This window comes from Budvicia aquatica DSM 5075 = ATCC 35567 (genome assembly GCF_000427805.1).
GTDB classification, from domain to species: Bacteria; Pseudomonadota; Gammaproteobacteria; order Enterobacterales; family Enterobacteriaceae; genus Budvicia; species Budvicia aquatica.
In genome coordinates this window covers 57,672-115,342 of the sequence record NZ_ATYS01000002.1, presented here as the reverse complement: position 1 = coordinate 115,342, position 57,671 = coordinate 57,672, and the positions used below count along the sequence as shown (strand labels likewise).

Annotated in this window: 58 protein-coding genes, 1 pseudogene and 1 other annotated feature (1 of these 60 only partly in view); of the genes and pseudogenes, 12 read left to right on the top strand and 47 right to left on the bottom strand. The window is 45.8% G+C overall.

Features of this window, described 5'->3' with window-relative positions:
• Together ileS and ribF are read right to left on the bottom strand one after the other, a co-directional pair.
• A protein-coding gene (ileS, locus tag YWE_RS0102170; protein ID WP_029093030.1) for an isoleucine--tRNA ligase crosses the window boundary here: on the bottom strand, positions 1-408 show its 5' portion. The gene continues 2,409 nt to the left of window position 1, outside the view; 408 of the gene's 2,817 nt are visible here — the first part of the coding sequence; the start codon lies at positions 406-408; the stop codon falls past the left edge of the window.
• Positions 409-438: 30 nt separating this feature from the next.
• Positions 439-1,377, bottom strand: coding sequence for a bifunctional riboflavin kinase/FAD synthetase (ribF, locus tag YWE_RS0102165; RefSeq protein ID WP_029093029.1), 939 nt, complete (start codon positions 1,375-1,377; stop codon positions 439-441).
• A gap of 385 nt (positions 1,378-1,762) precedes the next feature.
• On the opposite strand from ribF, the gene rpsT reads away from it, so the two are divergent.
• Positions 1,763-2,026, top strand: coding sequence for a 30S ribosomal protein S20 (rpsT, locus tag YWE_RS0102160; protein ID WP_029093028.1), 264 nt, complete (start codon positions 1,763-1,765; stop codon positions 2,024-2,026).
• A 167-nt stretch (positions 2,027-2,193) separates the two neighbouring features.
• Here rpsT and nhaA read toward each other — a convergent pair whose 3' ends face one another.
• The 3 genes from nhaA to dnaK all read right to left on the bottom strand — a co-directional run bounded on the left by nhaA (position 2,194) and on the right by dnaK (position 6,777).
• The gene (gene nhaA / locus YWE_RS0102155; RefSeq protein WP_029093027.1) at positions 2,194-3,375 is read right to left on the bottom strand and encodes a Na+/H+ antiporter NhaA; all 1,182 of its coding nucleotides are present in this window, start codon (positions 3,373-3,375) and stop codon (positions 2,194-2,196) included.
• Between the two features lie 249 nt (positions 3,376-3,624).
• Positions 3,625-4,755: a molecular chaperone DnaJ gene (dnaJ, locus tag YWE_RS0102150; RefSeq protein WP_029093026.1), complete on the bottom strand. Its 1,131-nt coding sequence runs from the start codon at positions 4,753-4,755 to the stop codon at positions 3,625-3,627.
• A gap of 111 nt (positions 4,756-4,866) precedes the next feature.
• The gene (dnaK, locus tag YWE_RS0102145) at positions 4,867-6,777 is read right to left on the bottom strand and encodes a molecular chaperone DnaK (protein WP_029093025.1); all 1,911 of its coding nucleotides are present in this window, start codon (positions 6,775-6,777) and stop codon (positions 4,867-4,869) included.
• 360 nt (positions 6,778-7,137) lie between these two features.
• On the opposite strand from dnaK, the gene satP reads away from it, so the two are divergent.
• A complete protein-coding gene (gene satP / locus YWE_RS0102140) occupies positions 7,138-7,710 on the top strand; it encodes an acetate uptake transporter (protein ID WP_029093024.1) in 573 nt (190 codons plus the stop codon).
• A 116-nt stretch (positions 7,711-7,826) separates the two neighbouring features.
• Here satP and YWE_RS26385 read toward each other — a convergent pair whose 3' ends face one another.
• The 3 genes from YWE_RS26385 to tal all read right to left on the bottom strand — a co-directional run bounded on the left by YWE_RS26385 (position 7,827) and on the right by tal (position 10,998).
• The gene (locus YWE_RS26385; RefSeq protein WP_051323141.1) at positions 7,827-9,161 is read right to left on the bottom strand and encodes an MFS transporter; all 1,335 of its coding nucleotides are present in this window, start codon (positions 9,159-9,161) and stop codon (positions 7,827-7,829) included.
• Between the two features lie 127 nt (positions 9,162-9,288).
• Positions 9,289-9,876, bottom strand: a complete 588-nt coding sequence (mog, locus tag YWE_RS0102130; RefSeq protein ID WP_029093023.1) for a molybdopterin adenylyltransferase — start codon at positions 9,874-9,876, stop codon at positions 9,289-9,291.
• Between the two features lie 168 nt (positions 9,877-10,044).
• Entirely contained in the window at positions 10,045-10,998 is a 954-nt protein-coding gene (gene tal / locus YWE_RS0102120; RefSeq protein ID WP_029093022.1) for a transaldolase, read from the bottom strand.
• A 268-nt stretch (positions 10,999-11,266) separates the two neighbouring features.
• On the opposite strand from tal, the gene yaaA reads away from it, so the two are divergent.
• Positions 11,267-12,043, top strand: coding sequence for a peroxide stress protein YaaA (yaaA, locus tag YWE_RS0102115; protein ID WP_029093021.1), 777 nt, complete (start codon positions 11,267-11,269; stop codon positions 12,041-12,043).
• Between the two features lie 144 nt (positions 12,044-12,187).
• Here yaaA and thrC read toward each other — a convergent pair whose 3' ends face one another.
• From thrC to YWE_RS26380, 4 genes are all read right to left on the bottom strand, one after another.
• Positions 12,188-13,477, bottom strand: a complete 1,290-nt coding sequence (gene thrC / locus YWE_RS0102110) for a threonine synthase (protein WP_029093020.1) — start codon at positions 13,475-13,477, stop codon at positions 12,188-12,190.
• Between the two features lie 7 nt (positions 13,478-13,484).
• Positions 13,485-14,423, bottom strand: a complete 939-nt coding sequence (thrB, locus tag YWE_RS0102105) for a homoserine kinase (RefSeq protein ID WP_029093019.1) — start codon at positions 14,421-14,423, stop codon at positions 13,485-13,487.
• Between the two features lies 1 nt (position 14,424).
• Positions 14,425-16,884: a bifunctional aspartate kinase/homoserine dehydrogenase I gene (gene thrA, locus YWE_RS0102100; protein ID WP_029093018.1), complete on the bottom strand. Its 2,460-nt coding sequence runs from the start codon at positions 16,882-16,884 to the stop codon at positions 14,425-14,427.
• 49 nt (positions 16,885-16,933) lie between these two features.
• Positions 16,934-17,047 (bottom strand) — a sequence feature (Thr leader region).
• A gap of 281 nt (positions 17,048-17,328) precedes the next feature.
• Positions 17,329-18,045: a tRNA/rRNA methyltransferase gene (locus YWE_RS26380; protein WP_051323159.1), complete on the bottom strand. Its 717-nt coding sequence runs from the start codon at positions 18,043-18,045 to the stop codon at positions 17,329-17,331.
• Positions 18,046-19,113: 1,068 nt separating this feature from the next.
• Between YWE_RS26380 and arcA the strand changes: the two genes are divergently transcribed.
• The gene (gene arcA / locus YWE_RS0102090; protein WP_029093017.1) at positions 19,114-19,833 is read left to right on the top strand and encodes a two-component system response regulator ArcA; all 720 of its coding nucleotides are present in this window, start codon (positions 19,114-19,116) and stop codon (positions 19,831-19,833) included.
• A gap of 153 nt (positions 19,834-19,986) precedes the next feature.
• Here the strand turns inward: arcA and creA are convergent, their stop codons facing one another.
• Positions 19,987-20,457 carry a protein CreA gene (creA, locus tag YWE_RS0102085; RefSeq protein ID WP_099044121.1) on the bottom strand — a complete coding sequence of 157 codons (471 nt, stop codon included), beginning with the start codon at positions 20,455-20,457 and terminating at the stop codon, positions 19,987-19,989.
• Positions 20,458-20,795: 338 nt separating this feature from the next.
• Between creA and robA the strand changes: the two genes are divergently transcribed.
• A complete protein-coding gene (gene robA, locus YWE_RS0102080) occupies positions 20,796-21,668 on the top strand; it encodes an MDR efflux pump AcrAB transcriptional activator RobA (protein WP_029093015.1) in 873 nt (290 codons plus the stop codon).
• On the opposite strand, the gene gpmB is transcribed toward robA, so the two are convergent.
• Positions 21,665-22,312: a 2,3-diphosphoglycerate-dependent phosphoglycerate mutase GpmB gene (gene gpmB / locus YWE_RS0102075; protein ID WP_029093014.1), complete on the bottom strand. Its 648-nt coding sequence runs from the start codon at positions 22,310-22,312 to the stop codon at positions 21,665-21,667. The genes robA and gpmB overlap by 4 nt on opposite strands.
• Before the next feature lie 53 nt (positions 22,313-22,365).
• Between gpmB and yjjX the strand changes: the two genes are divergently transcribed.
• Positions 22,366-22,893, top strand: a complete 528-nt coding sequence (yjjX, locus tag YWE_RS0102070; RefSeq protein ID WP_029093013.1) for an inosine/xanthosine triphosphatase — start codon at positions 22,366-22,368, stop codon at positions 22,891-22,893.
• Positions 22,894-22,964: 71 nt separating this feature from the next.
• Here the strand turns inward: yjjX and trpR are convergent, their stop codons facing one another.
• Both trpR and sltY read right to left on the bottom strand, forming a co-directional pair.
• Entirely contained in the window at positions 22,965-23,279 is a 315-nt protein-coding gene (gene trpR, locus YWE_RS0102065; RefSeq protein WP_036014773.1) for a trp operon repressor, read from the bottom strand.
• A 92-nt stretch (positions 23,280-23,371) separates the two neighbouring features.
• On the bottom strand, positions 23,372-25,318 hold the full coding sequence (sltY, locus tag YWE_RS0102060) for a murein transglycosylase (protein ID WP_036014771.1): 1,947 nt from the start codon (positions 25,316-25,318) through the stop codon (positions 23,372-23,374).
• Between the two features lie 679 nt (positions 25,319-25,997).
• Here sltY and ettA point away from each other — a divergent pair.
• Both ettA and YWE_RS0102050 read left to right on the top strand, forming a co-directional pair.
• On the top strand, positions 25,998-27,665 hold the full coding sequence (ettA, locus tag YWE_RS0102055; RefSeq protein ID WP_029093010.1) for an energy-dependent translational throttle protein EttA: 1,668 nt from the start codon (positions 25,998-26,000) through the stop codon (positions 27,663-27,665).
• A 270-nt stretch (positions 27,666-27,935) separates the two neighbouring features.
• Positions 27,936-28,589, top strand: a complete 654-nt coding sequence (locus tag YWE_RS0102050) for a Rossmann-fold NAD(P)-binding domain-containing protein (protein WP_036014768.1) — start codon at positions 27,936-27,938, stop codon at positions 28,587-28,589.
• Between the two features lie 5 nt (positions 28,590-28,594).
• Here the strand turns inward: YWE_RS0102050 and YWE_RS0102045 are convergent, their stop codons facing one another.
• Positions 28,595-29,497, bottom strand: a complete 903-nt coding sequence (locus YWE_RS0102045) for a LysR family transcriptional regulator (RefSeq protein ID WP_029093008.1) — start codon at positions 29,495-29,497, stop codon at positions 28,595-28,597.
• A 105-nt stretch (positions 29,498-29,602) separates the two neighbouring features.
• Between YWE_RS0102045 and YWE_RS0102040 the strand changes: the two genes are divergently transcribed.
• Complete coding sequence (locus tag YWE_RS0102040) at positions 29,603-30,604, top strand: zinc-binding alcohol dehydrogenase family protein (RefSeq protein ID WP_029093007.1); 1,002 nt, start codon at positions 29,603-29,605, stop codon at positions 30,602-30,604.
• Between the two features lie 78 nt (positions 30,605-30,682).
• Here YWE_RS0102040 and radA read toward each other — a convergent pair whose 3' ends face one another.
• Together radA and serB are read right to left on the bottom strand one after the other, a co-directional pair.
• Positions 30,683-32,062 (bottom strand): DNA repair protein RadA, encoded by a 1,380-nt coding sequence (gene radA, locus YWE_RS0102035; protein WP_029093006.1) that lies wholly within the window; start codon positions 32,060-32,062, stop codon positions 30,683-30,685.
• Between the two features lie 45 nt (positions 32,063-32,107).
• Entirely contained in the window at positions 32,108-33,085 is a 978-nt protein-coding gene (gene serB / locus YWE_RS0102030; RefSeq protein WP_029093005.1) for a phosphoserine phosphatase, read from the bottom strand.
• A 128-nt stretch (positions 33,086-33,213) separates the two neighbouring features.
• Between serB and YWE_RS0102025 the strand changes: the two genes are divergently transcribed.
• The gene (locus YWE_RS0102025; RefSeq protein WP_029093004.1) at positions 33,214-33,924 is read left to right on the top strand and encodes an AhpA/YtjB family protein; all 711 of its coding nucleotides are present in this window, start codon (positions 33,214-33,216) and stop codon (positions 33,922-33,924) included.
• A 7-nt stretch (positions 33,925-33,931) separates the two neighbouring features.
• Here YWE_RS0102025 and YWE_RS0102020 read toward each other — a convergent pair whose 3' ends face one another.
• From YWE_RS0102020 to prfC, 25 genes and pseudogenes are all read right to left on the bottom strand, one after another.
• Positions 33,932-34,711, bottom strand: a complete 780-nt coding sequence (locus YWE_RS0102020) for a TatD family hydrolase (RefSeq protein ID WP_029093003.1) — start codon at positions 34,709-34,711, stop codon at positions 33,932-33,934.
• Between the two features lie 77 nt (positions 34,712-34,788).
• Positions 34,789-35,718 (bottom strand): annotated as a pseudogene (locus YWE_RS26375) (patatin-like phospholipase family protein); the annotation flags it as partial.
• A 207-nt stretch (positions 35,719-35,925) separates the two neighbouring features.
• A complete protein-coding gene (locus YWE_RS0102010; protein WP_029093002.1) occupies positions 35,926-36,561 on the bottom strand; it encodes a hypothetical protein in 636 nt (211 codons plus the stop codon).
• Between the two features lie 428 nt (positions 36,562-36,989).
• Complete coding sequence (locus tag YWE_RS0102005) at positions 36,990-37,178, bottom strand: hypothetical protein (RefSeq protein WP_029093001.1); 189 nt, start codon at positions 37,176-37,178, stop codon at positions 36,990-36,992.
• A 591-nt stretch (positions 37,179-37,769) separates the two neighbouring features.
• A complete protein-coding gene (locus YWE_RS29375) occupies positions 37,770-38,453 on the bottom strand; it encodes a terminase small subunit (RefSeq protein ID WP_071605812.1) in 684 nt (227 codons plus the stop codon).
• A 189-nt stretch (positions 38,454-38,642) separates the two neighbouring features.
• Positions 38,643-39,455 carry a terminase small subunit gene (locus tag YWE_RS26360; RefSeq protein ID WP_161628758.1) on the bottom strand — a complete coding sequence of 271 codons (813 nt, stop codon included), beginning with the start codon at positions 39,453-39,455 and terminating at the stop codon, positions 38,643-38,645.
• Entirely contained in the window at positions 39,418-39,642 is a 225-nt protein-coding gene (locus tag YWE_RS31085) for a hypothetical protein (protein WP_051323139.1), read from the bottom strand. The genes YWE_RS26360 and YWE_RS31085 overlap by 38 nt, the downstream gene beginning before the upstream one ends.
• 17 nt (positions 39,643-39,659) lie before the next feature.
• A complete protein-coding gene (locus tag YWE_RS26350; protein WP_036014764.1) occupies positions 39,660-39,950 on the bottom strand; it encodes a hypothetical protein in 291 nt (96 codons plus the stop codon).
• 132 nt (positions 39,951-40,082) lie between these two features.
• A complete protein-coding gene (locus YWE_RS0101985) occupies positions 40,083-40,295 on the bottom strand; it encodes a hypothetical protein (protein ID WP_127526439.1) in 213 nt (70 codons plus the stop codon).
• Positions 40,267-40,734, bottom strand: coding sequence for a single-stranded DNA-binding protein (locus YWE_RS26345; protein ID WP_051323138.1), 468 nt, complete (start codon positions 40,732-40,734; stop codon positions 40,267-40,269). Before YWE_RS26345 ends, YWE_RS0101985 begins: the two co-directional genes overlap by 29 nt.
• Before the next feature lie 403 nt (positions 40,735-41,137).
• A complete protein-coding gene (locus YWE_RS0101975; RefSeq protein WP_029092999.1) occupies positions 41,138-43,876 on the bottom strand; it encodes a TOPRIM and DUF927 domain-containing protein in 2,739 nt (912 codons plus the stop codon).
• Complete coding sequence (locus YWE_RS0101970; RefSeq protein ID WP_029092998.1) at positions 43,869-44,207, bottom strand: hypothetical protein; 339 nt, start codon at positions 44,205-44,207, stop codon at positions 43,869-43,871. The genes YWE_RS0101975 and YWE_RS0101970 overlap by 8 nt, the downstream gene beginning before the upstream one ends.
• 9 nt (positions 44,208-44,216) lie before the next feature.
• Positions 44,217-44,798, bottom strand: coding sequence for a hypothetical protein (locus tag YWE_RS0101965; protein WP_029092997.1), 582 nt, complete (start codon positions 44,796-44,798; stop codon positions 44,217-44,219).
• Positions 44,791-45,081, bottom strand: coding sequence for a hypothetical protein (locus YWE_RS28875; protein WP_051323137.1), 291 nt, complete (start codon positions 45,079-45,081; stop codon positions 44,791-44,793). The genes YWE_RS0101965 and YWE_RS28875 overlap by 8 nt, the downstream gene beginning before the upstream one ends.
• Entirely contained in the window at positions 45,078-45,767 is a 690-nt protein-coding gene (locus YWE_RS31335; protein ID WP_169720472.1) for a host cell division inhibitor Icd-like protein, read from the bottom strand. Before YWE_RS31335 ends, YWE_RS28875 begins: the two co-directional genes overlap by 4 nt.
• The gene (locus YWE_RS29370) at positions 45,760-45,942 is read right to left on the bottom strand and encodes a DUF4222 domain-containing protein (protein WP_071605811.1); all 183 of its coding nucleotides are present in this window, start codon (positions 45,940-45,942) and stop codon (positions 45,760-45,762) included. Before YWE_RS29370 ends, YWE_RS31335 begins: the two co-directional genes overlap by 8 nt.
• Positions 45,939-46,505 (bottom strand): hypothetical protein, encoded by a 567-nt coding sequence (locus YWE_RS31805; RefSeq protein ID WP_154661400.1) that lies wholly within the window; start codon positions 46,503-46,505, stop codon positions 45,939-45,941. The genes YWE_RS29370 and YWE_RS31805 overlap by 4 nt, the downstream gene beginning before the upstream one ends.
• Positions 46,505-47,044 (bottom strand): BRO-N domain-containing protein, encoded by a 540-nt coding sequence (locus YWE_RS0101940; protein ID WP_029092993.1) that lies wholly within the window; start codon positions 47,042-47,044, stop codon positions 46,505-46,507. Before YWE_RS0101940 ends, YWE_RS31805 begins: the two co-directional genes overlap by 1 nt.
• 67 nt (positions 47,045-47,111) lie before the next feature.
• Positions 47,112-47,525, bottom strand: coding sequence for a hypothetical protein (locus YWE_RS0101935; protein ID WP_036014758.1), 414 nt, complete (start codon positions 47,523-47,525; stop codon positions 47,112-47,114).
• Positions 47,525-47,731 (bottom strand): helix-turn-helix transcriptional regulator, encoded by a 207-nt coding sequence (locus tag YWE_RS0101930; protein ID WP_029092991.1) that lies wholly within the window; start codon positions 47,729-47,731, stop codon positions 47,525-47,527. The genes YWE_RS0101935 and YWE_RS0101930 overlap by 1 nt, the downstream gene beginning before the upstream one ends.
• A 110-nt stretch (positions 47,732-47,841) precedes the next feature.
• Positions 47,842-48,516, bottom strand: a complete 675-nt coding sequence (locus YWE_RS0101925) for a hypothetical protein (RefSeq protein ID WP_127526438.1) — start codon at positions 48,514-48,516, stop codon at positions 47,842-47,844.
• Between the two features lie 151 nt (positions 48,517-48,667).
• Positions 48,668-49,879, bottom strand: coding sequence for a tyrosine-type recombinase/integrase (locus YWE_RS0101920; RefSeq protein ID WP_029092989.1), 1,212 nt, complete (start codon positions 49,877-49,879; stop codon positions 48,668-48,670).
• Positions 49,880-50,039: 160 nt separating this feature from the next.
• Positions 50,040-50,186 (bottom strand): CsbD family protein, encoded by a 147-nt coding sequence (locus YWE_RS30275; RefSeq protein WP_407641173.1) that lies wholly within the window; start codon positions 50,184-50,186, stop codon positions 50,040-50,042.
• A 58-nt stretch (positions 50,187-50,244) separates the two neighbouring features.
• Entirely contained in the window at positions 50,245-50,898 is a 654-nt protein-coding gene (osmY, locus tag YWE_RS0101910) for a molecular chaperone OsmY (RefSeq protein ID WP_029092988.1), read from the bottom strand.
• A 513-nt stretch (positions 50,899-51,411) separates the two neighbouring features.
• Positions 51,412-53,001: a peptide chain release factor 3 gene (prfC, locus tag YWE_RS0101905; RefSeq protein ID WP_029092987.1), complete on the bottom strand. Its 1,590-nt coding sequence runs from the start codon at positions 52,999-53,001 to the stop codon at positions 51,412-51,414.
• A 224-nt stretch (positions 53,002-53,225) separates the two neighbouring features.
• Here prfC and YWE_RS0101900 point away from each other — a divergent pair, with 224 nt between their 5' ends.
• Entirely contained in the window at positions 53,226-55,199 is a 1,974-nt protein-coding gene (locus YWE_RS0101900; protein WP_051323136.1) for an acyltransferase family protein, read from the top strand.
• A gap of 279 nt (positions 55,200-55,478) precedes the next feature.
• Here YWE_RS0101900 and YWE_RS30270 read toward each other — a convergent pair whose 3' ends face one another.
• Entirely contained in the window at positions 55,479-55,640 is a 162-nt protein-coding gene (locus YWE_RS30270) for an Arm DNA-binding domain-containing protein (protein ID WP_127526437.1), read from the bottom strand.
• Between the two features lie 580 nt (positions 55,641-56,220).
• Here YWE_RS30270 and YWE_RS0101890 point away from each other — a divergent pair.
• A complete protein-coding gene (locus YWE_RS0101890; RefSeq protein WP_029092985.1) occupies positions 56,221-56,535 on the top strand; it encodes a BON domain-containing protein in 315 nt (104 codons plus the stop codon).
• 69 nt (positions 56,536-56,604) lie between these two features.
• Here the strand turns inward: YWE_RS0101890 and rimI are convergent, their stop codons facing one another.
• Complete coding sequence (gene rimI, locus YWE_RS0101885; RefSeq protein ID WP_029092984.1) at positions 56,605-57,045, bottom strand: ribosomal protein S18-alanine N-acetyltransferase; 441 nt, start codon at positions 57,043-57,045, stop codon at positions 56,605-56,607.
• Positions 57,014-57,445: a DNA polymerase III subunit psi gene (locus YWE_RS0101880; RefSeq protein ID WP_029092983.1), complete on the bottom strand. Its 432-nt coding sequence runs from the start codon at positions 57,443-57,445 to the stop codon at positions 57,014-57,016. The genes rimI and YWE_RS0101880 overlap by 32 nt, the downstream gene beginning before the upstream one ends.
• Between the last annotated feature and the right edge of the window lie 226 nt (positions 57,446-57,671).

Here is a 57,671-nt window from a genome sequence, read left to right as displayed (position 1 = left end):
ACCTTCAACCTGCTCTGCCGCATATTCACGACACGCCTTGCGGAACTCAGACGCACTGATCTTTTCACCCGGCTTACCAACCAGTTGCTCAACTTTCAGTTCAATCGGTAAACCGTGGCAATCCCAACCCGGAACGTATGGCGCATCATAACCAGCCATACTTTTTGACTTTATAATGATGTCTTTCAGAATCTTATTAACTGCATGACCGATATGAATATTGCCGTTTGCGTAAGGAGGGCCATCATGAAGAATAAAGGTTTTCTTCCCTTTTTTGGCCTGACGAATCGCACCATAAAGGTCCGATTGGTACCAATGGTCTAACATACCCGGCTCACGCTTGGCTAAGTCGCCGCGCATAGGAAAACCGGTTTCCGGCAAATTCAACGTATTCTTATAGTCAGTCATTCGATTCTCGGTTCCATTCTCGGCTAGAAATTAAGTCCGTGCCGCCTGCGCGAAATATTTTCGGGCAGCCACGACATCATTTTCAATTTGTTGTTTCAACGCATCCAGCGATGCAAAACGCTGTTCGCTGCGTATTTTTTCTCGGATAACGACATCAAGATGCCGCCCGTACAAATCCATATCAACGTCCAATAGATGGACTTCAAGCTGCTGGCGTACGCCAGAAACTGTCGGCCTGGTGCCTATATTAGCCACGCCCGGAAGTGGCTTATCGCCCAGTCCCAAAACCTCTACCGCGTATACGCCTTTAACCGGCGTCACTAAACGCTTCATCGGTAAGTTGGCGGTAGGGAAACCAATGGTTCTGCCCAATGCATCACCGTGTACAACTCGGCCACAAATACTGTATGGTCGGCCCAGCAATGACTCAACCAAGGTTAAATTATCATCGCGTAACGCATGGCGAATCATGGTACTGCTAATGCGTTTACCTGATTCACAGAAGCTTTCAGTATTGGCAACGGCAAAGCCCTGTTTTTCACCGGCGGCCTGCAACAGGGCAAAGTCCCCTTGCCGCTGAGCTCCAAAGCGGAAATCATCACCAACCATCAAAAACTTAACACCCAACTTATCAACCAGCAACCGAGAAATAAAGGTTTCAGCGCTGTTGGTAGCAAACGTCGTATCAAACTTTACACATAGCAGGTAGTCAATCCCGGCTTGAGCCAAGTATTTACACTTATCACGCAGTCGGGTCAGCCTAGCGGGTGCCTGCTCGGGGGCAAACATCTCTAGCGGCTGAGGCTCAAAAATCATTACCATCGTCGGAAGGCCTAAACGTTGGCCTTCTCTTTTCAGCTGGCGAAGCAATGCCTGATGCCCAAGATGGACACCGTCAAAATTACCGATAGTCAATACACATCCATGGTGATTGGGACGGATATTGTGTATGCCGCGAATCAGCTCCATAATCAGCTCTTGGGCTCTGTACAGTGGAAACGGCGAATTATAGCAACTGCGGAGGCTAAGGTTAACCAGCGATTACGCTATAAGTTAAAAAGTTCTGTTGTTTAGGCCTCACGGCCTTGATTTTAGCGGCCAATATACAGGAATGTTTATATCTTCAACACACGCACAAAGAAAACGCGTTAAATACTGTATTCCATGATACAAAGCTGTTAGAATCTTGCGCCATCGATACCCGTGGTGTTGCCTCTCTTTTTTCCATAGATTTTCCATAGAAATTAGAATTGGCGGCGCTAATTTGCACAAATCCGTTGACAAAAGAAGGTCGAAAGGGCATATTCCTTCGCCTTTAGAATGTCCTCAAGAAACTATATTTGGGAGTTGGACCTTGGCTAATATCAAATCAGCTAAGAAACGCGCCGTCCAGTCTGAGAAGCGTCGTAAGCATAATGCAAGCCGTCGCTCAATGATGCGTACTTTCATCAAGAAAGTACAAATGGCGATTGCAGCAGGTGACAAATCTACTGCACAAACAGCATTTAATGACATGCAACCTATTGTTGACCGTCAAGCCGCTAAAGGCCTGATTCACAAGAATAAAGCTGCTCGTCATAAGTCAAACCTGATTGCACAAATCAACGCAATGCAGTAATGCTGTACGTTTCTTAAAAAAACCGGCCTTGGCCGGTTTTTTTATATCCAAAATTCGAGCGGGCTAAAACGCGACACCGATACCACAAATAAAAAAGCGCCTAACTCACTGCTAAGTTAAGCGCTTTCTAATAACAAAGTTCAGCTTGAGCTATTTCTTAGCGCCAATCACGCCTGTGTGACAACCTTAGCGTCTCTTAGTGAAAACTTAAGCAGGAAGTAACCTAATACTGCCGCTATGGTAGAACCCAGTAAGATGCCCAATCTGGAGTATTTCATCAGCTGCTCTCCCAGGCCTTCAAAGGCCAGCCCAGAGATAAATATCGACATGGTAAAACCAATACCGCACAGCACTGAGACGGCAAATATGTGCTTAAGGTCAATAGACTCAGGCATTTTTACGATTCCGCCCTTCAAGGACAGCCAGCAAAAGCCAAAAATACCTAAGGGTTTACCCACGATCAACCCCAGCATGATTCCCAGCGGCAATATCCCCCCTAATGAACTCAGGGTGACGCCGGTCAGAGAAACCCCCGCATTAGCGAAAGCAAACAGCGGTAAAATAAAATAGGTCACCCACGGGTGTAGCTGATGAATTAGGCTGTCTAAAGGTTTACTCTGCTCAGATCCATTTAACGGAATAAAGAAACCAGTAATCACACCTGCCAGCGTAGCATGTACCCCCGACTTCATCATAAAGACCCACAGCACTGCGCCAGCAATCATATAGGCGAGCTTATTACCGACTCCAAACCGATTCATCAAGGCCATCACAACAATGGTGATAGCCGCGCCGGATAGCGCAACCATCGATAATTCTTTGGTATAAAAGAAGGCAATAATAATAATTGCCCCTAAATCATCAATGATCGCCAGTGCCATCAGAAAAGCTTTCAGGCTGGTTGGTACCCTGCTCCCCAGCAGCGCCATAACGCCAAGTGCGAAAGCAATGTCGGTGGCGGCAGGAATTGCCCAACCGGTGCGGGTAACTTCATCATTTAGGTTAAAAGCCAGATAAATCAGGGCGGGTGCAATCATGCCGCCCACCGCAGCAACGACCGGAAACAGCGCTTTATCCCTTCCGGCCAAAGAGCCTTCAATCAACTCTTTTTTAACTTCGAGGCCGATTACCAGGAAGAAAATGGCCATTAAGCCGTCATTGATCCAGTGAGCTAATGAATTACTCAAATCCAGCGCAGCGACTTTAATCACAATCGGGATGTGCAGAAATCCCTCATAGGCTGCCTGTAGCGGAGAATTCGCCATCATCATGGCAATCAACGCGGCGATGATAAGCAAAATACCACCGGAGGCCTCTAGCCGTAAAAACTGTCTTAAATAATGGGTCATTTCCGTTATTACTCCTTTATGACACCTCTCATTAGGTATCACTCTCTAGATAAAGCCTTACCGGCGATATCATACTACAAAATATCAACAAAAATATTTTAACAGAATAAAAGAATAGTAAATTTCGATTGAGTACATTAAAAAACCACTCAATCCTATTTTTCATATTAACCGCATCATGGAACTTCGATAAAAAAATACCCAATCTTAAATTGGGTATTTTTATTTATTGCTTGAAGACTAAAGCCGTTAGCCGGTCAAATCGTCAAAAAACTTTTTGACTCCGTCTAGGAATGACTTAGAACGAGGACTATTCTTTGCCCCCTTCTCTCCACCCAGACTTTCTTCCAACTCACGCAGCAATTGCTTCTGCTTATCATTGAGCTTAACCGGAGTTTCTACCACTACGCGGCAAAGTAAATCACCTTGCGCTCCGCCCCGAACCGATTTAACCCCTTTTCCACGCATGCGGAATAGTTTACCGGTTTGAGTTTCAGCAGGGACTTTCAGATTAACCCGGCCATCCAGCGTCGGAACTTCAATCTCACCGCCTAATGCAGCCATAGCGAAGTTAATCGGTACTTCGCAATACAGGTTATTGCCATCACGCTCAAAGATCGGATGCTGTTTCACCTGAACCTGAACGTATAAATCCCCTGCTGGCGCGCCGTTCTCACCGGCTTCACCTTCGCCTGACAAACGAACCCGATCGCCAGTATCAACGCCTGCCGGGATCTTCACCGACAGAGTTTTGGTTTTCTCAACCCGGCCTTGTCCATGACATTTGTTGCACGGATCTTTAATGATCTTACCGCGGCCATGACAGGTTGGACAGGTTTGCTGGACAGCAAAGAATCCCTGACGCATTTGAACCTGACCAGCACCATGACAAGTCGAACACGTCGTGGCTGAAGAACCCGCTTTAGCCCCGCTGCCGTGGCATGTATCACACTCAGCTAAGGTTGGAATACGAATCTCTTTAGTGACACCACGAACGGCCTCTTCAAGAGTCAGCACCATATTATATTGCAAATCGGAACCCCGACTTGCACGCTGACGGCGACCGCCAAAGATATCACCAAAGACATCACCAAAAATGTCATTAAAGTCGCCACCGCCGCCGCCGCCAAAACCGCCGCCACCCATACCGCCATGTTCAAAAGCAGCATGACCGTATTGATCGTAAGCGGCCTTCTTCTGCTCATCGGTCAGAATTTCGTAGGCTTCTTTAATTTCTTTAAATTTTGCTTCGGAATCCTTATCCCCCTGATTTCTATCAGGATGGTGTTTCATCGCTAAACGCTTGTACGCCTTTTTAATTTCGCGTTCATCTGCGTCGCGGCTTACACCTAAGATTTCGTAATAGTCTTTCTTCGCCATCTGTAAACGTTACCCTATATATGCGTACACGGGCGTAGAGTTACCTCAACGCCCGTGCCAGTTCCGTTAACCATACCATTCGGTATCGCTACCGTGCCCGCTTAAGGGCGATTATTTTTTATCTTTAACTTCTTCGAACTCGGCATCAACGGCATCGTCGTCTTTATTCTGGGTAGTTTCAGCATCAGCTGTTGCACCTTCAGCATGTTGCTGCTGTGCCATTTCCAGTAATTTACCTGATACTTCAACCAGAGCCTGAATCTTAGCTTCGATCTCTGCCTTATCTTCACCTTTTAGCGAAGTTTGCAGTTCAGTTAAAGCGTTCTCGATTGCTGATTTCTCATCCGCTGGCAGCTTGTCACCGGCCTCGTCCACCTGTTTACGAGTGCTATGCATCAGGTGGTCGCCTTGGTTACGGGTCTGAACCAGCTCTTCAAACTTACGGTCTGCTTCAGCATTGGCTTCAGCTTCACGCACCATTTTTTGGATCTCTTCTTCATTCAGACCGGAAGACGCCTTAATGGTGATGTTTTGCTCACGACCGGTATTTTGGTCTTTAGCCGATACGTGCAGGATACCATCAGCATCGATATCAAAAGTAACTTCAATTTTTGGTACGCCGCGTGGTGCAGGCTGAATACCATCAAGATTAAACTGACCTAATGATTTGTTGTCATTAGCACGTTTACGCTCACCCTGCAGAACATGGATAGTTACCGCAGACTGGTTATCTTCAGCCGTAGAGAACGGCATACTGTGTTTAGTCGGGATAGTGGTGTTTTTCTCGATCAGTTTAGTCATTACGCCGCCCATGGTCTCGATACCCAGAGACAGAGGACTTACGTCTAATAACAGAACGTCGGTAACATCACCCGCTAACACGCCGCCCTGAACAGCAGCACCGATAGCAACAGCTTCGTCCGGGTTCACATCTTTACGCGGTTCTTTACCGAAGAAGTCAGCCACTTTCTTCTGAACTAAAGGCATACGGATTTGGCCACCGACCAGAATCACGTCCTGAATTTCATTAACAGAAAGTCCTGCGTCTTGCAGAGCGACTTTTAACGGCTCTAAAGAACGATTGACTAAATCTTCAACCAATGACTCTAATTTAGCGCGAGTCACTTTGATATTCATATGTTTTGGACCAGTTGCATCTGCAGTGATATACGGCAGATTAACATCGGTCTGTTGCGCAGAAGAAAGTTCGATTTTCGCTTTCTCAGCCGCTTCTTTCAGACGTTGCATCGCTAACGGATCGTTACGCAGATCGAAGTTTTGCTCTTTCTTAAATTCGTCAACTAAGTAGTTGATTAAACGGTTATCAAAGTCTTCACCACCTAAGTGGGTATCACCGTTAGTGGCTAATACTTCGAAGGTTTTTTCACCGTCAACTTCATCAATTTCGATAATAGAAATATCGAATGTACCACCACCTAAGTCATAAACAGCGATGGTGCGGTTGCCCATCTCTTTGTCCAGACCATATGCCAGAGCAGCAGCGGTTGGTTCGTTAATAATACGCTTAACGTCTAAACCAGCGATACGACCGGCATCTTTAGTTGCCTGACGCTGTGAGTCATTAAAGTAAGCTGGAACAGTAATAACTGCTTCAGTAACTGGCTCACCTAAAAAGTCTTCCGCTGTTTTCTTCATTTTTTTCAAAACTTCAGCAGAAATCTGTGGTGGCGCAATTTTCTGGCCTTTAACTTCAATCCACGCATCGCCATTGTCCGCGCCAACAATTTGGAATGGCATAATATTGCGGTCACGCTGTACTTCTTCATCACCAAAACGGCGACCAATCAAACGCTTGATTGCATACAATGTATTTTGTGGGTTAGTAACAGCCTGACGTTTAGCAGGTTGACCAACCAAAATTTCTCCGTCTTGGGTATACGCGATAATTGACGGAGTCGTACGATCCCCTTCCGCGTTCTCAATTACGCGAACCTGAGAGCCGTCCATTACAGCTACACAAGAATTCGTTGTACCCAAGTCAATACCAATAATTTTACCCATTACATAATCTCCACTTAAAAAACCGTCATTCGTTATTCGTTCACATACTCACCTATATGGGGACATAAAAAAACTTTTCAACTGCCAATCAACCAACAATATAAAGTCATTTATCCATAGGCTCGTTTCGCCGTTGTACATAAGATGGGGGCATGAAACCCTTCATCAAGGGGGGAAATAAAAAAATTTCGCATTATTCCTGATCTAAACCATTGTGTCGGGGCTCAACGCTCATTATGATGCGGCGCTCACTTGTAATACTGGTGCGCCATTTACAAGGGGTTATTGGCAAGCAACATGCCCATTAACGGATAGACATTCTATTTTTTTAGTTAGTATTCAATAGAGTACAGAGGACATATGCACTCGAACAAATTAGCGAATCCAGGACCGCTCGGGTTAATGGGATTCGGCATGACCACTATTTTATTAAATGTACACAATGCCGGCTTTTTCCCAGTAACCACTGCGATTATTGCCATGGGCATTTTTTATGGTGGCATGGCTCAGGTTATCGCAGGTATTTTAGAATTTAAAAAAGGTAATACTTTTGGTCTGACTGCCTTTACCTCTTATGGTTTCTTCTGGATGACCCTGGTTGGTATTTTCTTAATTCCGCCAACCGGCCACGTTGAAGCAACTGACGGAACCTTCCTCGGCATCTATTTAGCCCTGTGGGGAATCTTCACCCTATTTATGTTCTTCGGTACGCTGCGCGGCAACCGTGTAATACAGTTTGTATTTGCCAGCCTGACCGTACTGTTCTTCTTATTGGCTTACGGCAATATTACCGGCAATAAAGCCGTGATTACCTTTGCTGGTTTTGAAGGCATTATCTGTGGTGCAAGTGCTATTTACTTAGCCATGGCTGAAGTACTGAATGAACAATTCGGTCGCACCGTGCTGCCCATCGGCGAGCCTAAAGCCGCTTAATAAGAAAATTGAGTAACTAAAAAGCCTGCATAACTGAAGTGTCCAACTTTATAGGGTCACTTCAAACTGCAGGCTTTTTTATTTGTCCCAATTCAGAATTCTGATTTGCGACCAACTTAGCTTATGGTGGCGGCCGTGTTATCTTTCAACTCTACCGGGCTTTGTTCTGTGGAAGACTCAGTTTCATTGATGTCATTACGCAGATAGATACCAATGGCTAGCCCTAAGAAGGAAAGCCCCAGTACATAGTAAGCCGGAGCCATTGGCGTAAACTTCATCATATAGGTTACACATAGCGGAGTGAGTCCGCCAAAAATGGCGTAAGAAACGTTATATGAGAAGGATATTCCGGAAAAACGGACTTCAGCCGGAAAGGCTCTGACCAGCACAAAAGGCACTGCGCCAACAACGCCGGCACAGAAACCAGCCAACGAATAGGTGATAAACAGCTGTTCAACGTTGGTCGCTGAGTGATAGAACATCCAGCTGGATATGCCTAGCATAATGCTACCAACGATAAAGGTTTTACTCGCGCCAAAGCGGTCTGCGGCCAGACCGGCCACCACGCAGCCAAAGCAGAGAGCAATAATCGCCATGCTGTTGGCCTGTAATGCAATCACCCGATCGATACCAAACTGAGTTTGCAGATAGTTTGGCGTCATCAAAATAACCACAACAACGCAGGCAGACAGTAACCAGGTCAATAACATTGCTACCGTAACACCGCGTAAGTGATTAACGACCACCGACTTCAGCGGAAGTTCTTCAGCCAGCGTTTTCCGCGCCTGCATTTCAATAAATACCGGCGTTTCTTTCAACCAGCGGCGTAAATACATAGCAACCAGACCAAAAATTCCGCCTAAAAAGAACGGAATGCGCCATCCGCCGTTAAAGATTGCTTCCTGGCTCATGGTGGTATTAATCAATGTCGCAACCAGTGAACCAAACAGAATACCAATGGTTAAACCCGCAGTCAGCACGCCGCAGGCAAGACCAATTCTTTTATGGGGAACGTGTTCTGCAACAAAAACCCATGCTCCCGGAACTTCACCGCCAATCGCCGCGCCCTGAAAAATGCGCATCAATAGCAATAATAGTGGTGCCGCAATGCCAATGGTTGCGTAAGTAGGCAGCATCCCCATCGCCAGAGTCGGCACGGCCATCATTAAAATGCTGAGTGAAAACATTCTTTTGCGACCAAACAGATCGCCAAAGTGGGCCATTATTATGCCGCCCAAAGGGCGTGCTAAATAACCGGCCGCAAAGATACCGTAAGCCTGCATGAGCATTAGCCATTGGGGCATATCCGGCGGGAAGAAAAGCTTACCGATAACGACGGCAAAGAATACAAATATAATGAAGTCATAAAACTCAAGAGCGCCGCCCAATGCCGCCAGCGTTAATGTTTTATAATCCTGCTTATTGAGTCGTCGATTTTGTTGCTGAACCATAAATTCCCATCTATTTCTACTGATTGGTGTAAAAAAATAATCATTACGTCGTAAACTATTTTTTACTATATCGTAATCGCGATGATACACCAGTAGATGGGAATCTTATTCCACAAAATTTTTGAATTTAATTTTTTATGTCGCGGATAGCGCTCTTCGGCCGAAAGGCTGCTACAACCTGCGAATTGGTCTCAATATAAGGGCCATCTAATAGTTGGATACAGTAAGGAACGCTGGCAAAAATACCTGCCACAACCGTTTTTCCATCCTGATCTTTCACGCCTTCAAGCGTCTCTTTAATCGATTTAGGCTGCCCGGGAAGGTTAATAATTAAAGCCTGTTTACGGATAACCCCCACCTGCCGGGATAAAATCGCCGTCGGCACATAATACAGACTGATTTGGCGCATTTGCTCACCAAAACCGGGCATAATGCGATCGGCAATTGCCAATGTAGCATCCGGTGTTACATCTCGTCTGGCAGGGCCCGTTCCACCGGTAGTTAATACCAGATGGCATCCCATTTCATCGACTAGCTCACACAGCGCCTGTTCGATTAACGTTTGTTCATCCGGGATCAGGCGAGTCTGGACGGTAAACTCGGTACTTAATGCACTTTTCAGCCATGATTCAAGCGCAGGAATACCCTGATCCTGATAAACGCCGTTAGATGCGCGATCGGAAATAGACACTAAGCCGATGCGTAATTTATTCATAGTCAAACCTCTGTCATTGGTTCTTATTGATGCTTATATGCCGCTATATTACCCTGTTTGGCCGCTTTTTCAGAATGCTTATCTGACATATAAAAATAATGCCGACCATACAATGGCCGGCATTCAACATGTTCTGACTTAGCAATCAGCATTAAAAAACAATCAAGATTAGAGTAAACCTTCAATCATTTTTTCTAGCTTTTCTTGGTCAATAGCAAACTTACGGATGCCATCAGCCAGTTTATCAACGGCCATTGGGTCCTGATTATGCTGCCAATAGAACTGAGGCTCAGTCAATGGCGTTGGGCGAGGCTTAACTTCACCGCTGTAAGAGAGCTTACGTTCCAACTCACCTTGGCTTTCTGACAGCTCTTTCAGTAATGGGGGAGCAATGGTCAGGCGGTCACAGCCAGCCAGCTCAATGATCTCACCAACGTTACGGAAGCTTGCGCCCATCACCACGGTTTTAAAACCGTGCTGTTTGTAATATTCGTAGATTCCCGTTACAGACACTACGCCCGGATCTTCCTGCGCAGTAAACTCTTTTTTATCTCCGTTAGCTTTGTACCAGTCAAGAATACGGCCAACAAATGGAGAAATCAGATAAACGCCAGCTTCTGCACAAGCGCGAGCCTGAGCAAAAGAGAACAGCAGAGTCAGGTTACAGTTGATGCCTTCTTTTTCCAGCTCAGCGGCAGCGCGAATCCCTTGCCAGGTTGATGCCAGCTTAATTAAGATGCGCTCATTGCTGATGCCGACATCGTTATATAATTTGATCAGACGCTTAGCTTTAACAATGCTGGCTTCAGTATCGTAAGAAAGGCGAGCATCGACTTCTGTTGAAATACGGCCAGGAATCAGTTTTAAAATCTCTAAACCAATATTCACTGCCAGCTTGTCAGAAGCATCAATAACCTGCTGCGCACGATCGGAACTTTGGCTCTTAGCCCATGCAATCGCATCATCGATGAGTTTACGGTATTCAGGAAGCTGAGCGGCATTCAGAATCAAAGAAGGGTTGGTGGTTGCATCTTGTGGTTTATACAGTTTCATGGCTGCGATATCGCCGGTGTCAGCCACAACGGTCGTAATTTTACGTAGGGAGGTAAGTTTATCTGTCATGATATATCTCATTGTTAAGCCAAGTAATGGTCATCGTTGTATTACTGTACTGCTTCGATAATAACATGACTGATTAAGGGTGCAACGACGTAACGATGCGATAGGATAATTTCCCCTATGATTTAAATGAATTATTTCCCCTACCTCCTGATTAATTTAGGAAAATTACGTTTATATTTGCTGTTTTATTTGTCCCTATTAAATCCATCGATTTTTCCACTTAAACTTTCTGCTAAAGTAGGCAAAATATTTATTTCAGGATCTGATTATGCTGATTATTATTTCTCCGGCTAAAACTCTCGATTACTCCAGCCCGTTAGTCACAGAACGCTACACCCAGCCCGAAATGCTGGATCAGTCTAAAGAATTAATTAAAGTGTGTCGCAAGTTAACTCCGGACCAGATTGCCAGCCTGATGAGTATCAGTGATAAATTGTCAGGCCTGAATGCCGCTCGCTTTGCCGAATGGCAGCCCGATTTTACGCCAGAAAATGCCCGTCAGGCGTTGTTAGCATTTAAAGGGGATGTGTATACCGGTTTGCACGTTGATGATTTTAACGATGATGATTTTGATTTTGCTCAACGCCATCTGCGTATGCTATCGGGCTTATATGGTTTGCTTCGCCCGTTAGATCTTATGCAGCCCTACCGCTTAGAAATGGGCACAAAGTTAGAGAATAAGCGCGGCAAAGATCTGTATGCATTCTGGGGAAAACGTATTACTGACAAACTTAATCAGGCGTTAAAAGATCAGGGAGATGACATCTTAATTAATCTCGCCTCTGACGAATACTTCAAGTCAATTCAGACCAAAGCCCTAGACGGTAATATTATCAAGCCCGTTTTCTTAGATGAGAAAAATGGTAAATATAAAATCATCAGCTTTTATGCCAAGAAAGCCCGCGGCCTGATGAGTCGGTTTATGATTAAAAATCAGCTAACCCGGGCAGATCAACTCGCCGATTTCGATCTCGATGGCTATCAGTTTGCGGAATCAGAATCAAAAGGCAATGAACTGGTATTTAAACGCCCGGAACAGCGTTAATCGCATATTGCTCTGCGGGATAACGACATAGTAAGCGGATATGTTATAAGTAAGCGGATAGGTTATAAAAATGCTTAACAGACAAGAATGGCGCCATAAGGCGCCATTCTTGTCTGCTTCTATCAATGACTCGCCCAACCAATATTAAGCCGGCAGCGCCATCAAGAAAGTTCGTAGCTGAGCAAAGTTATCCGGCAGGTAGTGGGATAACAGTGCCAGATTGGCACGGTCGGCCAGTTCTTTAGGCAGCGGTAATTCCGTCCCTAAAATCTCTTCAACACTCTCTTTAAACTTAGCCGGATGTGCGGTTCCAAGGAATAAGCCATACTCCCCTGCTTGTAACCCATCACGTAGCATACGGTAAGCTATCGCGCCGTGTGGCTCTGAGGTATAGCCTAGCTTAGCCAGTTCCTTCAGCGTTTCACGGGTGACATCATCGCTAACCGCACCGTAACACAACGCTTTCAATGGCCATTGTTTACGGCGGAAAAGCTCTTCAATACGCGGCCAGTTATTGGGTTGGCTAACATCCATAGCATTGGATAAAGTCGCCACCGTCGTCTTAGGTAACCATTTGCCCTCTGCCAGATAGCGAGGAACGGTGTCATTCGCATTGGTTGCCGCAATAAAACGTTTAACCGGTAAGCCCAACGATTTAGCCAGTAAGCCCGCCGTCAGGTCACCAAAATTGCCGCTAGGTACAGAAATAACCAATTGATTACGCTGTTCCTGAGTCAGTTGAGATACCGCCTCAAAGTAATAACAGATTTGGGCCAATAGTCTGCTGATATTAATTGAGTTAGCTGAATTCAGCCCTAACGCCACCTTCAGTTCTTCATCATCAAAGGCGTGTTTTACCAGCGCCTGACAGGCATCAAAATCACCGTCAATCGCTACCGTATGAATATTATCACCCAGAGTACAGAACAGTTTTTCCTGCAGCGGACTGATTTTTCCATTTGGATATAAAATCACGACTCGTACATTTTTCAGGCCGTAAAAAGCATGGGCAACGGCAGCACCGGTATCACCGGAGGTGGCCGTCAGGATAGTCACCGGGGTATCACCGGCAACTTCAGCCAGCATTTGAGCCATTAAACGACCGCCGAAGTCTTTAAATGCCAGCGTCGGGCCATGAAACAGTTCAAGGGTGCCAATATCGTCTTCTACCGCAACAACGGGCGCAGGAAACTGGAACGCAGCAGCCACACGCTTAGCTACCGCATCTGAAGATATTTCATCGCCAATATAGGCCGAAAGAATGCGGGCACTGCGGGTCACAAAATCTAAAGACAGCAGAGCATCTATCTCTGAGCTGTCAAAAGCCGGTAATTCTGACGGGAAAAATAGCCCTTGCTGTTTGCCCAATCCCTGACGTACGGCCTGAGCAAAACTAACCTGTTCATTATGATCTTTTAAGTTATACAGTTTCATCTTGTGGTTATTTTCCATTATTCAAATTACGGGCACCGGTTGTGTCCAGTCGGCAAACGTGAACAAACCCTTCATCATTCTGTACATAATTCTTAGTCAGCCAACTGGCCAAGCGCTGCGCGGTATCCAACTGGTCGCTGACGGCAAACAGCGTCGGACCAGAGCCGGAAATACCGCACGCCAATGCGCCAATATCCTGAGCCGCTTTTCGCGCTTCAGCAAAACCCGGCAGTAAACGGGTACGATAGGGTTCAGCAATAACGTCCTGCATTAGCTTAGCGGCCAGCGCAGGCTGTTGTGTATGGCATGCATGGATAAACCCGGACAGATAACGACCATGTCGAATGCAGTCCTGACGCAGGTATTGAGCCGGTAGAATTGCCCGAGCCTCTGCCGTTGAAACCTTAATCCCCGGATAAGCCATCACCCAATACCATTGATCAAACCCCGGAACGGCCTGGCTGATGATGCCGTTTTCTTCCAGCATCAACTGCATGCCGCCGAGATAGCAAGGTGCCACGTTATCATAATGAACGCTGCCGGAAATACGGCCTTCCAGCTCGCCCATCATGGTTAACAGCTCGGTCTCATTAAACGGACGGTCACAATACTCATTCAGGGCCATTAAACCGGCAACCACCGAACAAGCGCTTGAACCTAATCCAGAGCCAATCGGCATATTCTTTTCTAGCACCATCGCGACCGGAAGTTCACGTCCGAGCTTCTGACAGAAAAGCTCCCAGCACTGGTAGACGATGTTTTCTTTAGGGTCTGCCGGAAGTTTGCTTACAAAGCTCCCTTCGTTATGCAGGCTAAACTGTTCGGCACCTTGAATGCTAACGCAGTCGCCTAATAAGGTTCCGTCAATAGGTGATACCGCAGCGCCTAAAACATCGAAACCAACGCTAACGTTACCAATAGAGGCCGGCGCGTATATTTTAATCATTTCAAACTCCCAGTTTGCCTGACAAGGTACGCAGAATATCGGCAAACACACCGGCGGCTGTAACATCATTACCCGCACCATAGCCACGTAAAACCAGCGGCAGCGGTTGATAATAACGGGTATAAAATGCTAGCGCATTCTCACCATTTTTCACTTTAAATAATGGATCGTTTTCGTCAACAGCATCAATTTTGACATGGCATTGACCGTCTTCAATCATGCCGACATAGCGTAACACTTTACCTTGCTGAGCCGCTTGCGCAACGCGCTGTGAAAATTCAGCGTCTAGCTGAGGCAGGCGTTGCATAAAGCTGGCAACGTCACCGCTGGCGTCAAATGAATCCGGTAATACCGATTCAACGTTAATTTGATCTAATTCTAATATGTGTCCGGCTTCACGAGCCAAAATTAATAATTTTCTGGCAACGTCCATTCCGGATAGATCATCCCGCGGATCGGGTTCGGTATAGCCCTTCTCTTTGGCTAACGTAGTCGCCTCCGACAGGCTCATCCCTTCGTCTAACATACCAAAAATAAAGGACAGCGAGCCAGATAAAATTCCGGAGAAACGCATCAACTCATCGCCGGCATTCAGCAGATTCTGTAGGTTTTCAATGACCGGCAGCCCGGCACCCACGTTAGTGTCGTAAAGAAATTTACGATTACCTACGCTGGCAGCCTGACGCAGTTGGTGATAATAGTTCATTGAGCCGGTATTGGCCTTTTTGTTAGGCGTAATAACGTGGAACCCATCCGCTAAGAAGTCTGCGTACTGAGAAGCAACGTCCTGACTTGAGGTACAGTCAACAATCACCGGATTCAACAAATGGAACTCTTTAACCAAACGGATTAAACGTCCTAAATTAAACGGCTCCTGTGCACTGGCTAAAGCTTCACGCCAGTTACTCAACTCAACGCCTAGCGTATTAGTCACCATACCGCGAGAGTTGGCGATACCGCAGACCCGAAGTTCAATATTTTTACGCTTTAACCACGGCTGCTGGCGATGGATTTGGTCTAACAGCGCACCGCCAACACCACCAACGCCAATAAGGAAAAGATCGATCACTTGATGCGTATCGAACAGAACCTGATGGCTGGCTCTTACTGCGGTGGTCGCTGAATCATTATTCACTACCGCAGAAATAGAGCGCTCAGAAGAGCCCTGCGCAATGGCAACAATATTAATGTTTGCCCGGGCTAGCGCGGTAAAGAAACGAGCTGACATGCCGCGCTGAGTACGCATGTTGTCACCGATGACAGAGATAATAGCCAGCTTATCAATCACGTCTAACGGATCTAAAAGCCCGTCTTTAAGCTCTAAATAGAATTCGTCTTCCAGCGCTTTACGCGCCCGGGATAACTCGCTCTGAGGTACACAAAAGCTGATGCTGTATTCAGACGATGACTGAGTTATCAGCACCACGGATATTCCCGCACGAGACATCACAGAGAAAACCCGGGCCGCCATTCCGACCATTCCTTTCATACCGGGACCAGATACATTGATCATCGCCATGTTATTCAGGTTAGTAATTCCTTTAACCGGATAACGGTCATCACCACTCTCGCGGCTAATTAAAGTGCCGGGAGCTTGTGGATTAGAGGTGTTTTTAATCAGGCATGGAATCTGGAATTGAGCGATTGGAGCAATAGTGCGAGGGTGGAGAACTTTAGCGCCGAAGTAAGATAGTTCCATCGCCTCCTGATAGGACATCGACTTAAGCAGCTTGGCGCTGGGTACCGATCGTGGATCGCAAGTATAGACCCCATCAACATCAGTCCATATCTCACAGCTGTCGGCACGAAGACATGCAGCCAATACAGCGGCAGAATAATCTGAGCCATTACGCCCTAAAACGACTAATTCACCTTTATCGTTTCCGGCAGTAAAACCCGCCATTAAAATAACGTGATCTTTAGGGATATCCAATTCGATCAGGCGTCGGGTTGATTCAGCAATATCGACCGTCGACTCTAAATAATGGCCATGAGCCAGTAGCATAGCGACAGGATTGATCACGGTTACGCCATAGCCTCTGGCCTGAAATACTGACTCCATAATGGCTATAGAAAGCTTCTCGCCGCGGCTGATAATGGCAGCATTTACGCTGTCAGGGCACTGGCCTAGCAGAGATATTCCGTGTAGTACGTGCTTAAGATAGGCAAACTCTTGTTCAACAAAACTCTTCAACCGTGAGTAATCAAATCCCGGCTGATCGACAGATAATCCCTGAAGCAGATCGGCGAAAATTTGCTGAGCATCGAGCATATTGGTAATAACATCTTGACCCGCCACGGTTTTCTCAATCATGGCAACCAGATGATTTGTAATTTTTGCCGGAGCAGATAGTACGGTAGCGACCTGACCCTGACGTGCATTATTTTCAATGATATCCGCCACGCGCATAAAGCGTTCGGAATTTGCTACTGATGTACCGCCAAATTTCAGAACTCGCATTTCTTGGCCTCTCCTGCCGTTATTCCAACGATTATTTTTAAAATTATCCCAAAAAAAAACCCGCACTCGATTCTCGGTGCGGGCTTTTTTATTTTCTTTAAGCGTCAGCCCGCCCCGCTACCAATAGTACCGGTGGTGGTCATTGTAATAATCAGGCTGACGTTTTGCATATCTGTCTGTCTCTAAGGGTTCAAATTACTCTATATACGGTTAAAGCAAATAGAATAAGGTGTCAATTATTTTTTGAATTTCTCATCAATTTGGAAGGTATTACCCAAATTGGCTACCGGTTAAGGTAGAACAGCCTAATTTTAAAATCAATGGGATATATGAAAATAACCTAAAATTAATTTAATTTTCTTAAAAATCAGTCCTTAAATATTTACCATAATTCAAAAAAAACCGTTTTATCACACGCGAAATCCGGCACATGGCCTGACGATATTAGTCATCAGAATTAATCGAAGGCTCTGCGGGTAATAGCTTTTTTTCGATATCATTCAGTAACCGATGCATCATCACCATATCGCGTTGTTGACACAAACCTAAACGCTGCTGTATCCATTGCGAGAGCTTTTCATCATCAGAAACATTTAACTTCTCCAGTAGCTGATGCATGCGTAATCTGAGGGTTAGAAACTGTTTTTGGTCGGGCGTTTTATTATTTTTATTTTCTGATTCAATCAATAAATCGGCTAACTGATAGCAATAAACCATCACTGCTTGCCCGAGATTCAGCGATGGATAATCAGCTTTCATCGGAACACCGGTTAATAAATCGGCCAGCGCCAGCTCTTCGTTTGTCAGACCTGAATCCTCCCGGCCAAAAATAATCGCAATATCAGACAACCACTGTTTTTTTTCACTTAACTGCTCAAGCAGTTCAACGGGAGAACAATAATAGTGGTAGTGAGCACGACTTCTGGCGGTTGACGCCACGCTAAAGGAGACGTCGTGTAGCGCCTCTTCGAGAGTATTAAAACAAAGAGCATTATCTAGAATTTCGGTCGAACCATGAGCCACCCAGTGTGCCGCAGGTTGCAGATGAGCATCGCTATCGACAATTCTTAGCGAAGTAAAGCCCATAGTCTTCATTGCCCGGGCTGCCGCTCCCACATTTTCAGGGCGGGCAGGTGAAACCAAGATGATATGAAACTGCATAAACGTCCAATACTGAATAAATAAATCTGCCGCCACTTTACCCAGCCAGCAGGTAGATTTCTAGTTAATTAAGCCATTGTCAGTATCAACAGATAATCAGCCAAGCATAAAGGACAAAATGAAAAGGTATTTATATACCGGTATACGGATGTTGACTTAACCGATATTTAGCTCTTCAGTCAGTGTGATTTTAGATGTGAGGCAACTCCTGAGGATACCGATTAAAATGTAACGCCCTAAATAACCCCCTCCCCGTTATTCCCCAATGACCTCAGCAATAGATTGCTGGATTTAAGCTAATGGTCTAAAAATCCATAACAGATTGAAAGAATACAAGTATATATATTAACCCGTTCAACATAAGTTATATAAAACCGAAAATAAAAGTAAGCGAAATAAAGCCTTTAATAACCTAGCTAATTGTAATGGCATTGATCATTGCCTTTCTCCTTGGTAAAGATATACCCGCATCGGTTAAGCTAAAGCCACATACTAAATACACCATTAATAGACCGCCTTCGTGAATGAATCCCTTGCAATAATCAAGGTTATAAGAAACTATAGATAAAAGTTTGTTATAAATGACTAGATACAAAAAATTCAGCCGCTAAAAGAAAGCACTCGTCGCATTATGGCGTATATGACAAAGTAAAAAGTCAAAAAATTGGCTTTAAACAGAAGCATAAGCCATATCCAGATGTGAAGAAATGGTCAAGAAATGATACATAATTTTATTGTTTTTGTAGATTTTTCTCACAAATCCGCTAATGTGCTATAACTATTATTGATATATATCAACAAGCCACAATTTTGTTGATCGGCAAAAGCGAGACAGCTGCTATATTGCTGCTACAATAAAGTAATATAGCGATCGGTTTTAACAACTCACAGGGTATGTTAGTTACTGCCTTGGCCGAACCAGCGATTGTGTAGAAATTCGAAAAAAACATTGGGGATTAGTCCCTTATACTGCAGTGGTAAGTTTTAGCATTTGGCCTTTTATCGACGTGCTTGAACATAACTTCTGTAATATTAAATTTGATTTTGTTGGCAAATTAGGTAACAGACATGCAAACCCCGCATATCCTGATCGTTGAAGACGAACTAGTAACTCGTAACACATTAAAAAGCATTTTCGAGGCGGAAGGATACGTTGTCTTTGAAGCCAATGATGGTGCCGAAATGCATCGGATTTTGTCCGACCATAATATTAACTTGGTCATCATGGATATCAATCTTCCTGGTAAGAATGGTCTGCTACTGGCACGTGAATTACGTGAACAAGCAGCCGTTGCTCTTATGTTCTTAACCGGTAGGGATAACGAAGTAGACAAGATTCTCGGATTAGAAATTGGCGCTGATGATTACATCACAAAACCATTCAACCCTCGTGAACTGACTATCCGCGCCCGCAACCTCTTATCCCGTACCATGAACTTAGGTGCAGTAAGTGGTGAAGAACGTAAGCTAGTTGAAAACTACCGGTTCAACGGTTGGATTCTAGATATCAATAGCCGCTCTTTGGTCGATCCGAGTGGTGAAATGTTCAAGCTACCGCGCAGTGAATTCCGTGCGATGCTGCATTTCTGTGAAAATCCGGGGAAAATACAGTCCCGTGAAGAGTTATTGAAAAAAATGACCGGACGTGAACTTAAACCTCATGACCGGACCGTTGACGTAACCATTCGTCGTATCCGTAAGCACTTTGAATCAACGCCGGATACGCCAGAAATTATCGCCACTATTCACGGCGAAGGTTATCGTTTCTGCGGCGATCTGGAAGAGTAATACCCCCTCTCCAATTTTGTTAAATAAAAAACCAGCGCCTGACGCTGGTTTTTTTATGTTGGTCGTAAAGTAACTTAGTTTAATCTCACAGCGCCTTTCACTAGTGGCCGAAGAACGATGTCTCTAAGTCAAAAAATCATCCTACTTATCACCCTACTTTGCGGGTTCAGAGACCCATGGAATAATCGGTACGGTACTGATCGCATTCTTCGGCGAACCATCAACAATTTTGTCAGAATAAACCAGATAGATTAAAGCATTACGTTTGCTATCGTAAAACCGAACCACCTGCATTGTCTTAAATACCAAAGAGGTGCGTTTACGAAATACCATTTCGCCGTCAGCTTTACGATTCTTAATATTGTCACTTAAGGTAATCGGTCCAACCTGAATACAAGATAATGCGCCGTCAGCGGTATCTTCGGCTAATCCTAATCCACCTTTGATGCCCCCCGTCTTAGCGCGACTAAGATAGCAGGTCACATTTTGGATATCAGGATCGTCAAAAGCTTCAATCACAATTTTATGGTCCGGCCCCAGAAGCTTAAAGACGGTATCAACCGATCCTATCTGCTCAGCGCTCACTAATGCAGGGCTGAAAAGGCCTAAACAACACAACAGCATAATTGTCTTTCTCACTCGGCATCTCCAGTGAAGTATTTGTTGATAGCAAAATTACTCAAACTATTAAATCCCAATAATATTATTATCCCTGTTTATCAACTTCTGACAAATAGGCATAGAATCTAACGCTAAAAAGTTGCTATGATGCGGCAACCCGCAATCAGCGTATGCGTGACTACTTTTAATGTTGTTTATCATATGATAAAAGTAGGCTTAGCTTGCTAACAATACTTATTAAACCATGATTTAATCGTCGAAAGGATCGAATAAATTCAATAAATCAATATGGTTACATAGATTCTGTAGGTATTGCTCCCTATTTAATGAGGATGTTTTTTATGGATCAAGCCAGTATTATCCACGACCTTTTAGACTGGCTAGAAAGCCATTTAGATCAACCCCTATCGTTGGATAATGTCGCTGCTAAATCAGGATATTCTAAGTGGCACCTACAGAGAATGTTCAAAGAGATCACCGGTCAAGCCATTGGTTCTTATATCAGAGCCCGTCGCTTGTCTAAAGCCGCGGTCGCATTGAGATTAACGGCTCGCCCGATTCTTGACGTTGCTTTGCAATATCGCTTTGATTCACAGCAAACCTTTACGCGAGCATTCAAAAAGCAATTTGAACAGACTCCGGCCTTTTATCGCCGCTCTGATACGTGGAGTGCCATCGGCATCTGTCCGCCCATTAAGCTGTCCGGGAATAATTTGGTCCCCGTTGAGTATGTGATGCAGCAAGATAAGCAACTCGTCGGCGTGACGCAAAGCTATACCTGCACCCTTGAACAGTTATCTCAATCTAAAACAGCAATTCGCGCCCAGTTCTGGCATCAATATCTGGGCAACCAGCCTATTGATATCCCACCGGTGTTGTACGGACTAAACCACACTCGCCCGAGTCAGGAAAAAGATGACGAGCAAGAGGTGTTTTATACTACCGCCCTTGAGCCACAGCATGTCCCTCAAGGGGTTGAAGGCCACCCTATCACGCTGCAAGGCGGAGAGTACGCCCTGTTTCGTTACAACGGACCACCGGACGGGCTTCAACAGTTTGTACTGACCCTATACGGAACCTGTCTGCCATTGCTCAAGCTTACCCGCCGCAAAGGATATGATGTTGAAATATTTCATACCAAGAACGGCACTAAGCTTGGCGACGACATCCCGTCGGTGATTCGTGGCGAATATATGATACCAATCCAGCGCTAGCGCTGGATTTCATCAAGTGCTTCAGCGTTCAAATGTTGAGTATCACCGGCAAACTCAACAATCCACCCCGGAGCAAGCCACGGGCTATTTTGGCTCTCGACTAATGACAGAGAGCAATTCCTCAAGCGTAAACGACGTTCGGCATAAGGCGGTAAGCCTAAAACATTACTCAACAGGCTGCCTAATGCAATGCCGTGGCTCACCAACAGCGCCTTACTTCCTGCCGGCAAGTTCTTACATTCATCAAGTACAGCGCGCATGCGTGCAGATAATTCGGTAAGAGATTCACCCTCCGGGATGCGCCCGCCTGGCGTACCGTCTAAAATCAGCTGACGATGTTGCTCTTCTTCCGGTGTTAATGTGTCAATATGGCGCTGTTCCAAAATCCCCATATTCAGCTCTCGCAGGCGAGCATCATAGGTTGGCTCAATATGGCAATATTCTGCTAATAGCGCAGCAGTGCGGCGAGTACGCCCCAAGTCGCTGGCAATAATATGGGTAATGCCAAGGTGCTTTAACCGGTTCCCCGCCTGACGGGCCTGATTTTCACCAGATTCAGTTAAATTACTGTCCGTTTGCCCCTGAATTCTGCGAGCAACGTTCCATTCTGTTTCACCATGTCGAATTAAGTATACCTGTGTCATGCATGTTATCCGTTATACTGTGGGAATTGTTTTCTTACTATCCAGATTTAATTATGTATCACGTGATTGCCGCAACAACCAACCCTGCAAAAATTAATGCCATCAGACTGGCTTTTACTGAGCTATTTGGCCCTGACAGCTGCCGTATCGAAAGCGTAGAGGTCAATAGCGGTGTTCCAAATCAACCGATGGGTGATAAAGAAACCAGAACAGGTGCCCGACATCGCGTGATGTCGGCCCGTCAGGTCCGCCCTGAAGCTGACTTTTGGATCGGTATCGAAGCAGGTATTGATGACGAAATGACCTTTGCATGGATTGTTATTGAAAATAATCATTGCCGCGGCGAAGCTCGTTCAGCCAGTCTTATCCTTCCGCCGGTTATCTTAAAAAGCCTGTATGAAGGAAAAGAGCTTGGTGATGAAATGGCTAACCTAACCGGAATCTGCAATATCAAACAGCAAGGTGGAGCCATTGGCCTGTTTACCGAAGGTAAACTATCGCGCACCAGCGTTTATCAACAGGCGCTGCTTCTGGCTTTTGTGCCTTTCCACAATCAGATTTATCAGACCCCAATTAACTGATACTACCGAGTCATCATACTCGCAAAATAAAGCCAGATTAAACAATGCGTGTGATTTTAACTACGCCACGATTAATCTGGCTTATTTTCTTTATCATGTAACAGCGTTGCTTCAAGCCAGGATCTGAATTCCGGGCTGGCCATCTTCAAACTATTTGAGCCTCGGGTAATCGTGGCAATACCGGCACCCAGCTCACTTTTTAATTCACGCTGGCTCATTTTACCGCGCATCAGTTCCTCAATGATTCTGACCCGGGTCCCCAATGCTTCGCGCTCATCAGGCGTCAGCAAAAGCTGGAGTAAATCCCGTTGGTTTTCATCAATAAAAGCCTGCTGTAACAATGCAATAAAGCCCTGCCATTCAAGCTGACGATGTTGATCTGACATTATTTTCACTCCGGCTTATGAACTATCTTGCTAGTACGATAGCATAAGCCGGATAAAAACCGCAGAATTAAAACCTCAGTCCGGCGCTGAAATTAATAGCGGCGCTTCCACTCAACGTCAGTCATCACAATCGGTTCTTTATTCATAAAGCTACGATAGAACAAATCATAGGCCAAAACATTCTTCACATAACCGCGGGTTTCATTAAAAGGAATGCTTTCAATAAACGCCACGGCATCAAGCTGCCCTGCGCTATTATTTAACCACGACTTAACCCGGCTTGGGCCCGCGTTATAGGCCGCTGCGGCCAAAATACGGTTTTGGCCAAAGGTCTGATAAGTGTGTTCCAGATAGCTGGTACCCAACTGAATATTCGTTTCAGGATCGAACAGCTGGCTGGCATTGTTATAATGAGTTACATCATTTTGTTTTGCCGTCTGCTTGGCGGTTGCCGGCATGAGTTGCATCAAGCCACGGGCACCTACCGGAGACTGAGCCTGAGGGTTCCAGGCGCTTTCCTGACGGGCTATTGCCATGGCAAAAGAGATATTGATATCTTTATTATTGGTCGAGGATTTGAACAAATTCGGATACGCCAGCGGGAAACGCTCTTCAATATGATCCCACAGCTTAGCCACAATCGTTGCCTGCACGCTGAGATCGGCCCAGCCCTGCTCATAAGCATAGCGTGCCAAACCTTCCTGCTGAGGCTTATCAAGGCTCAAAATCAGGTTACGCCACTCGCTTCGAGCCAGATTATCCTGCCCCCAATACATCAGTTCCCGAACCCGATCGACTTCAGGACGTTGTATCAGATCTTGGGTTGGTTTAACGGCTTTATCCATCTGAACCGGGTAATGAATACCTAAACGCTGCGCCGCAACCATAGGATAAAACCCACGATTTTTAGTTAACTCCCGTAAAATTGCTTTGCCTTCACTGCGTTTGCCATTTTCCAGCAATCCGTCAGCATACCAATAGCGCCACTCTTCTTTAGCTGATGCATCCTGAGGTAACAGCGCGATCCATTTAGATACTCCCTGTTTATCCCCATTACCCAACGCTAAACGAATCCGGCGTTCAATAAGGTCGCTATCACCACCTTTCGCGATGGCAGAATCACGCCATGAAGCCTCTTCACTGGTTACACTATTACCGATCAATCGCCCGGCAATAATATTCTCCAGCGCCTGATGTTGATCTTTGCTCATTTTTTGCTGGCGAGAAATTTGCGGCAAAATAGCCCGCGCTTTTTCAATATCTTTACGGGCCAGTTTGGCAAATGCCAGACGGGTTTCTTCACGCGTAAAATCCGTGGGTGCAAAATCTCGGGCAAAGGCTTCAACGGTCGCAGGATTCTTCTGCAACTTGCTCAGTCCTTCACCAATAGTTTTATAGTTAGCCGGAAGCTGTGCAATGAGCGAACTCACCAATGGCATATTATCTGCCTGACTGGCTAAGCGAATTCGCTCAAGGGTAATCAGTGCCGTTTGGTGGCCGGCATTACGCCACTCGGTAAATAGCTTGTCGCACGCGCCCGGTAACGATTTAGAACTCAGCCAGATAGTTTTTGCTTCATCATAGGCGGCCTGCTTTTCACCGGTTGCCCATTTAGCATAAAAATAGTTACAGCGGGCAGCGACTGAATTAGGCGCCTGCGTTGAAAATTCGAGTATCCCGCGCCAGTCCTGGCGATTAGCCAGTTCATTAATAAAGTTATTTTGTAAATTGCGCGACAAAGGCAGCGTCGGATAACGGGTAACAAACTTACCGGCATCGGCCACGGTTAACGAACTTAAATCCTGCGTTAACTGGCGATATTCAAGGTAAGGATAAAGGGGATAAGCGCTCAGCGTCGGCATCAAACGGGATACTTCGTCCGTTTGCTTACTATCCCACGCCTGTTTGATTTGCTGATAGCGCTCACGCTGGGCGTTTAGCGAATCAGCCCATGCACTCTGGGCTGTTACCGCAATAACTAAACCCGCTACTAATGTGCTTTTCTTAATTAAATTACGCCAATTATCCGTCACGAGCATCCTCACTTATCCTGTCATTTAGCTACTTAAATATACTGCGGGCCTAATATAGATAGCCGGAAGCAGCCTGATGGTACTCACCTTTTGCATTTGAAATGCAATACCATGTCAATTGAGTATAAAGAGGTTTATCCCCAATGTCGGCCCGCCACCTGAAATTTATCGCTGCGTCATCATAAAGTATGAAACTTAATGTCTTAAGACAGCCAAAATTCAGTTTTGCTCAATCTAATACGCCGCATAATTCACAAGCGCAAAGTACGGTGATAAATCATCACTGGCCCGTGAAAGAAAGGGAGCTACTCCACATTTTATAACCACACCCAGAGCCAACCACTGGGATACAATGATGAAAAGCGCTAAACTATAGATGTAAAAATTCTGATAACTCAACATGATGATGTTTAAAGAATATTTCTGGCAGATTGTCGTTTATTATTCATCACCGATCATATTGAAGTGATTATGTAAGATTTAGGGCATAATGCCCCATCTATGCCCTATCTATATGCCCTAAATAATTCGAATTACATTACGGCGGCAAGGGAGCAAGCCCCGATGAGCTTACTCAGGTAAGTGACTCGGGTGAGCGAACGTAGCCAACAAAGATGCAACTTGAAGTATGACGGGTATATTATGGATAGTTAACAAAGTTAGTCATAACGAGGCTTGAAGAACAGTGGCACAATACGTCTATACTATGCATCGGGTCGGAAAGGTCGTTCCTCCGAAGCGACATATCCTAAAAAATATCTCTCTGAGCTTTTTCCCCGGAGCCAAAATTGGCGTACTGGGCTTAAATGGCTCAGGTAAATCAACGCTATTACGCATAATGGCCGGTATTGATACCGACATTGAAGGCGAAGCGCGCCCGCAGCCGGGTATCAAAATCGGTTACCTGCCGCAAGAACCGCAGCTTAATATGGCGCATACGGTTCGTGAATCAGTTGAAGAGTCGGTCAGCGAAGTAAAGAATGCGTTAACCCGTTTAGACGAGGTTTATGCCGCTTATGCTGAACCGGATGCTGACTTTGATAAGCTGGCTAAAGAGCAAGGCATTCTGGAAGCCATTATTCAGTCTCATGATGGCCACAATCTGGATCATCAGCTAGAACGTGCCGCCGATGCTCTGCGTTTACCGCCTTGGGATGCCCGCATTGAGCATCTGTCCGGTGGTGAACGTCGCCGCGTAGCAATTTGCCGTCTGCTGCTTGAAAAGCCAGATATGCTGCTGCTTGATGAACCCACGAACCACCTTGATGCTGAATCAGTCGCGTGGTTAGAACGCTTCCTGCATGACTATGAAGGAACCGTAGTGGCCATTACCCATGACCGCTACTTCCTTGATAACGTAGCCGGCTGGATCCTTGAACTTGACCGCGGTGAAGGTATTCCGTGGGAAGGCAACTACTCTTCATGGCTGGAACAAAAAGATCAGCGTCTGGCACAGGAAGCCTCTTCCGAAGCTGCACGCCGTAAGTCGATCGAGAAAGAGCTGGAGTGGGTTCGTCAGGGAGCCAAAGGCCGTCAGTCTAAAGGCAAAGCGCGTCTGGCCCGTTTTGAAGAGCTTAATAGCGTCGAATATCAAAAACGTAATGAAACCAGTGAACTGTTTATTCCACCGGGCCAACGCCTTGGTGATAAGGTACTGGAAGTCAATAACCTGACTAAATCTTACGGCGACCGCCTGCTGATCGAAGACCTGACGTTCGCTATTCCGAAAGGCGCAATTGTCGGTATTATCGGGCCAAACGGCGCGGGTAAATCAACCCTGTTCCGTATGCTTTCGGGTCAAGAACAGCCAGACTCAGGTAACATCAGCTTAGGCGAAACCGTTCAGTTAGCTTCTGTAGACCAGTTCCGCGACAGCATGAACAACAGTAAAACCGTATGGGAAGAAGTCTCAGGCGGTCAGGACATCATGCGTATCGGAAACTTTGAAATGCCAAGCCGTGCCTACGTTGGCCGCTTTAACTTCAAAGGTGTCGATCAGGGTAAACGGGTTGGTGAATTATCCGGCGGTGAGCGCGGTCGTCTGCATTTAGCTAAGCTGCTGCAGGTTGGCGGCAATATGTTACTGCTCGATGAACCGACCAACGACCTGGATATTGAAACCCTGCGCGCGCTAGAGAATGCGCTGTTAGAGTTCCCGGGCTGCGCCATGGTTATTTCCCATGACCGTTGGTTCCTTGACCGTATCGCTACCCATATTCTGGACTACGGCGATGAAGGTAAAGTTGAATTCTTCGAAGGTAACTTTACCGAATATGAAGAGTGGAAAAAACGGACTCTGGGAGCTGAAGCCCTTGAGCCACACCGTATTAAGTATAAAAAGATGATCAAGTAATTTCTGATCTATGCTTAAAGTAGTCCCCCTATAACGCCCCGTCAGGGGCGTTATAGATTGATAACAAACCTTATATGCCAACGTTTTAGTTTTAAAAATTCAAACTGAGGGAGAGGTCGCCGTTTGGATCTTAGTGACGTAAGCCACACATCGAAAAACACCGCCCCTCGGTCGCTCGTAAAATGGATATTCCATTACTGATTATGCGGACGAAATTTGCACTGAAATCAAATTAAACCACTTTATCAGCAATTGAACCGGAGAGAGTCAATGACAACAAAAGTTTTATTGCTTGGCGCGACAGGACTAGTCGGCAGCCAGCTGTTAGCCATGCTCGAATCAGATCCACGCATTACCCATATCTATGCACCGACCCGTAAACCGCTATTATCTGCCAGCGATAAAGTCATCAACCCCGTCGGTAGCGACGTTCAGATCCTGCTGGATACGCTGACCGAACCTGTCGACGCCGCCTTCTGCTGCCTGGGAACCACTCAAAAAGAAGCCGGTAGCCGTGAAGCTTTTCGCTTTGCCGACGTGGTGCTGCCGGTTCATGGCGGGAAAACGGCCCTGCGTTTAGGTGCGACACGCTATTTGGTGGTCAGCGCTATCGCCGCTAATGCACAGTCTTGGGTTTTCTATAATAAGACCAAAGGCACCATGGAACAGTCCCTGATTGCTCAAAACTGGCCATACTTAGCTCTGCTGCGGCCTTCAATGTTAGTTGGCCATCGCAAAAAACCGCGCCAGCTGGAGCTGGTAAGTGCTCCCTTTTTCCGCCTTCTGCCCGGGAAATGGAAAGGAATTAACTCAAGAGACGTCGCCTACGTTCTGTGGAAGTTGGCATTTGAACCGATAGCTGAAGCAGTGACTATTCTTGAGTCTGACCAGATTAGGCATAAAGCCGCCGGCAACGATAGCTAGCCCGTTCAATTTAACGCTGCCGAATGCCCCGCAACCAGAGGATGGTTCATCATCGTATCAATAAAGCGATCCAGCGCAGGCATATTGAGCTTACGGTCGGAATAGACCAAATAGAGCTCATTGCCTTCTGCCTGCCAGTCCGTCAGCACCGGCTGTAACTGCCCGCTGGAAATAACCTCAGTGGTCAAAAATGCCGGCAAAAATGTAATTCCCCCGCCGCCAATGGCACACTGCCGGGCGTATAACAAATTATCAGTAACGTGGTCGGCTGGCTGAAGCCAATGATAAACCTCAGCTCCTTTACGTAAAATACACTCTGACCATGCCCGGTGAGTAATACAGCGGTGCCCTTCCAACTGGCTGGGATGAGTAATAGTTTGCCAGCGGGCCAGATAGGCCGGTGACGCCAACAGATAACGAGGGTAATGACCCAGAAAGCGCCCGATTAGGGTTGAATCTTGTGGTTTGCCGGTACGAATACCAATATCAAATCCAGAAGCGACCAGATCTGCCATGGTATCTGATACATAAACCTCAACCGACACTTCCGGATACAGTTGCTGAAAATCAGTCACTACCGGAGCCAACAGCGTAATTGCCAGCCCCGCCGGAGCGGTAATTCTTATCCTGCCGCTGGGAGAATCCTTGAGCATTTGTAAAGACTGATGGGCCCGCTCTGACGCCTGAATCATCTCCTGACAGTGCACCAGATAGCGCTCTCCGGCAAATGTCAGGCTCAATTGACGGGTAGTTCTGGCCAGCAGGCGTAAACCCAACTGTTGCTCAAGGTGGCTAATTCTTTGACTAACGCTCGATTTGGGCAGCCCGGCACGCTTGGCCGCGGCAGTGAAACTCCCCAGCTCGACCACCAGCGTAAATAGCGCCATATCCTGTAATTGTTTAAACATTATTGTTCATTTTATATAAACAGTTTGTTTTGATTAACCTATCTTATCAGTTTTTACGCCAACCGCTAGACTGACTGCAATCACCCTCCAGTAAGGAATATATTTATGTCTGATTATGCTATTGCCGTTGACCCTAAAGACCCTCAACAATTTATTAAGATTGATCTGTCGCAGCAAACCCCCGGCGACTTCGATTTGCTGGTCGAAATAAAAGCGATTGCCATGAATCCGGTAGATACCAAAGTTCATGCAGGGCTAAAACAAAATGGCCTACAAGAACCGCGTATTCTGGGTTGGGATGCCAGCGGAGTGGTTATTGCCACCGGTGCTAAAGTAGAAGGATTCTCAGCAGGAGACGAAGTGTGGTATGCGGGTGATATCACCCGGGCCGGAAGTAATGCAACTCGTCAATTAATTGATTCCCGAATCGTTTCCCATAAGCCAAAGTCACTCGACTGGGCGGCTTCAGCCGCTATCCCACTGACCGCGCTTACCGCATGGGAAGGCCTGTTTGAGCATTTAAAAATTCAGGATGCCGGCAATGATAAGACCCTGTTGATTATTGGTGGTGCAGGCGGAGTGGGCTCACTGGCAATTCCACTGGCCGCGCTGCGCAGTAAAGTGCGAATTATTGCCACCGCATCTCGCCCTGAATCCGCTAAATGGTGCCTAGACCGTGGTGCAGATCTGACCGTGGATTACCGGGATCTCAAACAAAATCTGCTTAAGCACAATATTAAACAGGTCGATTATATCTTCTGTCTGAACGATACCGATGGCCACTGGCCTGCAATAAGTGAAGTGATTGCGCCGTTTGGCCATATCTGTTCTATCGTAGAAAACAAACAGCCGCTGGCTCAGCCGTTGGTCAGATCTAAAGGTGTCGCATTCCACTGGGAGTTGATGTTCACTCGCAGTATGTATCAGACTCCGGATATGGCAGAACAAGGCCAAATTTTGCAGCGAGTTGCCAAAATGCTGGATGAAGGTCAACTCAAAGGCACGCTGAGTAAAACCCTGCACGGACTTAGTGTTGAAAGCATCACCGAAGCACACAAATTACAGCTTGAAGGTCATATGACCGGTAAAATCGCCATTGTTCTCTAATCTATAAAGATAAACTGGCCCGATACTGAAGAATTTTCCAGTATCGGGCCAGTTTATCGCCACACACCCGACATTCGATCAAAGATCTTCCAGTACCGCCAATGCATCAGACAGCTTCTTCACGCCGAACACTTCCATTCCCGGCGTCTTCTTTTTAGGTACGTTAGCAAAAGGCACTATTGCACGTTTAAAGCCGTGCTTTGAGGCTTCAGAAATTCGTTCCTGACCGCTGGGTACCGGCCGAATCTCACCGGCTAAGCCAACTTCACCAAACACCACTAAGTCTTCCGGCAGCGGGCGATCTCGCAGGCTGGATACCAGCGAGAGCAATAAGGCTAAATCGGCGCTGGTTTCAGTGACTTTAACTCCGCCAACAACGTTAACAAAAACGTCCTGATCGGCCATCTGCAAGCCGCCGTGCCGATGCAATACCGCCAACAATATAGCTAACCGATTCTGTTCCAGACCGACCGCAACCCGACGCGGATTAGATAACATGGAGTGATCGACCAGCGCCTGAATCTCAACCAGCAGCGGGCGGGAGCCTTCCCACACCACCATGACGGAACTGCCGGAAGTGATTTCCTCACCCCGGCTGAGAAAAATGGCCGACGGATTACTGATCTCTCTTAATCCCTGTTCGGTCATGGCAAAAACGCCTAATTCATTCACGGCACCAAAACGGTTTTTATGGCTGCGCAAGGTTCTGAAACGCGAGTCCGCATCGCCATCCAGCATCACAGAACAGTCGATACAGTGTTCCAAGACTTTAGGCCCAGCCAGAGAACCATCTTTGGTAACATGGCCGACCATAATAATGGCGACCCCTTTGGTTTTGGCAAAGCGGGTAAGATAAGCCGCCGTTTCCCGCACCTGCGCAACGCTGCCGGGTGAAGACTGGATATCGGCCATATGCATCACCTGAATGGAGTCGATCACCATCAGGCGTGGCTGCTCTTGTTCTGCTATCAGGCAAATCTGTTCAATGCTGGTTTCTGACAGCATCTGCACGTTTTCAGTTGGCAAGCCAAGTCGGTGAGCGCGCATCGCAACCTGTTGCAGCGACTCTTCACCGGTGACATACAGCGTCTTCATATGTCCGGCCAGCTTGCATATCGTTTGCAGTAACAGAGTACTTTTACCCGCCCCGGGACTTCCCCCGATAAGAATTGCACTTCCCGGTACCACACCGCCGCCCAACACCCGGTCAAACTCGGTAAAACCGGTCGAAAACCGAGGTAGCTCTTCCAGACTGATATCAGATAGCTTCTGAACTTTACTGATCCCGCCGTCACCGGCATAGCCGGTAAAGCGGTCGGTCCGTGGCGATGAAGCAGCAGCAAGGCGAATCTCAGTAATACTATTCCAGGCATTACAGGCACTACATTGCCCCTGCCAGCGTGGATAATCAGCGCCACACTCATTACATACAAACGCTCGCTTCGCGGGCTTAGCCATGGATAACCTCGGTATTTAATATAAGTTTCTTAGGTCTGTTTAAATCTAGCGCCCTTCGTGATTCAAACTCGCCGAAAGAATACACAGTACGCCCAGCAAGTCGGCATGACGAATGCCCACTTTGGCTTTTGAATAAACTTTTGGCTTGGCATGATAGGCAATGCCTAACCCGGCCACTTTAATCATTTTTAAGTCATTGGCACCATCGCCGATAGCCACCGTTTGTGTCACAGGAATTTCCAGCGACTCCGCCAGTTCCTGTAAGTTATTGGCTTTAAACTTTGCATCAACAATCGGGCCAACCACTTTACCGGTCAGTTTCCCCTGCTTAATGCCCAACTGATTAGCCGAAACCGAGAACAGATTCAGCTTATCGCGCAGATAGTCGGCGTAGTAAGTAAATCCGCCGGAAGCAATAGCAACATGCCAGCCAAGCTCATGCAGCCGGGCAACCAGCTCAGTTAACCCCGGCATTAGCGGTAAGCCGTCTCTGACCTGCTCTAAAATTGACGCATCGGCACCTTTTAGCGTTGCCACTCTTTGACGCAGGCTGGCTGCAAAATCGAGCTCACCGCGCATGGCCCGCTCAGTGACTTCAGCCACCTGCTCACCAACGCCGGCCAGCTTAGCGATTTCATCGATACACTCGATTTGGATGGCCGTCGAGTCCATGTCCATGACCAATAATCCCGGGGTACGCAATGAGGGCAATGCGCCCATCTGTGCAACATCTAACTGATATTCATCCGCAATTTTTTTTGCCTTCGTCGACAGTACGCCGGCAAGGCGAATCACTTGATAATCATCAACACTCCATGCAGAAACAACCACCAGAGCATCACCTAAGCGACGCTGGAACCCGGCTAATCTCTGCTTGTCTAACCCTCTGCCATACAGTAGCCAACCGGTATGTCCGGCCCAATAATCGAGCGGCATGACTTCATCACCGCTTAACGATAGCGGTAGTCCGGGCCAACAATCGATTTCGGCGGGCAAATCGCTATAAGTCAGGCTAATAGGCATTACTACGACTCCTTAAAAACGGTGCAAATCCGACAATAAATTGATTCAACGACAAAACAGCGTCCCAAGCTATCCTAACGGATAGAGTTCTGGCAACATAAAACATCTCCGGCACATAAGGTAGTTGCATGACCAAACGGCTCAAATTTAAGCTTCATCTACATCGGATTGTTATTGTCTTGTTTTGTCTGGCTTTATTAGCTGTGCTAATCAAGGGCGCGTCCTATTTCAGCCTAAACAGCCAGGCGGCACAAGCGAAACAGTCACAGGAGTTGGCCCGTACGCTGGCAAAGCAGGTGACTTTTACGCTGAGCCCGTTACTCGACGGAACAATCGATACTACGGATGATCAACAAATCAGAGCTATTCTACAACACCTGACGCAACATAGTCGGGTACTTGATGCCTCAGTGTATAAAGTTGATGGCACGTTGATTGTACAAGAAGGTGATAAAACCAGCCTTAAAGACCGGCTTGCTATTGAAGGGGGACAACCTGAACGCGATGCCAACCAACAGATAGTTGAAATGATCGATAGCAAAGATGGCCCGCTGGGCTTTATTCGCTTAACGCTAGACACCCATGTGTCAGATGCACAAGCGAAGCAGGCTCAAAATACCACCAATATGATCAGGTTAATGCTAGTGCTGGCAATGATAATCGGCCTGATTCTGGCCTATACCCTACTGGCCCACCATCGGCCTAGTTGGAAACAGTCCCTGCAGTTGCTCACCACCGGTGAAAGTGATAATGAACCTCGTGAAGATGCTGCTAAAGAGCTGGATCCGATCAAACCGGCGAAGAAAAAACGCCCGCATAAAAAGAAGCCTTACCGCTAAAACCCGCTCAGGCCGGCCAAAAGAGTTCCATACTATTGGTATATAACTGTTCAGCAATTTGTTGCGCTGGCTCAGTACGCAATAAACACAGCTGTTCAAACACCTGTTTAACACGTTCCGGCCGGTTAGGCTGCCCCTGAAATCCTGATAACGGCATGTCTGGCGCATCAGTTTCTAACACTAAGGCGCTCAACGGTAACGCAGCCATTACGTTGCGGGTCTTTTGCGCCCGCGGATAGGTAATTACGCCGCCTACGCCGATTCGATAACCTAAGCGTACAAAGGCCTTCGCCTGCTCCAGACTCCCGGAAAAACCGTGTACCACTCCGGTTCTAGGCAGGTCTGACTGGCGTAATACCTTAGCCAACCTATCGTGAGTCCGCCGAGAGTGCAAAATCACCGGCAGTTCGTAACGCTTAGCGAATGTAAGCTGCTCAGATAACAGCCATTGCTGGCGCTCAATTAATGGCTCGTCCATATACTCATCCAGCCCGATCTCACCCACCGCCACTAATTTTACAGCATTCCCTTTTAGTAATTGTTCTAACCGGTCCAATGAATCCTGATGGTGAACGGCAACGTACAGAGGATGTAACCCCAGCGCAGCGTAGACCATCGAAAATTGTCGGCTCAGGCTCAGAATACCGTCAAACATTTCAGCGCTGACCGCCGGCACAATAATTCGCTCAACCCCGGACTGAGCAGCCAAAGTCAGGCTCTCTTGTTCATGGGTTGTGAACGGCGGAAAATCAAAATGGCAGTGAGTATCGATAAAAACCGGGCGCATATAACCTCTGATTATGGGCTCACCTGATCCGGCGGATTCTCTTTTGACTGAACGTTAATATCATTTTTAACCTTGGTTTTATGCATCTGTAGCAGTGAGCGACCAATGGTCGATAGGAAGTAACGAGCGCAGCGTTTACCTAAATGATAATCCTTATTCAGCGAGCCGATACGGCTGCCTAAGGCATTGCTGGCCAGCGGATGAGGCGGGAAAATTTCAAGAATTTGAACCCCGTCGGGTGGATTTTCAATAAAGTGTTGAGTCCGAACGTAGCTGACTTCATGCTGGTTAAGAATGCGCAACATCTGTGGCCTTGAGCTTTCAGGAAACCAACGTTCCATACGCTTAACCCACGCCGGAGTATAATAAACCTGTGATGGCACGGTGCGAATCACCACAATGGTATCAGCCCCGCGACGGTATGCCTCTTCAACCGGAATAGCATCGCTGATGCCGCCGTCCATATAAGTCACGCCATCAAGCTCTACGCCGAAACGGTAAATACCCGGAATAGCGCTGGAAGCCTTAATCACCTCTAACCAGTTATCTTTTTTAGCCGGGAAATAGGTTGGCGTAAAATCATCACTTCGGCAGGCACACATCAAAAATTCACAGCCGCGATGCATACGCTGTTCAGCATAATCCATATTCAACGGCATTTGCTCAAGGGTAGAATTCACCAGCCAATCTAAATCGATCAAGTTACCACCACGTACAAAACGCAGCGGATTAAAAAACTGAGGGGAAGTGGTGTAGCGGACAATGACTCGGCGGGCATATCCCGGCTGGCCACAAATAAAGGCAGATAGATTCTGCGCTCCGGCAGAGGTTCCGATTAATAAATCAAACGGGTCAAACCCCATTCGTTGAAATTCATCTAAAACACCGGCGGTAAAAATGCCCCGCTGGCCGCCACCTTCACAAACCAGAGCTATTTTGCCCGGCCGGTAAGGTTTGTAAGCCAATGGTTCAATTCTACCCAGAGTAACAGGTACCCGATTTCCCAAACGTTACATCCTTAATGATCGATCCTTTTCTCACAGGATACCCTTTCTTGCTCCTTTCCGTAATCTTCTTGTAGGATTCAACTTAATCACGTAACCACTTGAAATAAAACAAATCCAAAGCAAGGGGTAATAATTACTATACACATTACTATACATATTTGATTTTACTTAACGCTTATTGCTGACATTTTAACCACCGCACCATGACTAACTCAGGTTTTCCGTACTGATAACCAATAAGCGGTGTGAGTGACAATCAGAATCATGTCCATAACAAAAATCTGACCAGACATCAAAGAAATCGCTCATCGTATGAATACGCGTCAATGGACGTTCCTCCTGAGAGCCGTCTGAGACATAAACATGGTAGTCAGGTGTTTCTAGTGCCCATGTAATGCGCAGCTCCCAAAACCTACGACCGGCGGCCGTCTGTTCACTGTCTGAAATCACGATTTGATATTGATCAAGAAAATACACAAAGAAAGCCTTTGCTAACCCTCTTACTGCGTCATCGTAAATCCCCCTAAGAGAGCGCCATACCATAATCTGCGTACATGTTTTCTTACCCGGAACGATATGGTTCATAAACTCAAGCTTAACGGCGTAAGCGGTCTCTGGTTCATCCGAGTCAGTAATTAGTCGGTATTGCTCATTTCCGCTAGTGGATTTCACCAATCGATAGCCGTGAGGAGTAATAAACCCGGGCAACACAAATTCACTCGTCCCTTTTTCAAGAAACATCTTTGTATGCTCATGGTTATGCTCTGTTATGTTTAGCTTTCTGTTAAAGCTGGTATCCGATATCAGTCTTGGCATGGATTCTCGTACTTGATTATTTCTCATCGTGGAACCTCCCGTTACTTAATGGGGTTTCCTTTGGTGTCCGTAGTCGGTTAATAAAACTAACCAGACTATATTATTCAGTCTACACACTGCGCCATCCATTTATCAATGTCTATATGAGTCTATACACGTATTCCTGCATCTACCAGCACTACCGATCGATGAACTCAGTAAACTAACAAATTTATGGCTATTCTGGTTATCAATTACTGCTAACGCCAGCCAGAAATAAGTCACTAGCAGAATGCCAGAACGTTAGGAATTGTTAAGATTTACGAAGATTGGGCTTGCTGATGGGCAACATCATTTGTTAGACGAGCCTTGTTGTGAATTCTTGGTCAAAGCCAGTCAGGGTGAGGGGTAGCGCTATTTACCCGCCTTTAATCCGTCCAACCCTGCCCAATTTTAAATAACTAAACCGTGCTCTATCACCTGTGCGGCTCTGGTTTCTTCCACTGGTAGGCGGGTGCGTTCATTCTCTGCCGGTGTCGTTCTTTAGCAGCCAACGTTGCCGCTACGCCGGTACGGATATCTAATAGCTCCCGATTACTTAAACTATGCCCCTGCTGGTGAGCTGCGTTAATTATGGTCTTTTCGATAACATCACGGCTTAACATGATTATTCCTCATCTATGGGAGATCGGCGAGTATGACTAGATGGACTTTGGCGGCTTATTATATCGATAGGATTATACCAAGACGAGATTATCAACTTTTCACGTCTGGGAAGTATCGCATTTTACGCGATATTAATCTGATTGATGGGGAGATCGCGTTCATGAATGAAAACTAAAAAATCGGGTTAGCAATTAAGTGATGGGTTGTAGTCGGTCACTCGATGAGTAGCCCCGAACTTTGTCACCCCTTATAGATTGCCCCCGGTTTGTAACGCAGTTTGTCGCCAGTGGACAAATTAGGACAAACACAAAACCCTTTATTGATGAGCCTCTCAGTGGAATTGATGCAAGTTTGTCGCCCATATTTTGTCAACCCTAAATTTATATAGCGCGGGTGTAGGAACTGGGAGTCGCTTCGCCCCCGCAGTGGGGGACCCCAACGGGAAGAACCTAACCGGGGGTTACATACGGGATTAACTCACATGAACCCTCACCGTAATCTCACCGTGGACATGCCGTAATCTTGTCGTATAAAAATCCGTCTTTTCGGTGGATACCGGGGCAATGGATACTAGAATAATCGCCTGCTGCTTAAATGCTTCCAGCGTCTCCAGATTCTTCGGCGATGACTTTGGAATCGAGCTGGTTTGATTTGCGCCCATACCCTAACTCCCTCAATCTTTCTGATAGCTCCTCATCACTAATAGATTTTATTTCTATCGGCCCACCTTCGGCCCCGGTAAGCTCAGTTTTCTTCGGCGCTTCCCAGCCCTGCATATCTGCCAGTTGCTTGATAGCGGCTTTAGGGTCATGCATCTTTATCTTGATGCCGTCTTTGCCAGCCACCAGCTCAGCTATTGCGCTCATAGCATTGGGGTCTTGCAATGCGGAGTCTTTAAACTTCCACGTTGCTTGAACTATTGGATTACCGTCATCGTCAGCCCCTACAACGTACTCACCGAACTCAGCTAAATTTGACAGACTAGTACGGCCCATTGTAGATAATCGCTCTAAGGCCTCCTGACGCGTCATAACAGCATCAGAAATAGCCTCTGCATTCATTTCATCCAAAAACGATTTAACCTTATCAAAACTTATCATTCGGCTTGCCTGGGCGTAGGCAGTATCATCCGATTTAGCTTTACCACCAGCCTGTTTATAAGCCTCTGTTTGATTCAGTCCATTCAAGATGCCTAATACGAATTTCTGCTGTAATTTCGTTAGAGCATCAAAAAGAATCTTCTGCTCAGTCGTGAGCTTTATCCGGTGTGCCATTAGTCACCATCCTGTCATACCCTGTCTAAAATTTACGCCAATTTTAGCATATTACCTCTCGATTAGTTCACGCTCTGATCCGACCTTTCCGCTGCGTACCTGAATGCGTACCGCGTCTTTGCGCACCAGTTAGCTAATATCTATTTCGGTATCACTATAGACCAGAACAGCGCATATTCTGCGTCTTTTTTACACTTCGTCATCGTCATCGTCGCCAGGTAAATCCAGCGCATTGTTAACAATGATTGGCTGATTGTTATTGTCTGATTTATTGAACATGCCCAGATGTTGGGCAAGTAGCTTAAGAGCGCCGTCCTGATCGCGTGTTTGTATCTCTAAGCCGTTTTTAGTCTGCTTAGCGCCAGCGTAGAGTTTTTGTGCGCTTGGGCTTAAATCGCGGGTATCGGGTAAAAATAATTCTTGGTGACCTTCGCCGTTACATTTCGGACAGTCGGGGTTGGGGTCATCATTCGACGTAAAGCCATAACCGCCACGGTCACTAGGCGGCGGTACGTTGTCTTTTACAGCCAGCGATTCGGCCGTAAAAAATTCAGCCTCGTCTTTCCACTGATAATGATGTTTAGTTCCCCAACAATGACGGCAGTTAACTCGCCTGAGTTGGGATAATTCATTAGGGTCAGCGGTAGCAATAGAGACCCACTCCCTAACGACGCAATCAGCATCAAATTCGATTCGGGCAAGTTGCGCCTGTATCGCGTATTTAATTACTCTATTTAGCGATACATTCCGATACATCCGACGAGCTGCCGATCGCCCTGTTAATCCTTCACATTTATAACCAGCGGCTTTGTATGCTTTGTATTTATTTCGGCACCTTAAATACTCAAAAACGAATATCGCTTGTCGTTCGCTAAGCCCATACTCATCAGGGTTTATCGATAGTTGGATGCTGTTATTTTTACCCTCGGTTTCCACTGATTCAGTACCAGGTAATTCGTCATTTTTAGTTCGCGTTTTTTTTTGGTTCGCAGTGGTTCGCATTTTGTTTAGTGCGAACCTTTGAGTGCAAACCTTTTTTCGACTGCAAACCACCATAGGCCCAACCGAGCTTTTTTGCCTTTTTCCCTATAGCTGTATCGCTTACCCCGTACTTAGCAGCAATCGCCCGAATGGATAACTTACCGGCGCGGTATTCATGCTCGATAGCCCCCCAATCCAGCTTATTCATTTACTTTCTTTCCTTTTTCATGGAGTCTGAAAACTCTCCACCGACTTAATCACCATCGTGTAGCTACTGCGCCATTCTGTTTTGCCGGTAGCGGTTATCTGCTGACCTCGCTGGAAAGTCATCAATGTCAGCGCGTCGATATCGAAGGCAATCACCTGCAGCGGGTATGAGCTACGTTTATCACTCGATGCAAGGATCGTCGCAACGGACATTAACCGGCCTGTTCGAGTGGGCAAGCGTTTAGGGGCTTTGGTGATAGTGCCAGATACCGTAGAAACCACTGACGATGTTGATTTAAGTCTCTTCAATCTTCACCCTGATTTAGATAACCTCTTTTTAAGCGGCTTACGCCACCCTCTGGCGCGTATTGGTCGCAAAACTAACCATAACAAACCATAACAACCAGGCGGCGGTAAGGTGCCCGGATGAGGACAGAAACGCTAGTGATAATATTTCTGCTTTATCACCTTGCGAACACCATCCATCTGGTAGGTTGTACCGCTGATAACGGCACGTTTGAATAGTCCACCATAGATTTGTATCTCTGCGCCTGTCGTTTGCCTTATCTCGTCAATAATAGGCTTAACCTTACGCCATTCAAAAATCGAGTAGGCCAACTCCAAACTATTTGCCCCTGAATTGATTATCTTCATAGCCCCTCACGTCAAAATTATCATCAAATGGCGGTGTCTGGTCGTAGTTCTCCGGCTGCTGATAGATATCCCAAGCGTTCGGCGGCGTAGAGGATTGTGGAGCACCGTTGTTAGCCTTTGGACTGACTGCCTTAGCGCTGATAACCGTATCGGCAACCACCTGATAGCCGGTCTGAGCCACACCGGCCTTATCCGTCCATTGGTTAACCTGCATATTACCCGACACGCTGATTAAATCGCCTTTCTCATGGCTGGCCAGTATCTCAGCTAACTTGCCAAAACCCACGACACCCAGCCAGAAAGTAGCCTGTCCATCGGTGGCGCTATGGCATGGCAACGAGACCGCCAGCCGCCCCATAGCCATATGCGTTCCGTTATGGGATATCCGTGTCTTTACCTCTGCCACCAGTCGCCCATAGGCGGATATTTGTGCAGTCATAATTTTTATCTCCAAAAAAAATATATAAAGCGTAAAAAAGTGACGGGTTACACGGGTTATCGGGTTATTACCGGTGCGTTACTATTATTACCCATTGATTTTTAAGTAAGTGTTATTTTTTAACCAGAGGATCGTAACCCGTTTATACCCTCGCGTAACCCGTTTGTGTTCCAATCCTAACCCGTTTACATTCAAATTGATTAAAATACAACCAGCCATAATAACCACATACTTTAGTAGGGTAGCGGGTTATTTTGATGCTTAAACGGGTTATAACTACCCTTAAACGGGTTACGCACGGGTTACGATTTACTTAACGATTAACCTAATATCAATAAGATAACTTTTTTATAGTACCGATAACCCGTGTAACCCGTCACTTTTTACCTCGCGTGTGAATTTTTTATTCTGGCTGGCTCTCTTCTTCCTCCGGCGAATACATCAACACATAAAAAGTATGCTGCTTCCCGCCAATCTTCTTGAGTCCCTTTTTCTTTAATCGGTCGCCACCCGCCTCTAGCATTCCAGCCGCCGAAAGAGCCTTAGCAAAATGCTGAGGGTTAAATCCTGTCGCAATCTCTTTCTCAAAGACATGTGGAAATGTGTAAAACTTGAAAATTTCACCTTCATTGCGAATGCTGCCCGTTCTGTAACCAGCAAGTTCACGGATAGGCAAATCCCGTTCATCGGTATTCGGGTACGGCAGATAACGACTAAAACCACTAGCGGTTAAAAATCCCTCAGCCTGTTCAACGATCTGCTGAATTTCCTTGTTACCCGTACCGAATTCTTTAACCCATACATTAAAAACAGTTTGAACCGTGTCAATACAGTCCTGTTCACTCCAGCCGGTGACAATTCGCCCCGCCAGTAACGCCGCTTCAATGGCTGCAAATCTATCCGATGCACGCTGTACCTGCTCACCATAGGTAGACGGGATTAACTTCGCCCACCGGCGAGTTGCCGTGGCGTAAGCTTCTCTTGCTGCGTCTTTGTGATTAGCTAGGTACTCAATCCAATAACGCCCCGCCGCCCCGTAATTATCACGACACCCATAACGGATAGCATCAGCGTGTCCCTTGCCTGTTTCATGCCCGTGCAATTCAGTGGCTCTCACTATCGGGATATTGAGCAATCGGACAAGTTGCCCCGCATTCACTTTCATCCCCGCGCTGAGTAAAAAGGTTTCGATGTCTTTTTCTCCGGTACTAATAGCGACGGTTCGCCAGCTCTCCAGTGGCCGGTTGCCGCCGTCTCTCGCGCCTTGTATCTTTCCCTTACCATTAAAAAGCGTGTAAGCCGATTTATAGACGTGTTTCGGGTCTGCCCCCTGACCTACTTCATCCAAATACAAAAGCCCGTCATTGTGGGCTACCGCCTCGTTAGCGATACCGTAGGCAGTGCCGTACCACGTTAAACGCTGCAAATCAGGGTCGCCGTATAAACTTACCGCCATGTCTGCTGTGGTGCTTTTCCCTGCGGTCGATTGGGCATAAAGGTGAATACCGAAACTATCCGCCAATGTAATACCTGCCATCGGTGCGGCTAATGCTGCGCCTATTGAAAACATCATGAAGGGATTACCATCAGCTAATGCGGCAACATCATCACGCCAGCTATCAAGCGTGCCTTTCGTCTGGTAGGCGGTAGCCGCTGCGCTCTGTCCATTGAATAGAATAGGCTGCTCTGGTGTACCAATAATTGAACCGTCCGGCATAATGTACGCGCCTTTGTGCCAGCCTGATTTATGGGTAACGAGCCACTTAGTTAAATTCCGGCGAGTGTTCAGCCAGTCAGCCAGAATATTCTGCATAGCGGGTTTTGCTGTCACGTTAACGCCAGCGCTTCTGAGTATCCGCCATCCTTCGCGGTCGCCCACACTGCCGCTGGGTAGCGCTTTGATTTCACCCTTCCCGTACTCAATGATTAAATAGTGTTCGCCAATATCGTTCACCCCTTTAGCTGCGGGCTTCATCGGGTCAGATAGCCATTGCTCAATATTGACCACCTCACTAGAGCCTTTAACAATGTCCGGCTTTATCCAGAATAACCCTTCAGGACGGGTCTCAAGGTAGGGCTTTAAATCTTCACTGTTTTTCTTCTGGCCCGAATGAGTAGCAATAACTTCGACAGCGCTCATTAGCTTCCCGCCCTCAACCTGATACAGCAATTCATTGAACATACCTGCCGCCGCCTCCAATCCATTTTCTTGACGATAATCATCCCAATCAGCTTGACCATTCGTCGGCGGTAGGGCTACCCAGCCAGCCACGGATAAGGCCGCTTTTTCTGCTGCGTCTTTGCCAGTGTTCGGCTCATTCAGCTTAATGTCGTTATCGGCGGCCAGAATGATTGTTGCCTCTGGATAGCGGTTTCTCATCACCTCAGCCACGGGAAGAAGATTACCCGCATCAATTGCCGCCACGGTGAGCGCATCAGGGCGCATCAAGTGAACAGACAGCGCCGTTGCTAACCCTTCGGCTAATATCACCGTAGAGACGGTTTCAGGGGCGTTGACGAGGTAATAACTACCTTTCTTGGTGCTGCCGGTTAATATCAGTTTCTTACCAGCAGGGGTGATCGTTTGTGCGCCAGTGACAAAACCGCCCGCATCCACCAGCGGAATGAGTAAATTACCGTCAGGTAGCAGGGGGAAAGTGAAGCCCGTCAGCCCCTTATTGGTCAGGTAGTCCGATGTGCCTTTAGTGACCGTTGCTTCTAACGTACGGTAACGTGCCATAAAGCGTTCTCGCTTTTTAGCCTGCTCGTTAGCCTTTGATTCGGATTGCGCTTGCCGGCGGCTCTCTCGCTCGGCTTCTGATAGTTCCCTCGTCTGGCTGGTGGTTTGCTGTGACTGGGTATCAATACCTAATACCTCAGCAATGGCTTTGGCGGCGCCGTAGGTGTCGATATTGAGCACCTTTTTCACTAAATCCAGACCATCACCGGCACCGCACTGATTACAGATATGGGCGCCCCGGCCGTTATCGTCGAATCGAAAGCGGTCTGTACCTTGGCAAGCGGGGCACGGTGCATGAATCCGGGGGCTGTTCGGTACATCAATACCGAGATTAGCCAGTACATCAGGCCAACGGTCAGCAGCGGCCCGGGTAACAGTATGAATAAGGTCAATGTTACGCATGATTGCCCCCGACAGATGACACCATATCGTTAATCATGCTCGCCCATATTTCACGCCCGCTATCGGTCAGGCAGCCATGAGCAACGCAAGCCCGCATGAGATTAATGGCTATGCGTTCCCAGTGAGGGTAATTCTCCTTCAAGGCCTCTAATGCGTAAGCGTCAACAAGGTCACGAACGCCCTTGATACCGCCGATAATCTCAACCTTAATGCGGTTATCACTGATATAAAACCAATCACCGCCGTTCTGCTGGGTGATGTCGTGGTATAGCGCGGCCGCAAATTCATTAGCCAGCGCATTGAGGCGGAAATTCTTTGTCATAACTTTCATGGTTTCCCCTTAGTGCGCCGCTGGTGCGGTTGGCAATCCGTTAGCGTTCAGGTTTTGAATAAAGCCATCATGCAGGCTGGTTAATAGCTCACTCCCCACGCCTGATAATGAGCCTGTTCCAGCGTCAATCATGCTGATATAGAACGAGATAGCGTTTCTCGTTCCTTGGTCTGCGCCGTACTTCTCGATTAACGCCCCCTCAATGTTATTCGCGATAGCCAGTCTCTCGGTCAGACGGTAGATAGCCATACCGCCATGCTCACCAATATAAATAGCCCCCACATCACCGTTGTCACATTCATGTGTGCCGTTCTCGTTTTCCTGCTCGGTATAGAACATATCGGCCACGGCCCAGCGATACAGAATTAACGTGTGAGAGTCGGTTGGTTTGAAATAACGCTTTTTAACACCTTCCCTCACCTGCCAGATAAGGTCACGCCCTGCCTGTGGTGCGCTGTCATAGTCGCCCCGGTCTAATTGCTCGATAGCCTCGGTATAACTCACCATTCGCCCGTTGATATGTAGCCCGTTCGGGGTCGCAGTAATGAGGCTTTGAGGCTTCTGCTTCGGAAACTTGATTAAATTATTCATGGACGGCCCTCACCATAAGTGCGCTATCAGCACAAGCAGAATTCAGGTTAAGCGCCTTCAATATTTCAGCGGTGAACGTCAGCGAATAACCCAGCTTTTGTAGGTCGTTTTTTGCCTCGGTATAGTCAGGGTTATGGGCGGCCCAATAAGCCAGATTACCGATAGCAGAAATACCATCCAATAGCGCGTTGGCGGCCTCGCCCTGTACGGATGAAATAGCCATCAAAGCCTTGTCATCCAATGACGAAAGATTATCGATGGTGAGTTGGTCTAATAAGCTCATACCGCCACCCCCGGAACAGGCAGGCGGGCAGCAAAGGATAAAATGAAGTTAGGAGCCAGAATCTTACGGGCTTCTTTTTCGCTGGTGGCTTCGACGGACAGACGGCAGGGTTTAGCGTTCATATCTGCGCGTGACAGCGCCATAAAACGCCATAAGAATTTTGGGTGAGCTTGGGTAGGGGTAGCAGTCATAATAACAGCCTCTATGTCAGGTTTTTTAAACCTCACCAGGCCGCTGTCAAACGGGGTGGTGAGACGTAGCAGGGTTGACAGACTGGCGACATAGAAACCAGCGAGCGCAGAGGCTCCCCCGCTACGTCCCACCATAATTTGGGCGTAACTTGATTGGTCACGGACGTAAAAAAGCCGCATTGAGAATAAGCGGCTATCCGCTATGTCATTCAGGCTGTCAAACCTGTCTGATGAATTTACACCAGCACATAAACCATAACAGCCACCAGCCAGAACAGGCAAGCTCTTTTTTATGGACTCAAGAAACTCAGTTCCTAACGTGTATAAAAACTCAACTCCTAACGTGTCCGAAAACTCAGCTACACCTCGCGTAGTGATCGGGGAAAAATCTTTGGTACAGGCGTTCGCTGCTAAACTTCCGTAGTTCAAATTGTGAGCAAGGTGTGATTTAGCGCCTTGGGCTAATGACGTTTTTGTCGTTTGGGTGCTATTCATGATTAGCCTCCACATAAGCGGTAAAGCTCTGCTTAAATCGTTCCGTTGGCTGGATGCAGGGAAACTCATAACCTTCACGCGTGAACGATACGCGGCTGCCGGTCACGTCTGTAACAGTGACTATCTTCCCGCTTTTGTCGGTGTAACGCTGATTAACGATAGGTACGCAACTCATGCCGCTACCCCGCTGATTGATGCAGGTAGGACGCTGCCAGCCAGTGAAAGGCTCTTACTCTGGACGGCTGATTTTAAGGTGTGACTATTCCGCCCTTTCGGGTGTGTGGTATTCTGGTACATAGCGACCTCGATACTTAGATTATCATTGGTGGTTAGATGCCCCGTTAGTGTTTCCAGCACTTCGGGGCATTGCTTTTTATGGTTGTCACCTATAAAGTGGTTCGCACCATATTCACATAAACTAACATAGTGGTTCGAACCAATGCAAGATGAAAAAGATAAAAAGCCATATGACCGTTTTAATAGCACAAGGCGAACAATACGGTTTGACGATGATTTACTAGAGCAGATTAATTCTGTTATAGGTGATGAACCTTTTAGCTCGTGGGTTAAAACGGCTTGTCGCAAAGAATTAGAGCGTTTAGGCATAGAACCCAAAGGCTGATACATACCAGCGCAATATCCTAGGGCGGGTGCTGAATACTCGCCCTTTTTCATGATTAAAATATTCATGCTGCCACCTCCACCGTTAACCCTTTGGCGGTATAGTTTTGTATCCATTAGCTGACCTCCACTAATAGATCAGGCTGATACTTGCGCCATAGTTGTGATTCTTCTCTGGCTAGGCGCTCTTTCTCATATCGGCGTTGTGCTAGCTCTGTGCCTGCTTTTCTGCCTTTGGTGATGGATTGCGAGTTACGGCCGGTGAAGTCCTGCAAATCGCCCCAAGGGACGCCATAAGCGCCAGTTTTGCGGATTGAGGGGATAACCTCACCGAATACCCAGTTAGTGAAGCGGTGAGCGAAAGTGCCATTAGTAGTAGCTTTACGGCTACGGGAAATTAGTTTGTAGAAGCCGGACTCAGCTACCACGCCATGATTAGGATTGCCGCGATTACCGTAAGTTAAAGTTACGGTATTCTTTTCATCCTCATCCAGCGCCTGTAATGCCATGCGAGAATTAGTAAGCTCCAGTGCGTCACAAATATCTTTAGCAACAAACCACGGCTCGCCATGAATATTAATAATTCGGACTTTCACGCCTTCAAATTTGATAACGGAAATATCTTGCTCATAGGCTTTGAAAATATCGTTCCCCATATTTTTGGCGTAGGGGTATCCGCTCCGGCTATTGCCAGATTTTAGAATAGTCATATTTAATTACCTTTTAGGCGGCTACATTCTCGTCAGGATAGAGGCTCAGAATGTCGCTTATTTCCGTGCTGGTGAGCGTCGAATAACCCGCTGTAGATGCCTTAGCATTAACCAGATTAATGACCCTCATTGCGTCGCTACGGTTCGTTAGGCGGTAACGGTAATGTGAGCCTATGCCGTCAGGGTTAGGTTCGTCTAAACGCTCTAGTTTAATAGCGCAGCGGCGTTCTAATTCGCTTGCGTAATTCCGCCCAGAAGATAATCGGCAGTAATAAAGGATTTCGTTTTCGGTAAAGCCATTAATACCGGTACGCAGCATATAGACGCGGGCACGGTGCTTTTTAGGTGCTGGTTTTAATTCATGGATGGCAGTATTATCAGAATCGCATATGACCTGATTAGCCGCCTGTAATGGGCGGTTTTTCATTATGCGGCCTCCTGACGGGACGCAGCGATACGCTGATTAATCCATTCATCAATCTCACTCTCAACGAAAGCAATAGAACGGATACCAACTTTTACCTGCTTAGGAAACTTTCCAGCATCGATGAGTTTATATATCCATGCCTTACTATAACCAGTACGGCGTTGGACTTCTGGAATACGGATAAATGATTTTGCTGCTTGTGGCATATAGCCCCCTGTTTCTGATTATTGTCGCTGGTGGACGTTGTTAGATGACAGGGGGATGGTATGCTGGGTAATTACATCATTTTGTAATATTACAAAAATAATTCGTAATATTACGGAATTATTTGGTTAATCCATCCACTAACAGCACTGCCGCTAGGGGCGGTAAGACCATTACTTTCAAAAGCTACCCTAATAACTCCCCTAGCCCCATCTATGTGAGACCTCGGATTATTAGCTATCTCATTACCGTAATGGATTGCTATTAAGGAGTGGATGAATTTCGCTTGTAGGTTGCTTGTTTTCTTTGAGGTTTTTTGAGGTTTATCGCGTGGAATTGTGGTCATATCTTGCAAGCAACTAGGCATAGGAAGATCTAAGCCATTACTTGTCTTTTTTTCTATTATCGCTTTAATAACGTCTTGTTTTCTTATGAAGAAATTCATACCTAAGTTACATTTAAACCCTTCATCTAACGTTATAGCCGTTTCTATGGGTCCACCGTCTTCATTGTAAATAACTTTTTTGACCGTTCCAGATAAAACGGCCTGCCTCATAGCTTCAATACATAAATAATGTTCTTGATCTGTCGCCAAAAAATAACCATCAAATATATTATGTCCGTAGAATGAAAGGGGACGACTACCATCAATTAAATCCTGCTGATTAAGTAGATTCAATAACCGAATCGCACTTTGTAAATTAACACCACCAACCTCAGCAATGCCATTAATCAATGTCCATGCAGGAACAAACTTATCATGTGCCTCTAAAGCCAACCAACCCACATCACCCCCTACGAGTGCCCACATTAAGAAGACCAGCGCCAACCCTGTAGGGGAGGTTTTCGGGAGCTACCCTAGGCGCGGTCTATTCTTTCAATTCATCATTACATCTACTGAGGTCTACTATAGTCTTTAGCTGTCTATATATCCAGTGTCATGCGCGTTTGCCGAATGTGCCGTGTATCACATTTTCGCCATTCTCTAAGCTATCCATATAATCGGCATACCACTGAAGCATTTCGCGCCGGCCGTCTAAGTATTGGGCGTGGTTGTAAGTCCCGCGAATGCTATTTTTATCAACGTGGGCGAGCTGTAGCTCAATCCATGCGGAACTATAACCCTGCTCATGTAAAATTGTGCTCATGGTATGGCGGAACCCGTGGCCAGTTGCGCGGCCTTTATAGCCCAAAGTTTGTATCACGTAATTAACAGATTCTTTATTTATTGGATTGTTACCGTAATTTCTGCCAGCAAACACCAATATATAATTACCAGTAATCAACTTTAGCTGGTTAAGAACGTCAAGAGCTTGCCGGGACAAAGGGACAATGTGCGGCTTTCTGTTTTTCATGACTTCAACCTGAACATTCCAAACACCTTGCTCAAGGTCGATATCTTGCCATCTGGCAAATCGCATTTCTTGCGTTCTAACACCGGTCAACATCAAAAACTTAGTTGCTAACTTGGTGATAGCCCCTGAATAGGCCGATAGTCCCCGAAGGAAGTTAGGTAACTCATCGGCTTTTAAATGTGGGAAGTGATTAGTTTTATTTGGAGTTAACGCACTAGCCAAGTCAGGGGCCGGATTGTAGGAAGCCCTACCGGTAATAACAGCGTAGCGAAATACTTCCCCGCAGCGCTGGCGAACCTTCCGTAATTGTTCCAATGCGCAGCGCTTCTCTATTCGCCTTAATACCTCAAGTAATTCCATTGGTTTTATTTCAGCAATAGGGCGCTTGCCAATAAATGGGAATATGTCATTTTCAAAATCACGCATTATTATGCCGCTATACCGTTCAGACCAGCGGCTGTTCTTTGTCCCATGCCACTCCCTAGCTATTGCCTCAAAGGTATCTTTTATCGCTACGGTCTGTAACCGCTTTTCTTCCTTTCGCATTTCTGATGGGTCAGAGCCGATGGATACGACCCTCCTAGCCTCATCTCTTTTCAGCCTTGCCTCACCTAATGAAACAGTAGCGTAAGTCCCTAAAGAAATGAGTTTGGCCTTGCCTGCAAAACGATAACGAAAACGCCAGCCTTTTCCCCCACCAGGCTCCACTAGCAAAGATAACCCCATACCATCATTTAAGGTATATGCCTTTTCTCTTGGCTTGGCTCGTTTAATTTGTAGATCTGTTAATGCCATGTTTGCCGCGCTCTAATGTTGGTAAAATACTATACGCATTTCTATACACAAATATGTATAGTTTTAAAGATACGCCAGTAGACCTCGGAATACAACGAAATGACTTGGAGTTAGTTAGAGCGGGAGATTAGTAGACGTTAAAATAGGACGGGATAACTGATCAATACTCCTCTTGTAAAATTCCCGATAGCCAATCGCTGTTTCCTGCGAAATATTCATCTTCACTATCGGCTATTTCAGCCCACCATAAGCGGAAAGAACCTTTCCATTGTTTTAGTCTGCCAACAATAATGTCACTATTCATCATAATAACCTCCGGGTCAGACATTCGGTAAAGCAGTCACCTGCTTTACCGATTCGTCTTTTTATTTAGCCGCTTTCACAACCAGATCGTTTTTGACACTTTTAACGCCATCAACCAATTTGGCTATTTTCTCAGCCTGAACTGACTGAGCTTCTTTCTCTACGGTACCGCTTAATTTAACTACGCCATCACTGGTCTGAACCGTGATATGACGAGACGGGACGATTTTATCCGCTAACATTTTAGCTTTCACTTCACTGGTAATAGCCGAATCACCGACATATTCACCCAGCGAATCAGTTTTATCTTTCTGAACTTTCAGTTCGTTCTTGACGGATTTCACACCTTCAACCAGCTTGGCTACGCCTTCAGCCTGCTCTGACTGTTCAGAGCTGCTGACAAAACCGGTTAATGTGACCACTCCGGCCGTTGTCGTGACTTTAATATCGGTGCTATGGATACTTTTCTCGTTCAGTAAGGCACTTTTCACTTTTGCAGTCACTGAGCTATCACCCATAAAGCCATCGACCTTTTTCATCGACTTATCAACTGATGTTCCGACTTTATCAACGGACTGATCAATGGATGTACTGACTTTCTCAACGGTGTTTTCAGCCTTAGTGGCTATTGTTTCTTCGGCGAATGCAGCACCGCTCATAACAACAGTACTTAACACTACGGCAATGACAGAACGTGCGAAGGGTACATTTTTCATTGATGGTTACCTTTAAAATTAAAAAGTAAAAGCGGAGAAGCACCGGTTTGTCTCTATGGAGCCTCCGCCAAGTCAACTAACCTGATACGGCGATTAGCTGTTTGACTATCTTGCTTGGTCTTGCAAATAACGGGCCAAAAAATTAACATAATTAAAATCAATGAGTTATGAAAATTAATTTTTTATAAGCCGTAGAACCGTCGCCGACTGACGACAAAATTCAATATATTTACAACAATTCAATAACAAAATTTTTAACTGACTGAGATTATTGACATTGATGTGTCACTGATTGGCAACACCCGTTAAGCGTAATCCGCAGATAGTCTGTTTTAAATATAGGACAGTTGCAGGAAAAATGTGCTGAAGATCACAAGAATTTTATGCGTTATCGCTAGTGGCATAACGGCTGAAGAGATAGATAGGATAAATAGCAGGCATCGAGCCCGGATAAAAAAGGCCTGCCATGCAATGACAGACCTTTTTTAACTTACAGAACAGGCTAAATAACCATTAATGCTCGCGAGTTTTACGGAAAATGACATCAGGATAGCGTTCCTGAGTTAAATTCAGATTAACCATCGTCGGTGCAATATAACTCAGGTTATCACCGCCGTCTAAAGCGACGTTCAGCTCGTTCTTACGCTTAAACTCTTCCAGTTTTTTAGCGTCATCACATTCGATCCAGCGGGCGGTAGAAACGTTAACTGATTCGTAAATCGCTTCAACGTTATATTCGCTTTTCAGTCGGGCAACAACCACATCAAACTGTAGGATACCTACGGCACCTACAATCAAATCGTTATTAGCAATTGGGCGGAAGACCTGAACGGCGCCCTCTTCTGAAAGCTGAACCAATCCTTTTAACAGCTGCTTCTGCTTTAATGGATCGCGCAGACGAATGCGACGGAATAACTCAGGTGCAAAGTTAGGAATACCGGTGAATTTCATATCTTCACCCTGAGTAAAGGTATCACCGATCTGGATCGTACCGTGGTTATGCAACCCGATAATATCGCCCGGATAAGCCTCTTCAACGTGGGAACGATCTCCGGCCATAAAGGTTAATGCATCAGAAATAACCACGTCTTTACCTAGCCGAACCTGACGCAGCTTCATTCCTTTTTCATAAGTCCCCGATACCACGCGCATAAAAGCCACGCGGTCACGGTGCTTAGGATCCATATTGGCCTGAATTTTAAATACGAAGCCAGAGAACTTCTCTTCGTCAGCAAATACTTCACGCACGTTTGTTTTACGCGGCATCGGTGACGGAGCCCAGTCAACTAAGCCATCCAGCATATGGTCTACACCAAAGTTTCCTAATGCAGTACCAAAAAATACCGGGCTTAATTCACCGGCTAAGAAGGTTTCCAGATCAAACTCATGGGAGGCACCTTTAACCAGTTCCAACTCTTCGCGCAGTTGGGCTGCCAAGTCTTCACCCACGGCGATATCCAGCTCAGGATTATCTAAACCTTTGACGATCCGAACTTCCTGAATGGTATGGCCTTTACCGGACTGATAAAGGTAGGTTTCATCTTTATACAGATGATAAACCCCTTTAAACAGCTTACCGCAGCCAATCGGCCAGGTAATTGGTGAACACATGATCTTCAGCTCACGCTCAACCTCATCCATAACCTCCATCGGGTCACGAATTTCACGGTCCAACTTGTTCATAAAAGTCAGAATCGGCGTATCGCGTAAACGCGTGACTTCCATCAGCTTACGGGTACGATCTTCTACACCTTTAGCGGCATCAATAACCATCAGACAGCAGTCAACGGCGGTCAGCGTACGGTAGGTATCTTCAGAGAAGTCTTCGTGCCCCGGAGTATCCAGCAGGTTTATCAAACAGGATTTATACGGGAACTGCATCACTGAGGTGGTAATCGAGATACCACGCTGCTTTTCCATTTCCATCCAGTCAGATTTAGCATGCTGACTAGAACCACGGCCTTTTACCGTTCCTGCCGTTTGAATGGCGTGTCCGAATAACAGGACTTTTTCAGTAATGGTGGTCTTACCCGCATCGGGGTGGGAAATTATCGCAAAAGTGCGTCGGCTCGCAATCTCAGCGGCTCTTGAGGTCTCTTTCATCTACTTACTCTCGATTATGTACAAGACTATGTACACAAATAAATTTTATGATACTGACTCGATGGGCGTGAATTTTACACAGATGTAGAGCTAAAGGATAGAAGTTGATTGAGATTAGGAATGGTGGCTATGTATGGCGCACATAGTCACTTTTAACTTAACAATCACGCACAGAATGCTAGACTACTGCGATTATCTAAAATTGAACATGAATTGGTAAGTGTATGTCCCTGAAGTATAGATCTGACATTGACGGGCTTCGGGCTGTTGCGGTTCTATTTGTATTAATATTTCACGGTGGGCTGAGTTTTTTCCCATCAGGCTTTATTGGTGTCGATATTTTCTTTGTTATTTCAGGCTTTCTAATAACATCAATAATTAACAAATCAATAATTGACAGTTCATTCTCTTTGTCTGACTTCTATATTCGTCGATTATGGCGGCTACAGCCCGCATTACTTGCGGTTATAATATTTACCTTAGTGTTAGCAACAATCTTTTACTTACCGAAAGACTTTATTGATTACGCCAAGAGTGCAAAATACACAACATTATTTACCTCCAACCAATATTTTGAACGTACCACCACTGGATATGCTGCTCCGGATACCGCGTACCTATTGCTACTGCATACATGGTCACTATCTATAGAATGGCAATGGTATCTGTTATTACCGATTGGAATTTTAGTCCTTCACCGATTTCTACCACGTAGATATTTAGTATTAGCAACAATAATTATTGCTTTATGTATGCTAGTAGTATCCCTCTACCTTTCAGATAAATACCCGAATAAAAGCTATTACTTTCTAAGCTCTCGTATTTTTGAGTTTATGGTAGGTAGTATTATTGCTATTTTAGGCCAAGATAGCTTCAAACTAAAAACAAATACTACATCTATACTAGGCTTGTTATCCTTAGGAGCACTAATATATTCTGCAACACGTACAGATATAATACTTGGCTATCCCAATCATCACGCGGTCATTGTTAGTGTGGCTACAGCAGTACTAATCTTTATAGGTAGTAGCGGTAATGGGCTTGCATCACGAATATTATCTTTATCTCCGTTAGTTTTTATCGGCTCTATTTCATATTCTCTATACCTATGGCACTGGCCTATTTTCTCAATAGCACGGTATTTAGGGCTGACAGAAACCTTATTATTTAAAATCGGATGTTTTACATTAACTTTTATTGCGGCTTACCTATCTTATATTTTTATTGAAAAACCATTTAGAAAAAAACGAGTTACAATATTTAAATCAATAATAATACTTGTATTTATCCCTGCAATCTTCTTTTTTTTGTTGCAGGCCATTATTCAAAAACATAACGGTTTTAGTAGCAGATTCGGTACAGAGTATGTGCGTATAGAAAATACGTTGAAAGAACATGAATCTCCGTACAGACAATCTTGCCTTAACGGAAACGTCGACGGAAAAGATAAAAATTGTATTATTGGTGAAATAGAATCTAACAGAAAAGCCCTATTAATAGGTGATTCAAATAGTAACCACTTCTGGAGTTTTTTTGCTCTTCTGGCTAAAGATGCTCATATATCTATATCAGTTCAAGGTACATCATCCTGCCTGACATTACCTGATATTTATCTATTTGATTGGTGGTATTTCAAAAATAAGATATATGAAGAATGCTACGATAACACAGTGAAATATTACAAAAATATAGAGAATGGAAAATTTGATTATGTCATTATTGGAGAGGTATGGATGAATTATGCCAATGATAATATAATTAATAAACTCGGTGATGAACGTTCGACGGCACTCTCAAGAACTCGATATGAAATAGCCTTACGAAAGGCATTAGATACTATAATACGTAGCGGAGCGAGACCTGTTATTATAAAAACGATCTATTCTATGCCTAAAAATTATATGGGTTGTTTCTATCAGAAAATAAAACTGAGAGAAACTAATGCTAATGATGTATGTTCTTTTGGTGTCTTTAATGGGGATTCAAACAGTTGGGATAGCCAGATTTTTAATATGTTAAAAATTGACTATCCCTCATTAATCATTATTGATCCAAAAGATGTTCAATGTCAGGATGATAAATGTAAAACCAGTATTAATGGAATTCCGGTGTATCGCGATGTTGGACATATTACAGATTATGCATCCCATGAGTTTGCTAAAGAATATTTAAAACGCTTTGAAAATCCTTTTAAATGAAACCGTTTATATTATGCTGAACGATATCCCCATTAATTTAACATATGAGTTTTTAATATTAACCTCGGCATAAAGATCTACCGAACTAGTCGTACCGCTAACCGAATGCGTATAAACTCATATCCCGATGGTGTGATTATGAGCACCTCCGTTAGCTACGATACAAGGCTGGTCGAAACATGGGTGGTCCAACATCTTTCCTGTCAACATACCATCAAGTCGATTAAGCAGGTACTTACCCTTATTGATGCAGGTCTTGCCTTTTATCATTGACCAATCTCAGGGTTTTACTGCAGTGACACCGGTAGCAATGCCAACTTTATCCACTCTTTCTGATTTTCCGCCCCAGTGATAACGAAACTGGTAAGTGATTTTTCCCTTATAGGCCACACGGACAGACAGGCCATCCTGCCCGGATTTAACAAGAACTATCTCTTGCATTTTCTCCTCTGTAGTGGCGTAGCCATGTGGCTGATAGCAACATCGTAAGCACCATGTTGTACATACTTTTATTGAGAGTAATCGATAATATTTTTTTATGGATTGTAATTCTTGGGATGTTCTTTGTTCAATTCTGATTGGGGTACGTGAATAATGGTTGGTATAACTAGTTGTTTTTAAAGTATTTTATAGCATTTTAGTTTATAAGAGGGCTTTTATTTGGGTGGGAAATTATCGCAAAAGTGCGTCGGCTCGCAATCTCAGCGGCTCTTGAGGTCTCTTTCATCTACAGTTCTCTGAAGGCACACAGGGTGTACAAAAGGAATAAACAATAATTGCCGGGAATTTTACACGCATGAGCGCGGAAAGGATAGGCGAACGGCCTTATGTTCTGGTAAATACGCAATAATCTGTAAATTAGAAATCTGACTAAAAATCAAATAATTCGCAATCAATATATTTACTTACTATATTAAAGAGGTATTTTGTCTATTCACCGCCGAGCTGAATATCGTATTCAGTAAGCGTGGATAACATTTAAATAAAAGTTTATTCATCAATAAGGTAAGGAGCATACAGGATGAAGATTGCAAAGGCACTCACCGCTTTATTTGGTGCTGTTATTATGACACTGGCAGTTGCAGGCTGTTCACCGACGGCAAAAACTGAAGGCACCGGCGGTTATATTGATGACTCAGTAGTCACCACCAAAGTAAAAGCTGCGCTGTTGGGTCAGAAGAGCATTCACTCAACGCAAATTACCGTAACAACGTTTAAAGGTCAGGTTCAGCTAAGCGGCTTTGTCAGATCGCAAGAAGAAGCTAAAGAAGCCACAGAAGTTGCCAAAAAAGTAGTAGGCGTACGTTCTGTTGATAACTCATTGTTAATCAAGTAAAAGCAAAAAAGGCGCTGATAACGTTAACGTTTTTCGCGCCTTCCAGTTCTTTCTACTCGCCATCACTAATCAGAGCGTTAACGCCATTACAATGGCATCTTCCCGACCATTCACGCCCGGATAGTACCCTCTTCTGATCGTCACTTCATTAAAATCAAAAGACTCATACAGTGCGATAGCGCCTTTATTTGACGCTCTGACTTCAAGCCATAGTGTCATAACATCACGCTGTAACAGTTCATCAATTAAATACTGCAGTAATTCACGACCCAGTCCCTTGCGCTGATAGTCAGGATGTACTGCAATATTAAATAACGTTGCCTCATCTAACACCACTTGAGTAATAGCAAAAGCGGCAATCTGCCCGTCAACCTGCAATTTTAAATTGAGATAACGTTCACCCTGATTACTGTGCAGCGTTTTTTCTGTCCATGGAAATGCATGGCTGGCCAATTCTATTTGGTATACCTGCTCTAGATCACTCGGCGTGAGGGAAGAAATTATATTCATCGTGACAAATTTGCTGCCATAGTGCGCGTTTAGCGTCGGGGTTATCAGCCAGTTCATAAAGAGACGGGCTGGTTAAGGAAGGTAATTTAGCAATAGATACCGGTAGTTCAAGCTGCTCACTGAGCCCCATAAACCAAAATACACATCGGGTATCTTCCGGTATCATCATGGCCTGTTCGGGAGTCAGGCAATAAATTTGTTCCGGACTCAGCGAAATAGCCCGCAAAATATCCTGCAGTAGCGGTGACGTAAATGAAGGGGCTTTATCTGCCAACAGAATCACACGTACGTTATCCGGCAGAACAATCGCCACTTCGCCATGCAGCGCAGCCGGGCGCCGCAGTTGATACTGCCGGATCCCCATCTGTTCCAGTTGCCAGTCCAGCCGTGAAGTGGTCATGAATTCTCTGTCCGTTCCTGTCATTGATAATTTTTATAATTAACGCTGCTGTTGATAATGATTTAGCATTAAGCTGCGCTATGCTAACAAACCCGTCGAACATCCGCCACGAAAGCACTATAATTCCGCCCGAATAATTACTGAGGCATAGAGCATAGGTTGTTTTGCGTTACATCGGTATGCGTTTATTTCAGGATTATCAATATTCGATAAACCACCCGCTTAA

Bases quoted from the DNA above. Each gene is read 5' to 3' on its own strand.
- YWE_RS30275 (WP_407641173.1), bottom strand. From the start codon at position 50,186: ATGATGAATAGTGACATTATTGTTGGCAGACTAAAACAATGGAAAGGT.
- tal (WP_029093022.1), bottom strand. From the start codon at position 10,998: ATGACAGATAAACTTACCTCCCTACGTAAAATTACGACCGTTGTGGCT.
- YWE_RS26345 (WP_051323138.1), bottom strand. From the start codon at position 40,734: ATGACTGCACAAATATCCGCCTATGGGCGACTGGTGGCAGAGGTAAAG.
- dnaK (WP_029093025.1), bottom strand. From the start codon at position 6,777: ATGGGTAAAATTATTGGTATTGACTTGGGTACAACGAATTCTTGTGTA.
- prfC (WP_029092987.1), bottom strand. From the start codon at position 53,001: ATGAAAGAGACCTCAAGAGCCGCTGAGATTGCGAGCCGACGCACTTTT.
- YWE_RS0101970 (WP_029092998.1), bottom strand. From the start codon at position 44,207: ATGAAAGTTATGACAAAGAATTTCCGCCTCAATGCGCTGGCTAATGAA.
- nhaA (WP_029093027.1), bottom strand. From the start codon at position 3,375: ATGACCCATTATTTAAGACAGTTTTTACGGCTAGAGGCCTCCGGTGGT.
- YWE_RS26360 (WP_161628758.1), bottom strand. From the start codon at position 39,455: ATGCGAACCACTGCGAACCAAAAAAAAACGCGAACTAAAAATGACGAA.
- YWE_RS0101975 (WP_029092999.1), bottom strand. From the start codon at position 43,876: ATGCGTAACATTGACCTTATTCATACTGTTACCCGGGCCGCTGCTGAC.
- arcA (WP_029093017.1), top strand. From the start codon at position 19,114: ATGCAAACCCCGCATATCCTGATCGTTGAAGACGAACTAGTAACTCGT.
- YWE_RS0101965 (WP_029092997.1), bottom strand. From the start codon at position 44,798: ATGAATAATTTAATCAAGTTTCCGAAGCAGAAGCCTCAAAGCCTCATT.
- YWE_RS0101940 (WP_029092993.1), bottom strand. From the start codon at position 47,044: ATGGGGAACGATATTTTCAAAGCCTATGAGCAAGATATTTCCGTTATC.
- YWE_RS0101985 (WP_127526439.1), bottom strand. From the start codon at position 40,295: ATGAAGATAATCAATTCAGGGGCAAATAGTTTGGAGTTGGCCTACTCG.
- YWE_RS0101900 (WP_051323136.1), top strand. From the start codon at position 53,226: ATGTCCCTGAAGTATAGATCTGACATTGACGGGCTTCGGGCTGTTGCG.
- YWE_RS0101880 (WP_029092983.1), bottom strand. From the start codon at position 57,445: ATGACCACTTCACGGCTGGACTGGCAACTGGAACAGATGGGGATCCGG.
- YWE_RS31085 (WP_051323139.1), bottom strand. From the start codon at position 39,642: ATGAATAAGCTGGATTGGGGGGCTATCGAGCATGAATACCGCGCCGGT.
- radA (WP_029093006.1), bottom strand. From the start codon at position 32,062: ATGGCTAAGCCCGCGAAGCGAGCGTTTGTATGTAATGAGTGTGGCGCT.
- dnaJ (WP_029093026.1), bottom strand. From the start codon at position 4,755: ATGGCGAAGAAAGACTATTACGAAATCTTAGGTGTAAGCCGCGACGCA.
- yaaA (WP_029093021.1), top strand. From the start codon at position 11,267: ATGCTGATTATTATTTCTCCGGCTAAAACTCTCGATTACTCCAGCCCG.
- YWE_RS26385 (WP_051323141.1), bottom strand. From the start codon at position 9,161: ATGGTTCAGCAACAAAATCGACGACTCAATAAGCAGGATTATAAAACA.
- robA (WP_029093015.1), top strand. From the start codon at position 20,796: ATGGATCAAGCCAGTATTATCCACGACCTTTTAGACTGGCTAGAAAGC.
- YWE_RS0102045 (WP_029093008.1), bottom strand. From the start codon at position 29,497: ATGTTTAAACAATTACAGGATATGGCGCTATTTACGCTGGTGGTCGAG.
- gpmB (WP_029093014.1), bottom strand. From the start codon at position 22,312: ATGACACAGGTATACTTAATTCGACATGGTGAAACAGAATGGAACGTT.
- thrB (WP_029093019.1), bottom strand. From the start codon at position 14,423: ATGATTAAAATATACGCGCCGGCCTCTATTGGTAACGTTAGCGTTGGT.
- YWE_RS0102025 (WP_029093004.1), top strand. From the start codon at position 33,214: ATGACCAAACGGCTCAAATTTAAGCTTCATCTACATCGGATTGTTATT.
- YWE_RS29370 (WP_071605811.1), bottom strand. From the start codon at position 45,942: ATGAGTTGCGTACCTATCGTTAATCAGCGTTACACCGACAAAAGCGGG.
- YWE_RS0102050 (WP_036014768.1), top strand. From the start codon at position 27,936: ATGACAACAAAAGTTTTATTGCTTGGCGCGACAGGACTAGTCGGCAGC.
- ribF (WP_029093029.1), bottom strand. From the start codon at position 1,377: ATGGAGCTGATTCGCGGCATACACAATATCCGTCCCAATCACCATGGA.
- thrC (WP_029093020.1), bottom strand. From the start codon at position 13,477: ATGAAACTGTATAACTTAAAAGATCATAATGAACAGGTTAGTTTTGCT.
- mog (WP_029093023.1), bottom strand. From the start codon at position 9,876: ATGAATAAATTACGCATCGGCTTAGTGTCTATTTCCGATCGCGCATCT.
- YWE_RS30270 (WP_127526437.1), bottom strand. From the start codon at position 55,640: ATGCAAGAGATAGTTCTTGTTAAATCCGGGCAGGATGGCCTGTCTGTC.
- YWE_RS28875 (WP_051323137.1), bottom strand. From the start codon at position 45,081: ATGAGCTTATTAGACCAACTCACCATCGATAATCTTTCGTCATTGGAT.
- sltY (WP_036014771.1), bottom strand. From the start codon at position 25,318: ATGCTCGTGACGGATAATTGGCGTAATTTAATTAAGAAAAGCACATTA.
- rimI (WP_029092984.1), bottom strand. From the start codon at position 57,045: ATGAATATAATTTCTTCCCTCACGCCGAGTGATCTAGAGCAGGTATAC.
- YWE_RS0102010 (WP_029093002.1), bottom strand. From the start codon at position 36,561: ATGAGAAATAATCAAGTACGAGAATCCATGCCAAGACTGATATCGGAT.
- YWE_RS26380 (WP_051323159.1), bottom strand. From the start codon at position 18,045: ATGCAGTTTCATATCATCTTGGTTTCACCTGCCCGCCCTGAAAATGTG.
- serB (WP_029093005.1), bottom strand. From the start codon at position 33,085: ATGCCTATTAGCCTGACTTATAGCGATTTGCCCGCCGAAATCGATTGT.
- YWE_RS29375 (WP_071605812.1), bottom strand. From the start codon at position 38,453: ATGGCACACCGGATAAAGCTCACGACTGAGCAGAAGATTCTTTTTGAT.
- creA (WP_099044121.1), bottom strand. From the start codon at position 20,457: ATGCTGTTGTGTTGTTTAGGCCTTTTCAGCCCTGCATTAGTGAGCGCT.
- YWE_RS0101930 (WP_029092991.1), bottom strand. From the start codon at position 47,731: ATGCCACAAGCAGCAAAATCATTTATCCGTATTCCAGAAGTCCAACGC.
- trpR (WP_036014773.1), bottom strand. From the start codon at position 23,279: ATGTCAGATCAACATCGTCAGCTTGAATGGCAGGGCTTTATTGCATTG.
- YWE_RS0101920 (WP_029092989.1), bottom strand. From the start codon at position 49,879: ATGGCATTAACAGATCTACAAATTAAACGAGCCAAGCCAAGAGAAAAG.
- YWE_RS0102020 (WP_029093003.1), bottom strand. From the start codon at position 34,711: ATGCGCCCGGTTTTTATCGATACTCACTGCCATTTTGATTTTCCGCCG.
- YWE_RS0101935 (WP_036014758.1), bottom strand. From the start codon at position 47,525: ATGAAAAACCGCCCATTACAGGCGGCTAATCAGGTCATATGCGATTCT.
- YWE_RS0102040 (WP_029093007.1), top strand. From the start codon at position 29,603: ATGTCTGATTATGCTATTGCCGTTGACCCTAAAGACCCTCAACAATTT.
- thrA (WP_029093018.1), bottom strand. From the start codon at position 16,884: ATGCGAGTTCTGAAATTTGGCGGTACATCAGTAGCAAATTCCGAACGC.
- yjjX (WP_029093013.1), top strand. From the start codon at position 22,366: ATGTATCACGTGATTGCCGCAACAACCAACCCTGCAAAAATTAATGCC.
- YWE_RS0101890 (WP_029092985.1), top strand. From the start codon at position 56,221: ATGAAGATTGCAAAGGCACTCACCGCTTTATTTGGTGCTGTTATTATG.
- YWE_RS31805 (WP_154661400.1), bottom strand. From the start codon at position 46,505: ATGGATACAAAACTATACCGCCAAAGGGTTAACGGTGGAGGTGGCAGC.
- satP (WP_029093024.1), top strand. From the start codon at position 7,138: ATGCACTCGAACAAATTAGCGAATCCAGGACCGCTCGGGTTAATGGGA.
- YWE_RS0102005 (WP_029093001.1), bottom strand. From the start codon at position 37,178: ATGTTAAGCCGTGATGTTATCGAAAAGACCATAATTAACGCAGCTCAC.
- YWE_RS31335 (WP_169720472.1), bottom strand. From the start codon at position 45,767: ATGAATAGCACCCAAACGACAAAAACGTCATTAGCCCAAGGCGCTAAA.
- osmY (WP_029092988.1), bottom strand. From the start codon at position 50,898: ATGAAAAATGTACCCTTCGCACGTTCTGTCATTGCCGTAGTGTTAAGT.